The organism is Paenibacillus sp. CCS19 (assembly GCF_033239625.1).
In the GTDB taxonomy this organism is placed as follows: Bacteria; Bacillota; Bacilli; order Paenibacillales; family Paenibacillaceae; genus Paenibacillus_T.
Genome location: NZ_BTCK01000006.1, coordinates 1 through 57,671, shown reverse-complemented (window position 1 = coordinate 57,671; position 57,671 = coordinate 1). Strand labels below are relative to the sequence as shown.

Here is a 57,671-nt window from a genome sequence, read left to right as displayed (position 1 = left end):
CCGCACGCCTCGATAGAGGGGGTAGCGTTAACCTCTCATCGACTGGAAGAGCGACTGACACGATTCGATCTCGTCTTCCAGGCGTGGGACAACCCGGATGGCATGCTCCTGTGGATTACTTATGCCGTCGCTCTGTTCCGTCGATCGACGGTGGAGCAGCTTGCATCCGATTATCGGCTGCTGCTCGAGCAGCTTGTCGCTGCCCCATCGACACTTATTGGAGACTTGAAGCTGATGAAACGAGCTGCACAAGCGCAGACAGTCGTTTCCGCAGGGTCGGCGCTTGATTTTGAATTCTGATGGCAGTTGAACTCATCACATTATAGTGAGCGTTCAAAAAGTCGGGTTTTCAGCACCGAGAAGATTGCGAGAACCTGAAGGAGGAGGAACGGAGTGTAGGCAAAACCTACATGAGTACCGGACTCCGAAGGTGAACGCAAGGTTCGACGTCGAATAGGCTTCCTGATTCACTTCGTGATCAAAAGACGACTTTTTGAACTACTTATATAAGCATTGGAGGCTGATGAAGAATGGCAATCGCATTGGAAACAAGACGGGTTCTGCCGATCGCAGAGCCGGATATTGCTACGTACGCGCACAATGCTTATTTCATGTCCATGTTGTATGCAGACGAGATGGCGATGCGCTGGGTGTACAGCAATCATGTTCAGCTCAAGGTGACGCTTTTTCCGAACGGGACTGAGGGCAATTCGTTATTCGTCGATTTCACGACACCTTGCCCGTTATCGGCTTCTATCTCTTTCCTGCAGGGCTCCGAGCAAATGACCCGCGACTCGATCAAGGAGACGGGCAGCTTTACCGATTTCGTCAGGCGCAAAATTAGCCGAGGCTTCTACGTCTTCGCCTCGCTCGATGAATATTACATTCCGGGAAGCTTGAGCTACAACAATCGTTATTTTGTACATAGCATGATGATTCATGGTTACGACGATGAGCTTCAGCAGTTCCACGTGATGGGCTTCTTCGCGAATCAGAAGCTGGCCTCTCGATTGGTAGATTATGCGGATGTCGAGCAGGCGTTTGCCAATCTCGAAGGGTATTATACCGAGGATTTTCATCGAATGGTCCATATGCTCCGCATCAACGAAGAACGCAGGAAGGGAATGGAGTTCAAGCTGTTCTGGGTGATGGAGCAGATTCAAGACTACTTGAACGCTAAGCCAACGACATACGCGAATTATGCGATGGATGAACTCCCGCCGTTTCCTTCGATGTATGGGATCGATATTTATGGCGAACTCGTACGGCGGATCGACGATCAATTGAACGGCAAAGATGTCGTCGATCACCGTCCACTGCTCATTCTGTGGGAGCACAAGCGCGTCATGAACGCTCGTCTGGACTTTATGGAGAAGAACGGGATCTTTCAGTTCGACCAGCAGGTGCGGGAAGGGTATGAGCGGATGGAACAGTCTGCCCTAGTGATGAAAAATACGATTCTGAAGTTCTGGCTGTCGCAGGATGTACGTTTCCTTCATCAGCTGCGTGAGCGGCTCGTGCAGATGGAGCAAGACGAGAGGGTCATCATGACTTCCATGCTCGAGCAATATGCAGCGAATCCACAAGGAAGAGCGAAGGAGAATGGCGCCTATGCCTTTTGAAGCATCGAACCATCAGACGGTTGCCGGCGGGGTTGTGCATGAAGCGGATCGGCTGTTCTGGCGTAACCTGCTTGGGAACGAGCAGGAGCTGACACGGATTGCTGCTGACAGCAGAAAACCCGGGGCGAGGACGATTGCCCATCACCGACTGATCTGTGATGAAGCATTGACCGCTTTGCTGCACGGAAGAAGCAGCGGTTCGGATTACGCAATGTATTTGCTGCTGACAGGCGCGCTTGCGCTTGTAGCTGCTCGATATGCGAATCAGCGCGAGGTGCTGCTGGTGACGCCGGCATTCGAAATAACGCGAGAAGGAGGGATGGATAACGGACTGCTTGTCATGCCTGTTGCCCTTCGGCAGCAGGACAACACAAGAACGTATTTGAACGGGATGCGGGATATGCTTCGCAGCGTGATGGAGCATCAGCGCTACCCTTTCGATCGGTTAGTTAGGGAGATTGGATGGGTCGCTCAAGAAGAAGAGCGTCTTACTCTGCCGATTGCAATCGGCTTCAGCCGGCTGCAATCGAAGCTCGCGATCGACGTTTATGACGCCGAGCTGCAATTCTGGTTCAGCGATTCGGAGGACGGTCGTCTGCAGTTAGAGCTTGCCTATAATGTGCAGCTCTACTCGGAGCCGCTCATCGAGCAAATCAGCACGCACTGGCAATCGGCCGTTCGGGAGCTGGCTGTTCAGACGGATACGACGCTTGCCGACCTGGAATGGCTGCCCGCGTATGATCGCTCGCTTGTTATCGAGGAGTGGAACGCGACGTCGGGGCCATACCCTTCGGAGGCAACCCTTCACAGCCTGTTCGAGGCGCAGGCGCTTCGCACGCCGGATGCCCTCGCTGCCATGTGCCGCGACGAACGGATCTCCTATCGCAAACTGGATGAATGGTCGAACAAGATTGCAAGAACGCTTCGACAGGCTGGCGTTGCAGCTGGTTCTCGCGCTGCAGTGCTGTGCAGCCGCTCGGTTGCGATGGTTGCGGCCGTATTAGGCGTCCTGAAAGCGGGAGGCGCATACGTCCCGCTTGATGCGGCATGGCCGAAGCGCAGGCTGGAAACCGTCCTGCAAGAAGTAGGGGCAACGCATATCGTGACGATGAAGCAGGCGTGGGAGCCAGTTGCGGATCTGGCACGGCAAGTTCGCTCCGTCGAGCGCGTCCTTCTGCTGGATGAAGAGAGCGAGCAAGCGGAGCCTGCGGTCTCGCGTCCGGAGTTGATAGTGCGCATGTTCGACGATATTGCGACTGCTGCCCATGACCGAGTATCGGCGGGCGGATTCATCAGCGCCTATACGGGTCTTCCTTATACCGTAGAAGAGGTCAATCAATATGTGGACCGTGTTGTTGAGCTCGCTAGGCCGTACGCACGCGAAGATAAGCAGGTGCTGGAGGTGGGCTGCGGTTCTGGCTTAATTATGTTTGAGCTTGCACCCTTGTTTGGGTCCTACGTTGGTCTTGATCCTTCGCCGGTGACGCAGCAGCGCAATGAGCAGATTCGGGGCGAACGCGGACTCGCGAATGTTACGCTGCTTACCGCATTCGCAGACAGCATGGCGAATATGGAGAGTGCGTCATTCGATTTGATATTGCTGCCAAGCGTATTTCAATTCTTCGAAGGCTATCGGTATGCAGAGAAAGTGATGCGTCTGGGGCTGCGGCTGCTGAAGCCCGGCGGAAAGATCATGATTGCCGACGTGCCGGACGAGGAAACCAAAGAGCAATTCCGTACTTCGCTCGACCAGTTCCGCCGCGACTACGGGATGGTCTATCAGTCCCGGTTCAATGTGGACCAGCATCTCTATGCGAATGAACGATTTTTCCGCAGCTATGCGGCCTCATACGCCAATGTATCCATCGAGGTTTCTCGCCGAACAGGATTCCGCAACGAGCTGCGTTATCGATTTGACGTTGTCATGACCTTGAATGGCGATTACGCGGAAGCGGAGCGGGAGCTTTACGTTTCAGGCGGTCGAATCGCAATGGAAAGCGGAGCGGCGCTCGAACCTGCCGCCACTCCTGATGATACCGCGTATGTGCTGTTTACATCAGGCTCAACCGGTACGCCCAAAGGTGTCGTCGTCACCCATCGTCCGGTCGTCAACGTCATCGATTGGGTGAACGGAACGTTCGGCGTGAACGAGCGAGACCGATTATTTTTCGTTACTTCGTTATGCTTTGATCTATCGGTCTACGACATGTTCGGCATGTTCGCCGCAGGCGGCGCCATTGATATCGTGCCGGAGGAAGAGGTGAAGCGGCCGGAGGGTTGGCTGAAGCGAATGGCGGAAACGGGCATTACGATTTGGGATTCAGCGCCCGCTGCACTAGCGCAGTGCGTGCCTTATTTGGAGCGACAGACTTCGGAAGCTGTTCCGCTCCGTCTAGCCCTTCTAAGCGGCGATTGGATTCCGCTGACGCTGCCCGGTCAATTGAACAGCCGTTTCCCAGGCATTCGAGTTGCCGCGCTTGGCGGCGCGACGGAAGCATGCATTTGGTCCAACTGTTATGAGGTTGGCGGGGTCGACCCGGCTTGGGCAAGCATTCCGTATGGGAAACCGATTCGCAACGCGCGGTATTACATTTTGGATCGGAATTATCGACCATGCCCGATCGGTGCAATCGGCGAGCTGTATATAGGAGGCGAATGCTTAGCTTCCGGTTATCACTCCGAGACGCTGACGTTGGAGCGGTTTATTCCTGACCCGTACTCGGCGCGCGCTGAAGGTGTCATGTATCGGACGGGCGATTTGGCACGATGGATGCGCGACGGCAATATCGAGTTTCTCGGCAGAACGGATCATCAGGTCAAAATCCGCGGGTACCGCGTCGAGCTGGGCGAAATCCAAGCGAAGCTGCTGCGTTATCCAAGCATTGGACAATGCATCGTGCTGGATCGGGCGGATGGCAGCGGCATGAAGTCGCTGTGCGCTTACTACGTCGCAGAAGAAGATTATCCAGTGCGGGCGCTGCGCGATTATTTGGGTGCCGAACTGCCGCCGTATATGATTCCTTCTTATTTCATTCGTGTGGATGGCATTCCTGTCACTTCGAACGGCAAGGTTGACCGTTCCGCGCTGCCGGAGCCGCAATCCGTTGTTCGTCCGGATGAAGCTCATGAGCCGCCAGGTAACGAGATGGAAGCCGAAATCGCAGAGCTGTGGAAGGAACTGCTCGAGATTGACAAAGTGAGCGTGCTCGATGATTTCTTCGAAATCGGAGGCCATTCTCTCCTTGCGGTGAAGATGGAGCTTGAGATGGAGCTGCGCGGCTATATTATCTCGCCTGAGCAGTTCGCGCAGTGCCGCACGATTCGTGATCTGGCGCAGCATACGACTAAATAGAGGTTGTTCAAAAAGTCGACTTGTGATCACGAAGTGAGAGAGGAAGCTGACTCGACGTCGAAGCTTGCGTTCACCCTCGGAGTCCGGTACTCATGTAGGGTTAGCCTACACTCCGTTCCTCCTCCTTCAGGTTCTCGCAATCTTCTCGGTGCTGACAACCCGACTTTTTGAACACGTATTAAATAGACGGACGGAGAGTGCCGATTGAAGTTATTTTGCTTACCTTATGCGGGGGGCTCCGCGAACTTATACGCTGCGTGGAGACGGCGGTTTCAGGCAGGGATAACCTGCGTGCCTATCGAGCTGGCGGGAAGAGGGATTCGCCGTCGGCTCTCTTTCTATGAAGGGATGAACGAAGCGGCGGAAGATGTGATCGAGCAATTGATGAGTCATGCAGCGGACGGCGAACCTTATGCGCTGTTCGGCCACTCGATGGGCGGCATGATCGCATACGAAGCTGCGCATCTCGTTCACGAGCGGCGGCTGCCGCCGCCTCAGCTCGTTATTTTCTCCGGCCGGCCTGCGCCGCATGTTGTGCGTTCGGACGCTGATATTCATGGGCAGCCGGATGCTGAATTTATGAAGCGAATCGAAGAGATGGGCGCTACTTCGGCAGAACTGTTCGCTGACTCGCAGCTGCGAGCGATTTTTCTGCCCGTATTGCGGGCGGATTTTCGACTTGTGGAGACTTATGAATATATACCGCGGTTGCCGCTTCCTTATCCGTTTCTCGTCGTTGCAGGCACGACTGAACGTTGGTCCGAGGAGGAGCTGGAAGGGTGGCGTCTTCATACGTCGGCAGCATGCCGCGTGATGCGGCTTGAAGGCGGTCATTTCTATTGGAACGGCAACCCGGAACCGATTACTTCGCTGCTTATGGAGGAGCTCCAACAACTGCGCTTGCACGCTAACATCGGGTGGGAAGGGGGATAAGAGGATGAAATTTGCCGACTTAGCCTCGATGCTCGAGCAACGGGCGAAGGATGAGGCAGGAGCAAGCATTGTGTTCATACGCAGGAGAGGGGATGAACGGCTGTCGTACCGTCAGCTGTACGAGGACAGTCTTCGACTGGCTGCCCGGCTTCGTGCAAGCGGCATGCGGCGCGGCGATGAAGTCGTGCTTCGCATGGATGACATGCGAAACTTCGTGAAGGCTTTCTGGTCGGTCGTGCTTGGGGGCATGGTTCCCGTTCCGCTTGCTGCCGGCAACGGAGATGAAAGCTTGGCGAAGCTGAACAAGGTATGGGGGATACTGAGGCGTCCTTGGCTTCTTACTGATGAGGCGGATGCGGTCCATCAGTCGGTTGAAGCGGGTAGTCTGCCCCTTTCGGCGGAAGCAGTTGTGGATTGGACGCAATTCCTGGGTCAACCGGATGGAACGATAGCGGACGTGGAACAGCTTGAGTCGGAGTTGAAATTAGAGTTGAAGTCTCATCGCGGCGCAATCGATTCGCTAGCTTTTATTCAATTCTCGTCCGGCTCGACCGGTGATCCCAAAGGCGTCATGCTCACGAATCGCAACTTAATGTCCAACATGGATGCAATCGTATCCGGCTCGCATTCAACGCCAACCGATCGTTCGCTGAGCTGGATGCCGCTGACGCATGATATGGGATTGATCGGGTTCCATCTGTCACCCATCTACGCGGGAATGGATCAATACCTCATGCAGCCCGCGCAATTCATGATGGACCCTGCGATGTGGCTGGACAAAGCTTCGGAGTATCGGATTACGTCGATCGCGTCGCCGAATTTCGGCTACAAGCATGTGTTGGGGCGATTGAAGCAGGCAGATAAGCAGGGCTGGGACTTGTCCGCCATCCGGCTGATCTTCAACGGAGCGGAGCCGATCTCCGCGCAATGGGCGAATCGATTCGTCGAAGCGCTGGCGGACTGCGGATTGAATTCAACTGCGATGTTCCCGGTATACGGGATGGCGGAGGCGACGCTCGCGGTTACTTTTCCACCTGTAGAGGAACGGCTCGTATCGGTGTCGGTGCAGCAGCAATCGCTGAAGCTTGGCGATTCAGCCGTGATCGCTTCTGAATCTGCTGGTGATGAAGCTGGGACGTTGACGTTCGTCGATGTCGGTCTGCCGGTAACCGATTGCGAGGTTCGCATTACAGATGAAGAGGATCGTTCGCAGGCTGAGCTTACGGTCGGCCACATTCATATTCGAGGTGCCGGCGTAACGACGGGGTATTACAACGACGCAGAAGCGACCAGCGCCGCGATTACGGCGGACGGCTGGCTGCGTACGGGCGATATCGGATTTATGAAGGCAGGCCGATTGATCATTACAGGGCGATTCAAGGACATGATGTTCGTTCGCGGGCAAAATGTTTATCCGCATGACGTCGAACGCCGTGCGGAGGAGCTGGATGGCATTGGCAACGGCCGAGCGGCTGTCTGCGGAGTGAAACAGCCTGCTTCCGGCGAAGAGGAAATCGTCCTATTCGTCGTTCATCGCGGCAAGCTGGAACGGTTTGCCGAGCAGGCAAGAAGCTGGCGCCGGCAGCTCAATCGCGAGTTGGGTACGGACGTCTACGCCATTGTGCCGATACGGACCATCCCGCGGACGACGAGCGGCAAGATCCAGCGATATTTGCTTGCGGAGCGGTGGCGGGACGGTGAGTGGACGGGCGTCATGCAGGAGCTGGCGGAGCTTGAGGCGATGGAGCAGCATCCTTGCGCCGATCAGGATCATGCAAGTTCCCGTTTGATCGAGTTACAGGCTGGAGGAGATTCGGAGCGGTTCGAAGAGCTGTCTGCTATCTGGCGAGAAGCGCTTGGACAAGAGCAGCTAACCATTGGCTGGGACAGTCACTTCATGGAGCTCGGCGGCAACTCGCTCAAAGCGGCAGATGCCGCTTATGCGATGAGTACACGCTGGGCCGTTGATATTTCGATTCGCGAGCTGTACCAGTATCCGACGCCTCGCTTATTGTTAGCTCATTTGGCGGTGAGTGAGAAGAAAGTCTCTGTCGATGATTCAGCTGTGTATTCAACTGTGCATTCAAATGAGATGCAACAACTGGTGCAACCGAAGCGGAATGAGCCGTACACGACTGTCTCTTATGCAGAGACTCGTATGGCGCTAGTTGAGCAAGCGGAGGGAATCGGAAGTGCTTATGTCATTGCGATAGGACTGCAAGCAGACGGTCCTTTAGCTTCGGAGAAGGTACATGCTGCATTAACGGCTTTAATCGAACGGCATGAGACGCTGCGAACGAGCTATCGCTGGCTGGAGGGGGAAGTTAGAGCGGTACCAGTCAAGGCGGGGCTATGGAGGAATAGAGATTGGTGGGGTGTCGTACAGGCTGAGAGCGGTCGTGCCTCGCAAGAGCACCAAGCTCTGATTCTAAGGCCGTTCGATCTAACATCGCCTCCATTGCTGCGTGCGCTGCTGGTTACAGATGGTCAAAACCGGCATGAACTTCTACTTGCTGTCCATCATATCGCCGCCGACGGCGTTGCGATGAATGTATTGCTGCGTGAATTCGCTGCGCTGCTCGATGGCACTGTTCTGTCGGAACGATCCGCTCAAGAGCGTTATAGAGATTATGCGCAGCGGGAGCAGGTACGGCTTCACTCCGGTGTTATGACGTCCTCGCAGCGATATTGGAAGGAGCGGCTGGCTGGCCGGCTGCCTGTGATCGAATGGCCTGGTGCTTCCGCAAGGGCGGACAAGCGTACCTACCGAGGCGGTACGGTGCAAGTTCAGCTGCCTGCATCAGCGGCAGGCGAACTGCATCGTCTGGCAGCAGCTCAACATGCGCCGATGTCCGCTGTTCTGCATTCGCTGTTCGGTGCACTGCTCTACCGTTTCACTGGGCAGGAAGAGATGGTGATCGGCTTGCTGCTGGCAGGGCGCGATCATCCGAGCACAGCCGAGACGGTTGGCATGTTCAATAACTATGTGCCGATCCGCATGCAAGCGACAGGCAGCGGATCATTCAATGATCTGCTGGCGCTAACGAGCATGACCGTGCTGGATGCGCTTCACCATGGCGGTCTCCCTTATGAACAGATAACAGCACTTGCAGAGTTCCCTCCACAGCGGGGACGCAATCCGCTGTTCGATACGATGCTCGTGCTGCACAACCAAGCGGAAGGCATTCGAACGACGTTCGAGGCTGCAGGCTGTCGATTCGAACAGCAGTTTCTGGACACGAACAGCGCGAAGCTGGACTTGAAGCTCGATGTGTTTCCCGAGCGCACAGGTGAACTCACCTGTGTCTGGGAGTACAACGACGCGATCTTCACGCGGACGGCTGCGCAGCGATTGGCTGGACTGTGGTTGAAGCTGGTTAAGCAGGCGGTTGAACGTCCGGACGCGCCGATCCGCGAGCTCCGACTGCTGGACGAACAGGAGCGGGAGCAATTATTGCACAAGTTCAACAGGACGGCGGTGGACCATCCGTCCGATTCGGCGACGTTGCACGAGATGTTCCGCAGACAAGCGGAACGTACGCCTGAGCGGGTCGCGGCGGTGTTCGACGGAGGGACGGCGAGGCTGACATACCGCGAGCTCGACGAGCGGTCAGGTCGGCTCGCCAAGCAGCTCCGGGCAGCGGGCGTGCGTCTAGGGGGCGCAGTAGGCCTCATGTCCGAGCGCTCGCCTGCGCTTATGATCGGCGTTCTCGCGATTCTGAAGGCAGGCGGGGCTTATGTGCCGCTGCCGCCGGATTTTCCAACGGAGCGGCTGCGTTTCATGGCGGAGGACTGCGGCTTGAAGGTCTTATGCGTACAGCAAGGCTGGGAGCGGATCGCCGGCGAGGCGTTTCCTGCGCAGCTGATGATTACCCTTGATACTGACGGATACCGCGATGCAGCCGAAACGGAAGCAGTAGATGAATCAGATCTTGGCGGCGATTGGGATGCAACGATCGGAGCTGATGCCACAGCCGATGATCTCGCCTACATTATGTTCACCTCCGGCTCAACAGGCAGACCGAAAGGCGTCATGATCCGCCACGGTGCCGTTATGAACCGAATCGGCTGGATGCAGCGCGCGTATCCGCTCCACGGGGAAGACGTCGTCGTGCAGAAGACGCCATACAGCTTCGACGTCTCCGTCTGGGAGCTGTTCTGGTGGATGCTCGCCGGCGCATCAGTGGAGTTCCTTGCGCAAGGCGCAGAGAAAGATCCGGCTGCGCTGCTGGAGGCCATTGAAGAGAGCGGCGCGACGACGATCCATTTTGTGCCGTCGATGCTGGCAGTCTTCACCGAGTCGGCACTGTCGCGGCCACATGAGCAGCTTCAGCGGAAGCTGCGAACGCTGAGGCGCGTGTTCGCAAGCGGCGAAGCGCTGCAGCTGAGCCATGTCGAGCGGTTCTATGAGCTGCTGGCTCACGCGCGGAACGCCGAAGCTCGATTGATCAACCTGTACGGTCCGACCGAAGCAACGGTGGACGTGACGGTATATGAATGTGAGCCAGACGAAAAGCTGCGCAGTGTGCCGATTGGCCGTCCGATCGATAACACGACTGTTTATGTCCTAGATCCGGATGGCTTGGAACTGCAGCCGATCGGCGTTCCAGGCGAGCTGTGTATTGGCGGCGTTCAAGTGGCAGCGGGATATGTGAATCGCCCAGAGCTTACGGCAGAGCGATTCGTGCCTGATCTCTTCTCGGATACCCCAGGCGCACGGCTGTATCGGACAGGCGATCTGGTACGTTGGACGGAAGAGGGACTGCTCGACTATATTGGCCGGATCGACAATCAGGTCAAAATCCGCGGCTACCGCATCGAGCTCGGCGAGATCGAGCGAGCGCTGCTATCGCACGAGGCTGTATCCGAGGCGGTGGTGAGCGTCATTGATGGCGCATCTTTGGTTGAAGGAGATCGCTCCTTATGCGCCTACATCGTCGCCAATCGCGCGTGCACGGCACGAGAGCTTCGCGAGCATTGCGCAGCATTGCTCCCAGCCTACATGCTGCCGGCGTCGTACGTGCAGCTCGCACATATGCCGATGACGGCAAGCGGCAAAGCAGACCGCAAGGCGCTGCCGAAGCCGCAGGCAGGCGAAGCGCTCGAGATGATCGCTGCATACGTACAGCCGCGTACAGACACTGAGAAGGCGCTGACACTGCTGTGGCAGCAACTGCTCGGACGCGAAATAATTGGCGCTGATGACGATTTCTTCGAAATTGGCGGGCATTCATTGAAGGGAGCGTCATTGCTGGCTTCTATCCATCGGACATTCCAATGCACATTGACGCTGCGCGACCTATTCGATCGACCGACTGTTCGACTGCTGGCCGCCCGCATTGAAGAAGCGAAGGGCGAAGTTCAACAAGATGCGTACATGGACATTCCGAAGCAGCCCATTCAAGCCGTCTATCCGTTGTCTACGGGGCAAAATCGGTTGTTCGTGCTGCAGCAGCTCGATCCGACAAGTACAGGCTATCATGTCTCTGCTACGCTGCGCATTGCGGGTACGCTCGACCAAGCACGCTTGCGTGCGGCGATCGATGCGCTTATTGCGCAGCATGACATGCTGCGAGCTTCTTTCCACTGGGAAGACGGACAACCGGCGATGCGGATCGCACCGTCTGCCGAAGCGGATTGGGAGTGGGGCGATGAACGAGATCTCGTGAACCCAGCCATCGATGAAGCCAGTCATTCGCTGCCGTTCGAGCTCGATCGCGCTCCGCTTCTTCGATTAAGGTTGACGGCCGCGAGCAGCGTCCAGCATACGCTGACGCTTGAGCTGCACCATCTTATCGCCGATGGCTTATCGATCGCCGTATTGGCGAGGCAGTTTATGGCGTTGTATGAGGGCCAAGTATTGGAGCTGCCTCAAGTATCCTATATGGATTACATTGCATGGCAGGAGCAGTGGCTGGCATCATCGCAGAGCGAGAAGCAGGAGTCGTTCTGGCTGCAGACGCTGGCTGGAACGCCGCCGACATTGACGCTTCCGGCTGATTACAGCCGCCCGGATCGCTTGGAGTTTGCAGGCGACGATGTGCGGATCGAGTTGAATGAATCGCTGGCGGCGCGACTGCAAGCGCTTAGCGGAGACGCTGGCGCTTCGATGTACATGACACTGTTGTCCGCTTTCCAAGCGCTGCTCTACCGATATACGGGGGAAGAGGACATTTGGATCGGCACACCAGTCGGCGGCAGACCGCATGCGCAGTTAAGCGAGCTGATCGGGATGTTCGTCAATACGGTCGTCATTCGCAGTACGCCGCATGGCAGCATCACCTTCCGCGAGCTTCTCGCGCAAACGCGAGAGCAAACGATATTGGCGCTGGATAACGATCGGTATCCGTTCGAGCGGCTGGTCGATAAGCTGTCCGTTCGGCGGGATAACAGCCGTAATCCGTTGTTTGATGTCATGTTTATTTTGCAAAATACAGCCATTCCGTCGGTCGCATGCGGAGATACCGTATTCGAGTCTGTCGATCGGCCAGCGGCAGCGTCCAAGTTCGATCTGACGTTGGAAGTGATCGAGAAGGCAGGCAGCCATTCGCTGCAATGCCGATTCGAATACCGGACAAGGCTGTTCCGCCGAGAGCGGATCGAGCGGATGGCCGCCCATTGGATTCGACTGCTAGAGGCGGTAGTCAGCAGCCCGGATGTGCCGATCGCCGATCTGCCGCTGCTGGACGAGCAGGAACGGGTGCAACTGCTGCATACGTTCAATAGGACGGCAGTGGATCATCCGTTCGAGTCGATGACCTTGCACGAGATGTTCCGTCGGCAGGTCGAACGTACGCCTGAGCGTGTCGCGGCTGTGTTCGGCGATGGTGCCGAGACGCTGACATACCGCGAGCTTGATGAGCGGTCGGATCTACTTGCGATGCAGCTTCGGGCACAAGGCGCAGCACTCGGGGACGCAGTTGGCCTCATGGCCGAGCGGTCGCCGGCTCTGATTGTCGGCGTACTCGCGATTCTGAAGGCAGGCGGAGCGTATGTGCCGCTGCCGCCTGATTTTCCGGCGGAGCGACTGCGCTTCATGGCCGAAGACAGCGGGCTGAAGGTCTTATGCGTACAGCATAGTTGGGAGCGAGTCGCTGCGGAGGCGCTTGCGACGCAGCTCATCATCACGCTTGATGGAGATGGAAATTGTGAGGCGACTCAATCCGATGCGGTACATGCCATCGATCTCAACGAAGTACACATTACTGCTGACAATCTTGCCTATATTCTGTTCACCTCCGGTTCGACCGGTAGACCGAAAGGTGTCATGATCCGCCATGAGGCTGTCATGAACCGTATCGGCTGGATGCAGCGTGCTTATCCGCTTCAAGCGGAGGATGTCATCGTGCAGAAGACGCCATACAGCTTCGACGTCTCCGTCTGGGAGCTGTTCTGGTGGATGCTCGCAGGCGCATCAGCTGCTTTCCTGGCGCCAGGCGCCGAGAAAGATCCGGCAGCACTTCTGGAGGCCATGGAGGCGAGCGGCGCGACGACAATCCATTTTGTACCGTCCATGCTTGCAGCCTTCACCGAGACAGCGCAGTCGCAGCCAGTAGAGCAGCTTCAGCGGAAGCTGCGAACGCTAAGGCGTGTATTCGCAAGCGGCGAAGCGCTGCAGCCGAGCCATGTCGAACGGTTCTACGAGCTGATGGCTGTCGCACAGAACGCCGATGTTCGGCTGATCAATCTGTACGGTCCGACCGAAGCAACGGTGGACGTGACGGTATATGAATGTGAGCCAGGAGCAACGCTCCGCTCGGTACCTATCGGCCGTCCGATCGATAACACGACCATTTATGTCCTAAGCCCGAACGGCACGGAACTGCAGCCTATCGGCGTACCGGGAGAATTGTGTATTGGCGGCGTTCAAGTGGCATCGGGATACGTGAATCGTCCTGAGCTTACAGCAGAGCGGTTCGTTCAAGATCACTTCTCTGATCATCCTGGCGCACGCATGTATCGGACAGGCGATTTGGTTTGCTGGACGGAAGAGGGACTGCTTGATTATATCGGGCGAATCGATAATCAGGTCAAAATCCGCGGCCATCGCATCGAACTTGGTGAAATAGAGCGAGCGCTGCTATCGCACGAGGCTGTATCCGAGGCGGTGGTGAGCGTCGTTGATGGCGCAGCTTCGGTTGAAGGAGATCGCTCCTTATGCGCCTACATCGTCGCCAATCGCGCGTGCACGGCACGAGAGCTTCGCGAGCATTGCACAGCATTGCTTCCAGCCTACATGCTGCCGGCAGCATACGTGCAGCTCACACATATGCCATTGACGGCAAGCGGCAAAGCAGACCGCAAGGCGCTGCCGAAGCCGAAGGAAGGCGCGGCACTAGGGACAGGTACCGCATATGCAGAGCCTCGTACTGAGACCGAGAAGGCGCTCGCAGCACTCTGGCGGCAATTGCTGCAGCGTGAGGAAGTGGGCATACGGGATCAATTTTTCGAGCTGGGCGGCAATTCACTGCTGCTTATTCGACTTCATCGGGCGCTGCAGGATCGGTATCCGCAGTATGAATCGGTCAGCGTAGGCGATCTGTTCGCCTTCCCGACAATCGAGCAATTGGCACGGCATCTAGATGAGATCAGCAGTCAGAATCAGAATGCGGAAACGCCTGAGCTGATCGCGCTGCCGGACAGCTGGAGGGTCGAACTGGAGCCAAGCAGCTCCATACAGCTTTATCGTTCTGCCCTGCCGCAGGAAACGGTAGAGCAGTTGACAGCGCTTGGTCAGTCCGGTGGTCTTGGCGCACAAGAAGCGGGGCTTGGCGTATTCGTGCTCGTACTCGCTCAGCAGCTAGGTCGGCCAGCTTATGAACTGGCTGTGGATGGCTTCGGCAATCAGGTGAGACTGCTCAAGGTCGATCTTCGCCAAACACGAGGTTTTGCTGATCTATTGGCTTCCATCGGCAGTTGGCAGATTGAACAGACACCTGTACGAGCTGCAGCGCCGAAGCGAAACATGATGCGGGCAGGCGATGCATTAGTGATCTATCGCGCTATGCCATCGGCAGAGCTGACGGTGGATTGGACAAGCAGGGCCGCCATCGTGTTTGGTGTAGAGCTTGGTTCCGCGCATGATTCCGCGACGGCCAGCCTGCTGCTTCGCATCGATGCGTCAGTGGTCAGCAAGCAGAAGACGGCACAGCTCATGCAAGCGTTCGCCGCTGCCTGCCGCAAGCTGGCCCCTGCCGTTGCATCCCGCGCAGAGCTTTAGCTGGAGCATTACAGAATAGAAACATCGTACCTTATCGACTTATAGAGGTCGTTCAAAAAGCGTGCTGAAAGTCCGACTTTTTGAACAAGTGCTTATACGAAAGGAAAGGGATCGATTGTGAAATTTAATGTGAAAGCGCTGGCTGGCTCCGTGCTGCATGCGGTGATGTATTTGCTTGTATTCTGGGTTGTTTCCGAGCTGCATGGGATGTTGTTCATCGACAAGTTCGAAGGGTACCGGAACTTTATGAACGACAACATTCCCGTATTCCTATGCACCGTATTCGGAGGCGTCTTCGTCTTGTTCCTGCTTGTCTCCTATGCGCAACAGAAGTTGTCCAAGGGGCGGATTGGCGGCATATTGGAGACTGCTAGGTTCCATAAACTGAAAGCTGCCGATATTCGTCTGCTCGTCTACATCGGGATCGCAGGCACGCTGCTGTTCATCAGCGTGATGAATCTTCCTTACGTCCGTGACAATACGCAGGACTTCCAATCGTATGTGGACACGTTCAGCCGGGCGGACTCCTTCATTTATGTCCTAGTAGGCGTTGGTTTCCTTGCCGTTTGCTTCGAGGAACTGCTGTTCCGCGGCATTTTGTTCAATGCGCTTGAAAGGACGCTTCCGCTCTGGGCTACGGTTCTCACTACCTCGCTCGTATACGGCTATTTCCAGCCAAGCTTCTGGGTGAGCGTCACGTCCGTGTTCTTAAGCGTGCTCTACTGTCTCGTGTATGCCAAGCTGCGTTCCCTCTGGTCATCGATCCTCATTGGCTCCGTCATTAACTGCCTCATCATGCTGACCAAAGTATGGGGCGTTCATGACGCGATGGCGAAGCTGCCAGGATTTGCGCTGCTGCTCGCCGCCGTTCTGTCGCTGTTGTTCATCGTCTTTGCGCTCTTCGTCATGTGGAAGGGCTGGCAGCCGGTTCGTCCTTATGCTGTATTGACAGGTAAGGTAGGGCTGATTGTGGCGCTGTACTACATCCTGCTGCAAATTCTCGTCGTCATCTGGGATAATGCGGTGCTGCCTCGCTACCCGTCGCTTGCTGAGCACGGCATCATCGGGTTGTACACGAACGCGCTGCTGTCCTTCCCGATGTTCTATTTCCTCTACAAGAGGCTGTATAAGCAAAATTTGTGGAAGCTCGCTCGATTTGAAACCGTCGGCTGGAAGCCGCAGCTTCTTAATGTCGCGCTCGCGATCTGCATGGCGATCTGGGTCATGAGCTTGTTCAGCATTCCGCAGGTGAAGGACGCGGCGCCGGGCTTCGAAAGCATCGTCGGCTTTTTCCTCTTTCAGAACGCCTGGGTGTTCTTCAGCTTCTTCGTCATCAACTCGGTGTACAAAGAGGTGCTGTTCCGCGCCTTGCTGTTCAACGAATTGCGCAGCAAGCTGCCGGTAACGGCTGCGATGATCATTACCGGCATTCTGTACGGCATCTTATTCTTCTCGGGCGATTTGCCGCTGACGCTGTATGGTACGGCCGGCGCCGTTATTTTCGGTATGCTGTATATTTGGCACCGTTCCATCTGGATTACGATCGTCAATGAATATGTGTTGTTCTCGACCTACTACTTGATTCGCAACCAGTTCGGATTGCCGGAAGGCGCAGGCCTATATGTGCTGCTCGTAGCAAGTTCGGTTGGCATTCTCGTTCTGCTGTATGCATTATGGCGCATTCGACCGCAGGCGATGACGACGACCGTACGCACTTCGCATGATGTTCAGTTGGATGCCTAAGCTTCGACTTGCGGATTGATGAAACGAATAGAGGAGAGGGGAGACGGTTATGACGATGCAAGAGCTGGAGTGGTGGAATGAGTCGCTGACCGATGAGCAACAAGCGCCGCTGGATGTGGAGCAAGTGGCCCAGCCGTCCGCCTCCCGCGACGTTGCAATAATCGGGATGGCTGTACGGCTGCCGCAGGCAGATTCCCTTCAAGACTGGTGGAGCGGGCTCCGGGAAGGCCTGGATGCCGTCGGCGAGTTCCCGCAAGCAAGAAGGAAAGACGTCGAGTCGCTGCTCTCCGATACGAAGCTGCCAGGCGGGAAGGCTGCTTATTATGACGGGGCGTATTTGGAGCGAATCGATGCATTCGACCATCGGTTTTTCCGCTTGTCGCCGAAGGAAGCTTCGCTTATGAGTCCGAACCAGCGCATCTGGCTGGAGACGGCATGGGGCGCGCTGGAGGATGCCGGCTATGGCGGCGATCGGCTGCTGGGGACGCGTACAGGAGTCTATATGGGCTATAACGGGGATGCGTTCCATGATTATAAAAGGTTAATCGCCGAACGCGACCCTGCCTCGCTGTCGCTTGCGATACCTGGCAATCTATCCGCAGTGACGGCGGGGAGGCTGTCGTACCTGCTTGATTTCAAAGGACCGAGCATGGCGGTTGATACCGCCTGCTCGTCTTCGCTCGTTGCCCTTCATCTGGCTATTCAGGCGATTCGTTCAGGGGAATGCGATCAAGCGGTCGTCGGCGGAGTGAAGACATATCTGCTGCCCGTCGACCTCGGCATTCGCATCGGCATTGAGTCGCATGATGCGCGGGCGCGTACGTTCGATGCCGCATCGGACGGCACAGGCGGCGGGGAAGGCTGCGCGGCGATTCTGATCAAGCCGCTCGATCAAGCGCTGCGAGACGGAGATGCCATTCACGCAGTCATTCGCGGCTCGGCAATCAACCAAGACGGTGCATCCATTGGACTGACTGCGCCTAATGCACGTGCGCAGGAGGAGGTCATCGCGGCTGCTTGGGAGGATGCGGGCATCGACCCGGAGACGATCGGGTATATCGAAGCGCATGGCACCGGCACGAAGCTTGGCGATCCGATTGAAGTTGCGGGCATAACGAATGCGTTCCGCCGTTATACCGACCGCAAGCAGTTCTGCGCAGTCGGTTCGGTGAAGACGAATATCGGGCATCTCGATACGGCTGCGGGCATAGTTGGTTTGGTCAAAACGGTGCTCGCCTTGCGCAGCGGCGAGCTGCCTCCACTGGTTCACTACCGCAGTCCGAATCCGGAGATTCCGTTCGAACGATCGCCGCTGTACATCCCGGCCGCGCTGCAAGCTTGGCCTCGCGCCGCTGAAGGCGTGCCTTACCGAGCCGGCGTCAGCTCGTTCGGCATGAGCGGGACGAACGCGCATGTCGTGCTGGAAGAAGCTCCTCGACTGCCTGCTCGCGATGAGATAAAGACGGGGCCTGCCGCCGCTCGGTTACTGCCGTTGTCGGCCAAATCGCGAACGGCGCTGCGAGCGCTGCTTGGCAGCTATGTGGAGTGGCTCCGAGGAGAAGGTGCGCTGCTGCCGCTCGCAGACATTTGCTGCACGGCTGCGGTAGGACGTGGACATTACGGTTGGCGCGCTGCCATTGGCGCGCATGGTCATGAACAGCTGGCAGCAGGGCTGCAGCAGCTCGCGGAGACGCTGGACCGACTGCCTGCTTCCTTGACACCGGGCTTGGTCATGAACAGCGGCGGCGGCTGGCTTGGCGTACCGCGTCAAGGAGACGAGGAACGTGCTGTTGATCCGTCTTCCGATTTGCGTAATTTGACGGCGGTCGGCCGTCTGTATGCGGAAGGAGCGTCGATTGATTGGCCGAGGTTGTGGGCTGGGGCATCGGCTCGTACGGTCCATTTGCCGATTTATCCATTTGATCGCATTCGTTGTTGGATTGAGGAGGGAACTGCTGAACTTCAAGCAGGTTATCGCAAGCCTGCGGACTATGGTACTGATCAAGCTGCGGTTGCTGTCGATACGGCAGCATCGGCTTCGGATCAAGCAGACAACAGAGCAGCGGCTGCTGCTGTTGAGCTTACGGGCCGAGCGGATAACCGCTATACCCGTGCGGAACAGCTAGCGGCGGAAGCGTGGTCAACGGCGCTTGGCTTAACGACGATTGGCGTCGAAGAGGACTTCTTCGAAGCAGGCGGAGATTCTATTCTCGCGCTTCGCGTTGCGAGCGCGCTGGAGGCGGCAACAGGCGGAAGCTTCAGCGCTATGGATATCACTCTTCAACCAACCGTGACAGAACTAGCAGAGCTGTTGGAGGAGCAGATGCCGTCACTGAACGACGACGAGCCTAATGACTTGTCAGCAGCAACGGTGGTTATTTCAGCGATAGACACAGCGGTTCTACCGGCTCGGCAGGACAAGCTGCTTCCGTTATCCCGTTCACAGCGGCGAATTCTGCTTAACAGCTATCAGCCGGGAGCCGAGCGTTATCATCATATGACGCTCGCTTATACGATCACTGGAACAATTGCAATAGATCGCCTGGAGCGGGCATTCGCTGCGCTTGTCAGCCGTCATGAGTCGCTGCGGACGACATTCGAATGGACAGAAGACGGAGAACCTGTGCAGCGGGTACATCCTTCTGCGCCATTCCGATTGGAGCGCAGTACGGTTGCATCCGAGAATGAATGGAATGAATATGCGGCTTCTTTCGTGCAATCATTCTCGCCTGATAAGCTGCCTCTCTTGCGCGTTGGTCTGGCAACCGCGCCGACGAATCGTCATTTACTCGTATTGGATGCTCATCATCTTATACTCGATGGCGCTTCCCTAGTCATGCTGCTCGGCGAGCTTGTTGCGCTTTACGAAGAGAAGCCGCTGCCGCCTGTTAAGGTGCAGTATGGCGATTATGTTATGCGTCAACTCGCTTGGCTCGAGAGTGAAGAGAAGATGGTTCAGCGAGCCTATTGGTTGGAGCGAACGATGGCAGGGGCACTGCCGAAGCTGACGCTGCCGCTCGACCGGCAGCGGCCTGCATGCAAGTCGCAAGAGGGTGGCTGCTATCGATGCATCGTGCCAGCCGATACCGTTCGCTCGATTCAACGGACGGCAGCCGCTTGCCGGACATCAACACACGCGGTACTGCTCGCCGCTTACAGTCTGCTGCTCAGCCGGTGGGCGGGCCAATCCGACCTTATCATCGGCTCACTCGCCAATGGCAGAGAGGATGCACTGCTGCTGGGGGCAGCGGGGGTGTTCATCAATTTCATTCCGATTCGGCTGCATATTACGGAGGATCAGACGGCAGAAACGTTCATCCGATCCGTGCACGCGGTTACGACAGAGGCGCATGCGAACGGCCGTTACCCGTTCGATGAATTAGTGTCTGAGCTTGGCGCGACGCAGGATCGCTCTCGTTCGCCGATCTATGATGCCATGCTTGTCTACCACAATCATGCGGCGGGCAGTGAAGCATTCGAAGCGGGTGGGATTTCGTTCGAACAGTATCCGCTCCCGCGTACGACATCGATGCTGGATGTGAAGCTTGATTTGTTCATATCGGCAAGCGGCGAGCTGCACGGCGTATGGGAGTACGATGCGGCACTGTTTGATGAGACGACCATTGTCAGCATGGCAGCGCAATTCATATCGCTGTGCGACGCATTGTGCGCGGAACGAAATCAAGAGCTGTCGGAGCTGGAGCCGCTCAGTTCGGCGCAGGAAGCCGAGTATGAAGAGCGGCGAATGCTGAATTTCGCACTAGAGCCATCGATCCCTTTACGGTCGGCAGCGGACCAGGCTCCTGCACGACCTGTCTTTCATGTTCATATTGCGGCGACATTCACGGCCGAACCGCTAGAGCAGCATCTGAAGGCGTGGCTGGCGCTATTCGGCTGGTCGCCGGTCATTACGTTTGCGCCTTTCAATCAAGCGCTGCAGGATGTGCTTCGACCGCTGCCTGCCACTACGACTAATCCAACAGCAGATGATCAGACCCGAGCAGTAAGATTGCTGCTCATTCGGCCTGAAGACTGGCTCGGGGAGCAAGGCGCTGAGCAGCAGCTGGCGCTGCTTGAGTCCGACCTTGCAAGGCTGACAGCGCTGCTGGGGGAAAGGCCGGACCGCGCGCCTGTTCTGATCGGGCTGCTCCCAGCCGGGTCGCTGCAGCGGATTGCAGATTCGGAGCGGCAAGCTTTATTAGCGAGGTGGCATCGCACGTGGCGTGTTGAGGCTGCAGCGCATGGGGTGTCGGTTGTTGATTTTGCCCATGTAGCAAGTCGTTACTTCGTTGATGCTATAGAGGATGCGGTAACGGAATCCGTAGGGCATATCCCTTATACGGAACCATACTTTGCTGCTATGTCGGCGCATCTGGCTCGTGGACTCATTGCCGGCAGTCAAGCCTCGCCGTTCAAAGTGATTGCCGTGGATGCGGATAACACCCTGTGGCGCGGCGTATGCGGAGAAGATGGAGCCGAGGGCGTTTCGGTGACGCCAGGTTTTGCCGCTTTGCAGCGGAAGCTGCTGCAGGCGCGGTCTGAAGGTTTCCTGCTCGTTCTGTGCAGTAAGAACAACGAGTCTGACGTCTGGGATGTGTTCGAGCGCAATCCGGGTATGCTGCTGAAACGGGAGCATTTTGCCGCATGGCGCATTGATTGGGACCCTAAATCCGGCCATGTGCGAGATATTGCGCAAGAGCTCGATGTATCGGCAGACAGCTTCATCTTCCTTGACGATAATGCGGCAGAATGTTTAGCGATGATGGCTGCTTGTCCAGAGGTGCTGACGATCAAAGTGCCGGAAGATACGGTCGGCCAATTGGCTGCTTTCGCAGATCATCTATGGGCGCTCGACCGTGTGCAGGTAACGGAAGAGGATCGACGGAGAGCTGATCGTTATGGCGAGGAGCGGCAGCGTAAGCTGGCAGAAGCCTCGATGTCGTCGATGGAGCAGTATTTGGCTAGTTTATCGATTAAGCTCACCGTTCGACCGCTGCAGAGGGAAGACGTGCCGCGAGCGTCACAGCTAACGTACCGTACGAACCAATTTAATTCGACTGGCATTCGCAGCAGCGAGGATCAGATCATGCAGCAGGCGCAGCTGGGCCGCGTGTTCGTGTTAGCGGCATCGGATCGGTATGGTGACTACGGTCTAGCAGGTCTTGCTGTCGTTGATGCGGACGAAGAGACGATGCGTATCGAATCGTTCATGTTGAGCTGCCGCGTCCTCGGCAGAGGAATTGAATATGCCGTATTGGATCGGCTTGCTGCAATTGCTGATGAGCAGAGCTTGACTAAGATCCGGATCGACTACATGCCTACGGCGAAAAATGCCCCGTTCGCTGCCTTCCTGCGCACATTGCCAGGCGGAGAGAGATGGAACGCAGAAGGAGCATTGCTGTTGTCGCGTCATGAAGTACCGGATGCTCCAGCTCATATTACGCTCGAAGACAACATTGAGTCTGTTCATCGTCAGGAGCCATTGGATAAACAGATGAGTCAGCACGGCATGAGGCCTGTCCATGTGATGGAGTCTACCGAAAGGTATGATACAGCTCGTCCATCGGAAGTAGGAACGGACTGGAATTGGAGCTTCCTGCCGGAAGATGAATACGAAGCTCATCAGCTATTCCATTTCGCTTACGCCGAAGCGCTTGGCTATGTGAGGGGGGAGCAGCTTGTTGATTTTACAAGAGAATGGTTTGTTCACGAAGCAGTGGATCAAGCTGCACGCGCTTATAATGAGCCGCTGCAAGGCGAGACGGAAGAGGTCTTAGCTGAGCTATGGCGCGAAGCGTTTGGTGTTGGAATAAGGCTCCGCAGGACCGATACGTTCTTCGATGCCGGCGGCGATTCACTGCGAGCGGCATCCCTTGTGTCTGCAATCGTGCGGCACTTCGGCGTCGGCGTAACGCTGACGGAGCTATTCGTACATTCCTCGATCAGTGAAATGGCTGAACTTATCGATAGGAAGCGAAAGGCAGGCGTTCTAGAAGCAGCATTAACGCCTCAGCTAACCGCGGCGCCAGCTGCAGCGTCTTACCCTGTTACATCTGCTCAGCGAAGAATGTACGTACTGCAGCAGCTTGATCCGTCCGGAACCGCGTACAACATTCCGACCGTATTGGAGCTTCGCGGAGAGCTGGACGAGCAGCGTCTCGCAGCTGCGATCAGCCAATTGATCGAAAGGCATGAGGCGCTGCGTACGACATTCGTCCTGCAAGACGGGGAGCCTGTGCAGCGTATTGCCGATGCTGCTTCGGTTGCGGTGACAGCAGCAGCATTCAGCCGCCATACGATCCTAGATCAATCGGCCGCGGATGCTGCCGTGCAATTCGTTCAGCCTTTCGATCTGTCGACGGGTCCGCTTATGAGAATTGCACTGTTAGAGACGTCTGATTCAGAGCAGCGCTATCTGCTGTTTGATATTCATCACATTATTGCCGACGGCGTATCGGTCAATGTATTGGTGGATGAGGTGATCCGGTTGTATAACGAGCAATCGATGGCGCCGCTGGAGCTTCAATACAAAGATTATGCGGTGTATGTGCAGCAGACGGGGATGAGCAGCGAGGAATTGCTGCAACGGCAGATCCTTCGATTAGGCGATCATCTGCCGAAGCTGGAGCTGCCGCATGATCATGAAAGGCCCGCCGTTATGGAACGTGCCGGTGTCCGTTATGATCTGATCATCGATCATGAACAGACGGCTGGCATCCAGAGACTTGCCAGGCGAACGGAAACGACGCCATTCATGGTGCTGCTGGCAGCTTACGCAGTATGGCTGATGCGGTTATCGGGGCAGCAAGACGTCGTGATCGGTGCGCCGATGGCAGGCCGCACCGTGTCTGGCACCGAGCGGATGGCGGGGTTGTTCGTCAATTCGGTGCCGATTCGACTGGCGCCATTAGAAGCTCGTTCCTTCGAGCAGCTGCTGCATGATTCGAAGCCGCAAGTGTTAAGCGCGATCGAAGGGCAGGAGGTGCCGTTCGAGGAGCTGGTCGATCGTATGCTCCCGCCGTCCGAAAGGAATATGGGCCGCAATCCGCTCTTCGATGCCATGTTCTCGATGCTCAATATGCCGCATGCGGAGATGACAGTTGATGACGGGCTTCATGTTCGCCAGCTGGATATCGACTTCGGTACGGCTCAATTCGACGTTGGATTGTCGGCGCTCGAGCGGGACGGGCAGCTTCAGCTGACGTTCCAATATGCGAAGCAGCTATTCCATCCATCCACAATGTCGCGGTGGACCTCGATGTTCGGACGTCTTCTTCGTCAACTGCTGCAATCGCCGGATGCTGCGATCGGCGCTCACGATATTCTCGATGTCGAGGAACGACACCGTTTGTTGTATACGTTCAACAATACGGCTGTTGATCAACGGCTTGGCGTGAACACGTTGACGGATATGTTCCGCAGGCAAGCGATGTTGACGCCTGAACGTACTGCGGCTTGGTTCGAGACGGAACAGCTGACCTATCTGGAGTTGGACGAACGATCGGATTCGATTGCTCAGCAGCTGCTTGCTTCTGGCGTTCGTCGAGGTGATGCGGTCGGCCTAATGGCTGAGCGGTCGCCGGCATTGCTTGCGGGAGTACTCGGGATTCTGAAAGCAGGCGGGGCTTATGTGCCGCTGCCGCCTGATTTTCCGACGGAACGGCTTCGATTCATGGCAGAGGACAGCGGTTTGCACGTTGTCTGCGTGCAGCAGCAATGGCTGGCAGTGCCGGAAACTTCGCTCGCTGACTGTGAACTTCTTGTTATAGATACGGATGGACAAGTCATTAACCGAGAAACTTCCGCCGATAACAGCATGAACTTCGAACCTGTAACGGAAGACGATTTAGCTTATATTTTGTTCACTTCCGGCTCAACTGGCAGACCAAAAGGCGTCATGATCCGCCACGGAGCGGTCATGAACCGAATCGGTTGGATGCAGCGCGCTTATCCGCTCGAAGAAAAGGACGTTATTCTGCACAAAACCCCTTACAGCTTCGACGTGTCCATCTGGGAGCTGTTCTGGTGGATGCTGGCCGGCGCATCGGTCGCATTAGCGCCTCCTGGTGCGGAGAAGGATCCTGTCGGGCTGCTTCAGCTAATCGAGAAGCACCGTGTAACGACGATGCATTTCGTCCCCTCCATGCTTGCTGTATTCGTTGAATCGTCGCAGTCGCAGTCGACCGATAGCTTGCGTTCGAAGTTCCATACATTGAGGCATGTATTTGCAAGCGGCGAAGCATTGCAGCCAGGACATGCGGAGCGGTTCTATGAAGTTGTACGATTCGGTGCCGATAATCAGGTTGTACGCTTGATTAATCTCTATGGCCCGACGGAGGCGACGGTGGACGTTACTGTCTACGAATGTGAGCCAGGCATATCGCTGCGGACGGTGCCCATCGGCCGGCCGATTGACAATACCACGTTATATGTACGGAATTCGAGCGGGCAGCTGCAGCCGATCGGCGTACCCGGCGAGCTCTGTATCGGCGGCGCGCAGGTTGCTGCCGGATATGTGAATCGTCCAGCGTTAACGGCTGAACGGTTCATTGCAGATCCATTCGCAGCCATCGAGCAGGGGAATTTGTATCGTACAGGCGACTTGGCAAAATGGACGGATGAAGGACTGCTCGAGTACATGGGAAGGCTTGACGATCAGGTTAAAATCCGCGGGCATCGTATCGAGCTCGGCGAAATCGAGCGAGCTCTGATGACCTGCGAGGCCGTATCCGAAGCCGTTGTTATTGTCGTAGAAGATGACGCGGGCAGCCGCTCCTTATGCGCGTTTATCGTCGCGGAACGCAGCTGCACCGCAGGAGAGCTGCGCAAGCATTGCGCTGATCTGCTCCCGAGCTACATGCTGCCTGAAACCTATGTACAGCTCGCTAGTATGCCTCTTACAGCCAGTGGCAAGGCAGATCGCAAAGCGCTGACGAAGCTGCACGTCAGCCAGGCAATGGAAACGGGAACGACTTATGCCGTTCCAACGACCGAGACCGAACAAGCGCTGGCAGAGCTGTGGCAGTCCATTCTGAACCGCGACGCCATTGGCATCGATGATGAGTTCTTCGAGCTTGGCGGCAACTCGCTGCGAGCCGTGGCGCTGAATGCGCGCATCGAGGAGCGATTTCATGTACGTCTCGAGCTGCTTACGTTGTTCCGAGCAACGACGATTCGCCGATTAAGCGTATGCATAGAAGAGGCGCTTACAGCGCCAACCGTTCGGGTAACGGAGCTGCGATTCCCGCATGCGCTGCCTCAACCGTATTATCCGGTCTCCGCAGCGCAGCAGCGAATGCTGCTTCATCAGCAGCTGCAGCCGGGCAGCTTGTCCTATCATATGACAACGGTGCTTCGCTGCGAAGGCGGACTGGATAGCGGCAGACTGAAGATTGCTTTGCAGGAACTGGTCCGCATGCATGAATGTTTGCGAACTTCTTTCGAGCAGCGCGGCGGCCACATGGTCCAAGCGATTCATCCGTCGATCGAACAGCTGCCAATGTCCGTATGGGAGCTGGATTCATTCAAGCAAACCTATGAACTGCACATGTTCTCGGTTGAAGCATCTATCGATGTCATGTTAGAGCTGTGGCGCAAGCCATTCTCGCCGCGACAGGCGCCGTTATTCCGTCTAGATGCGGTCAAACTGGCGGATCAATCATTTCTGCTCCTATTCGATATCCATCATGCGGTTTCCGACGGTTTGTCTGCTGCTATCCTGCTGCAAGATCTAGCAGATCTGTATGAGGGACGACAATTGGCTGCTCCGACGCTTCAGCAGAAGGATTACACGGAATGGCTGCGTCAGTCATTGACAGATGGCAGCATGAAGGCAGCTGCAGCATGGTGGATGGCTCAGTTCGAGGATGGTATTCCTATGCGGGTCATACCAATTGAAATATCTCGTACTGCCGTCTCGGTGGAACAGTCGCAGAGAGCTGAAGCTGTAATTATAAGGCTGGATGCCAATCGTTCTGACAATATTAAATCCATGGCACAACGCTATAACTGCACGCCTTTCATGGTGCTGCTCGCTGCTTATGAGGCCGCATACAGCTGGTGGACATCATGCGACGACACTATAATCGGTCTTCCTATCGCAGGTCGAAGCCATGTGGATCTGCAGCGCACTACAGGTCTGTTGCTGAATGTCGTTCCACTGCGAGGCCGACCATCTGCGGCCATGACGTTCGAGGAACTGCTGGCGGATGTGAAGAAACGAATGGTAGACATGCTGCAGCATTCTCACTATCCGGCAGAGCTGCTTGTAGAGGCGCTGGATGAGCGCGGTCTCATCCTGTGGGAGTCTTCGCGTCATCCGCTATTCGACACATTGTTCGTCATGCAGGACGCAGTAGATCGTAAGGCGGCAGCAGGTAGAGTCCGCTGGCAGCCTATCGCGCATTATACAAGTTCGGCGAAGCTGGACCTCGCAGTTCAAGTCGAGGAACAGAACGGTGCATATGAGCTGACCTTCGAGTATCGAAGCGCCTTATTCGGTGAAGCTGCGATCCAGCGGCTGGCGGCATGTATGGAGCAGATTCTTGCAGGAGCTGTTGAAGGACCGAACGCTGCATTATGCACCCTTACATCCTATAGCAATTCGCTTGTAACTGTCGCAGCATCTGCCGATGTGTCGGACAACCATTCGGTCGGCCGCTCGGAGAAGGCGCCTGATTTGTTCGAAGATGCGTTTGATTTCTAGACAGCGGCTTGACTTCGGATTAGCTGGAGAGTAATATTTAAAGGAATAAGTAACGATTCGATGATGGGACCAAGTACCCGCGTACACGTACACAGAGAGAGACGCCAAGGCTGCAAGCGTCTTTATGGTGGCGAGGCGAATGACTTCCCTGAGAACGAACGGTGAACACAAGGCGGCGTAACCCTGTATTGTTTGGGATAGTCGATGCTGATGTCATTAGCCGGATCGCGTGTAGCGGGCGTTAACCGTTATGAGCGATTCTTCGATCGTAGGCCAGCAGCCTATCGTGACAAGACTCGGAATGTGGGTGGCACCACGGGAGAACAACGACAATCTCTCGTCCCTGATTGACCGAATGATTCGGCAGTCAGGGGCGGGAGTTTTTTTGTTTTGTACAGGAGCATGCCGGGCTGACCGAGTTGAAGTTATGAATTTGATAGTTGCAAGCAATTGCTTCAAGCAGTAATACCGAAGAAGAAAGCAGGGGGATTCACCATGGCATTCCAGAAACCGCCGGGAACGCAGGATTTCCTGCCGGGCGCTGTAGAGCGCTGGCAGTTCGTTGAGAGCAAGGCGCGCGAAATTTGCCGCCGCTTCAACTTCCGTGAAATCCGGACGCCGATCTTCGAATCGACCGAGCTGTTCCAACGCGGCGTTGGCGAGACGACGGACATCGTCGAGAAAGAGATGTATACGTTCACCGACCGCGGCGACCGCAGTCTGACGCTGCGTCCGGAAGGAACGGCAGGCGCCGTTCGCGCCTACGTCGAGAACAAGCTGTACGGCGAACCGGATCTGACGAAGCTGTACTACATCGGACCGATGTTCCGCTACGAGCGTGCGCAAGCCGGTCGTTACCGTCAATTCCATCAATTCGGCATCGAGGCGCTTGGCGCCGTTGATCCAGCGCTCGATGCAGAAGTTATTGCACTCGGCTACACGTTCTATACAGAGGTCGGTCTCAAAAGTGTTGGCGTCGAGATCAACTCTGTCGGTACGCCAGCCGTACGCGCCGCATTCCGCGAGCGTCTGCTCAGCTTCCTGGAGCCGAAGCGCAGCCTGCTGTGCAAGGACTGTCAGTCGCGGATGGATCGCAACCCGCTGCGCGTGCTCGACTGCAAAGTCGATCAAGCGCATTTCGAGGGCGCGCCTTCGATTCTCGACAGCCTCGACGACGAGTGCCGCACGCATTTTGACAAAGTCCAAATGTACCTCAGCGACATGAACATTCCGTTCTCCGTTAATCCTCGTCTCGTGCGCGGTCTGGATTACTACACGCACACGGCGTTCGAGTTCAAGGCGGAGGGCATCGGCGCGATCGATACGATCGGCGGAGGCGGCCGATACAACGGTCTAGTGTCCGAAATCGGCGGTCCGGATCAGCCGGGCGTTGGTTTCGGTTTGGGCATTGAGCGGACGGTACTGCTGCTGGAGCACCAGCAGACAGAGCTGCCGGACTTGACCGCGATCGATGCGTACGTTGTCGCTCTTGGCGATGCGGCGGAGCGCGAGGTTTCTAAGCTTATCTACGGCATGCGCCAGCGCGGGTTGTCCGTGGAGCGGGATTATCAGGGCCGCAAGATGAAGGCGCAGATGAAATCGGCTGACCGTCTGAAGGCACGTTTCACGGCCATTCTCGGCGACGATGAGCTTGAGCGCGGCGAGATTGCACTCAAAGCAATGGCAACTGGCGAGCAGCGTTTCGTGAAGCTCGATCAGCTGGCTGACGAAATCGCAAACAGCAAGCAGCAATAGCAAGTACACTGGCAAGCAACTCCCTATCATACAACCGAAGGAGCTTGATCTCTCATGATGTTGAAAACTCATTCCTGCGGTACGCTGACCAAAGCAGATGTCGGCCAAACCGTAACGCTGAACGGCTGGGTGCAGCGTCGCCGCGACCTTGGCGGCGTATTGTTCATCGACCTGCGCGACCGTACGGGTATCGTGCAAACGGTATTCAACCCTGATTTCTCCGGCGCTGCACTCGAAATCGCAGACCGCGCGCGCAATGAATATGTACTCGCTGTACGAGGCAAAGTCGTTGAGCGCGATGCTGAAACGTTCAATGCGAACCTCGCAACGGGCGAGATCGAAATCCGCGTAACGGAAATCGAAATCTTGAATGCAGCGAAGACGCCTCCGTTCCCAATCGAAGACGGCGTTGAAGTGGATGAGCCAATCCGCTTGAAGCACCGTTACCTTGACCTTCGTCGCCCTGAGATGCAGCGTACGATGATGCTTCGTTCCAAAACGACGAAAGTATTCCGTGACTTCCTCGACGGTGAAGGCTTCCTGGACGTAGAAACGCCAATTCTGACGAAGAGCACGCCGGAAGGCGCGCGCGACTACCTCGTGCCAAGCCGTGTTCATCCAGAGGAGTTCTACGCGCTGCCGCAATCGCCGCAAATTTTCAAACAGCTGCTCATGGTCGGCGGCCTCGAGCGTTACTATCAAGTAGCACGCTGCTTCCGTGACGAGGACCTTCGTGCAGACCGTCAACCAGAGTTCACGCAAGTCGACATCGAGACGTCGTTCCTGTCGCAGGATCAGCTCCTCGGCATGATGGAAACGATGATGGCACGTATTTTCCGCGAGACGATCGGCGTGGAAATTCCGCTTCCGTTCCAACGTATTACGTATGCTGAAGCAATGGACAAATACGGCTCCGACAAACCGGACCTGCGCTTCGATCTTGAGATCAAGAACATCACGGACATCGTTGCAAACAGTGAAGTAAAAGTATTCGCATCCGTAGCAGCATCCGGCGGCGAAGTTAAAGCGATCAACGCGAAAGGCTGCGCAAGCTGGAGCCGCAAAGAGCTCGACGACCTGCAGCCGTTCGCAGCCCGTTATGGCGGTAAAGGCCTCGCATGGATCACGGTGAAGGATGGCGAGTGGAAAGGTCCAATCGTTAAATTCCTGAAGCCTGAAGAAATCGAAGCGCTGACGGAACGTCTGGGCGTTGAAGAAGGCGACCTTCTCACGTTCTCCGCTGACAAGCCGAAGGTTGTTGCTGACGTACTGGGCAACCTCCGTCTGAAGCTTGGTCGCGACCTCGGTCTTATCGACGAGTCCAAATTCAAGTTCCTGTGGGTCGTTGACTTCCCGCTGCTCGAGTGGGACGAAGATGCGAAGCGTTATGTTGCTATGCACCATCCGTTCACGCGTCCGAACGACGAGGACCTCGAACTGCTCGCGACGGATCCAGGCAAAGTACGTGCACAAGCTTACGATATCGTGCTCAACGGCTACGAAATCGGCGGCGGTTCGATGCGTATCTACAAGCGCGATGTTCAGGAGCTTATGTTCAAAACGCTTGGCTTCTCGATGGAGCAGGCGCATGAGCAGTTCGGCTTCCTGCTTGATGCATTCGAATATGGCACGCCTCCGCACGGCGGTATCGCATTCGGTCTCGACCGTCTCGTTATGCTGTTGACAGGCCGCACCAACCTGCGTGAGACGATTGCGTTCCCTAAAACGGCTAGCGCAACGGACGTTATGGTCGACGCGCCTTCGCAAGTCGAGCTGTCGCAGCTTGAGCAGCTGCATATCCGCACGGTAGCGAAACCAAGCGCGAAGCCTGCCGCTGCTGCTGGTGCTGGCGCTCCGCAAGCCTGATCGCTTCAAGAAGCGGGCATAGCCGCTAGTCATACAACAGGAGAATCGTCCGGCATCTGGCGCAATATGCCGCCTGCGCCGGACATTTTCTGTATTCAGGGATACAAGAAATATCAATGATAGAGAGGTGGATCTTCTCATGCTGCATCAATTCTCGCGGACAGAGCTCGCGGTCGGTCCAGAAGGACTGGACAAGCTGCGCGGCAGCACGGTTGCGGTGCTCGGCATCGGCGGCGTAGGCTCGATCGCGGCTGAAGCGCTGGCGCGTACCGGCGTCGGCCGGCTCATTCTTATTGACAAAGACGTTGTCGATATTACGAACATTAACCGTCAGATTCATGCGCTGACGACGACGGTCGGACAGCCGAAGGCAGATCTGATGGCGGAACGCATCAAGCTCATCAATCCGGAATGCGATGTCATTTCGCTGCGGATGTTCTACACGGAAGAGACGTATGAGCAGCTGTTTGAATATCCGCTGGACTATGTGCTCGACGCATCCGATACGATTTCGTACAAAATCCATCTGATCAAGCAATGCTTGGAGCGGAAAATTCCGATCATCAGCAGCATGGGCGCCGCGAACAAAATGGATCCTACGAAATTCCAGGTCGTCGATATTAGTAAGACGCATACCGATCCAATCGCGCGTGTCGTACGCACGAAGTTGCGCAAAGAGGGCATTAAGAAAGGCGTTAAGGTTGTCTTCTCATCTGAAGAGCCGATGAAGCCGCGTGAAGACGTCACGCAGCGCATCGTGCCGGAGAACGCGCCGGAGATTCGCAAGGCGCAGCAGCCGCCGGCGAGCAACGCTTTCGTTCCTCCAGTTGCAGGTCTGATCATGGTTAGCGTAATCGTGAAGGATCTGCTAGTGGATATCCTGTAGTCATCGAAGAAGCCAGCCTGAATGCATTGGGCTGGCTTTTTTACGTTTCCATTTCCGAACAGGTGTGCGGATGTGCGGTTTTTTATGCTACAATATTCGTTATAGAGGTCTAGTGAGAGAGCAAGTTAAAGGAGCGACGGTACAATGGATTTGTTCAGCTATGCGGACGAGCATACGCCGCGCGCGAGACTGCTCGCGGATCGGATGCGGCCGGAATCGCTCGACGATTATATCGGACAGGAGCATATCATCGGGCCGGGCAAGCTGCTCCGGCGGGCCATTGAAGGCGATCGAATTTCATCGATTCTGTTATATGGTCCGCCGGGATGCGGCAAGACGACGTTGGCCCACATTATTTCGAAGCGGACCGAAGCGGATTTCGTGAAGTTGAATGCAGTCGACGCATCCGTCAAAGATGTTCGCGACGTTATTGATAAAGCAAAGACAGCGAAGATGATGTACGGGCGAAAGACGATCCTGTTCCTCGACGAGGTACATCGTTTCAATTCATCCAGGCAGGACGCACTGCTGCCTGCTGTCGAGCAGGGCATTATTATATTCATAGGGGCAACGACGGAGAATCCTTACCACTATGTGAACGGAGCTTTGCTCTCGCGCTCGACGTTGTTTCAGCTGGAGCCGCTAACGAAGGAACATGCGAGGGAAGCGATGCAGCGAGCGATTGCCGATGAGAAGCGTGGACTTGGGTTCATGCGCCTCAACATCGATGAGGAGGCGATAGCTCACATCGCTCAGACAGCGGGCGGAGACATCCGACGGGCGCTCAATGCGCTTGAGATAGCGGCCGTAACGACGCCGTCCGAGCCGGATGGTTCGGTGCATGTGACGCTGGACGTTGCACAGGAGTCGGTGCGCAAGCCGCTCGCCAAGGCGGACGAATCTACGCAATACGATGTGCTGTCCGCTTTTCACAAGAGTGTTCGTGGTTCCAGCGACGCGGCCTTGTTCTGGTTCCTCTATGCGGTCGAGAAGCTGGGCATGGAGCCGATGGTGTTCATTCGTCGTCTGATCGTTGCATGCAGCGAGGATATCGGACTTGCGAACCCGCAGGCGATGGTGCAAGCGACTACAGCGCTCGAAGCGTATCGCAAAATTGGCTGGCCGGAAGCGAAGTACAACATCGCGCAGGCGATTCTGTTCGCCGTCGAGAGTCCGAAGTCCGATGCAACGACTGTAGCGATCGGTAAAGTGATGGCTGTAATTGAACAATCGGGCACGATGGAAGTGCCGCTCCATCTGCGCGACGCACATTACAAGGGCGCCGTGAAGCTGGGGCATGTCGGCTACCAGTATCCGCATGATTTTCCCGGGCATTATGTCGTTCAGCAATATTTGCCGGACGGCCTGCGCGAGCGGGCGTTCTACGAGGCGACCGAGCAGGGGATGGAGGATAAGATCCGCCAGAACCAGCTGCGGCGGCGGGGTCGATCGAAGGGTTAATAACGAGCTCGTCTATGCACAAGAAGGGCCGATAGGAGTCTGCATACTGCGACTCTTATTGGCCCTTTTTTTCGCTAAATTATAATCTGAATCCGCACTTTCTCATTCTCGTATTTGAGATCGATGCTGCCCTCGTATTTGTCCACGGTGCGTTTAATAATCATAAGTCCATTCCCGCGCAGCACGGTCTCATCGGACTTCGTCGTATAATTGCGCTGGAATAACTGCTTCTGATCTTTGGCAGCAAGCAAGGCGGGGTTTTCCACTGCGAATCGGTATACGGAGCCGGATGTTTTACATATGATACGGATGCATTTGGGCTGCGTTCCTTCATAGGATTCCACCGCTTCAATCGCATTGTCCAGCAGATTGGAGAAAATTTTGACAAGGTCCATAGAAGCTATACGGCTATAATCATGGGAGTCGATATCGAAATCCAGTTCGATATATTTGTCTTTGCACTGCTGCCACTTGGTCTGTAATAGCACCATTAAGACAGGATTCTTGATGCGAGTCGATAAATCAAGCGTTCGAGTATCGACTGAAAGCTGCTTCAAATATTCATTCGTTCGATCGTACATCCTCAAATCCATAAGTCCTCTAAGTACTTGCAGATGGTTCATCACATCATGTCTGCCTGCTTTGATGGACTGCAGAATTTTACTCATCTCCGAAATGTACATGGATTCCGATTCGCGCAGATCATGCTTCAGACTCGTCCGATACCAGCTGCGGAGCGTATAAATGACGACGAGAACAAGGACGACAAACAAGATATCGACGATGATGATCAATCTGTTGCTGTCGACAACTTCATTCCCGATTTCTTGAAGATGGTTCACATCTACATCAATGGCCAAGACGCCAAGCGGGTTACCTTCCGCATTATAAAATGGTACACCGACCGATATATACAGTCCGTGGGCCGGATCGTTAATAATGTCAGTATAGTACGATATGCCCTGCTTCGCCTGATTGACTTGCTTAGGAGGAACGGTGCAAGGCAAACCCATAATATGATCGTCCATACCAGGCGGTAAGGCAGCAACCATTGTCTTCGCGACATCGGTCTCATCAAGTTCCAATGTATAAACATAGAGCGCATTAATGCGGGTGCGGTACTCCTCTAAGTAACGCTGAATAGCATCGTTGTTACTGTCATATTGTTTGGCTGATCGGACCTTCTCGTACGTTATCTTGTCTAGATCATTAGCAATCGTTTCAGCAATGACGATGTACTGCTGAGCGATTGTAATTTGGGAAGCTTTCTCGGTTGTATAGTGGGAAAGCATTATTTTTAAGAAAGTAAGCAGCCCCAGAATGATCAAGGTAAGCAGGATGAAGAAGGCGATCTTCTTCTTAGGGTTGTAGTGATGCGACCTCATGCTATGTTCCTTTCCGATAAAACATGACACTAAACGATTAATATAAAAATTCCGTAAATGTATATTTATTTTATCAGGATTTGTGCATTTCAGGTATTCAAAAATTATTGTATTCATCATTACAATTTTTGATATATCAGTTTCAATCATTGAAGTTGCGCAATTAATAATAATATTCATCCTTGCACAAAAGCGGTGTATGGATTAAAGCAGCTGCAGTTTAGGACAAGTTGTTGTAAATAAATTACATAAAAGTTGCAGTTGACAAACTTTTTTGGTCGGATACAATGAGGATAGGTACACTCCCAGAAGAAGCAACATATCGTGTTGATATACATCCCCCTTTTTTTACCGAAAAAGTTGACCGAGTGCAAAACCGTTTGCCTAGTACAATTTTAGTATATATTAATGAGGTGAGTCGACATGGGAAAGGAAACCGGATTGGCTATGCATAATCAAGGGTGGAAACAGGAGAGGGCGAATGTTAGTTTGCCCGAAGTGCACGGTTCGCTTACAATACCGAAAACAGGTTCATGGTTCCGAAAGTTTCTTGCGTTCGCCGGTCCTGGCTATCTAGTCGCAGTCGGCTATATGGATCCCGGCAACTGGGCGACTGACATCGCCGGCGGATCGATGTTCGGCTATTCTTTGCTGTTCGTTATCCTGTTGTCCAACATTATGGCGATGCTGCTGCAAAGCCTTGCCGGCAAGCTGGGCATCGTAACGGGACGGGATTTGGCGCAGGCTTGCCGAGATCATTACAGCAAGCCGGTTTCGATGGCGTTGTGGATTTTGTGTGAGCTTGCGATAGCGGCATGCGATTTGGCAGAGGTTCTCGGAACTGCGATCGCGCTGAACCTCTTGTTCGGCATCCCGATTCTATACGGCGTCATTATAACCGTGCTTGATGTATTCATCGTGCTGCTTCTGCAAAATAAAGGCTTCCGCTATATCGAAGCACTCGTCATCACGTTAATCGGAACGATTGGCGTCTGCTTCTTGATTGAGATCATCTGGGCGAAGCCAGACGCTGGCGGCGTGCTTGCCGGTTTCGCACCGAATATGGAATTGTTCCGCAACCCCGAAATGCTTTATATAGGCATCGGCATTCTCGGCGCGACGGTCATGCCGCATAACTTGTATCTGCATTCTTCGATCGTACAGACGCGTCAAATCGAGCAGACGCCGAAGGGCAAACGACAAGCGATCCGTTTCGCAACAGCGGATTCAACCATTGCCTTGACGTTGGCGCTGTTCATCAATGCCGCGATTCTAATTATCGCGGCAGCGACATTCCATACGACGGGCAACACAGCAATCGCGGAGATCGGCGATGCCTATCATATGCTCGCACCGCTGCTTGGCACGTCGGCCGCAAGTATTCTGTTTGGCGTTGCCCTGCTTGCAGCCGGTCAGAATGCTACGCTTACAGGAACGTTAGCAGGTCAGATCGTGATGGAAGGCTTCCTGAACATTCGTCTTCCTGCGTGGCTGCGCAGATTGATTACGCGTCTCATCGCCGTCGTTCCAGCCGTCATCGTGCTGGCGATCGTAGGAGACTCCGGAACGGCTGATCTGCTTATTCTAAGCCAAGTTATTCTTTCGCTTCAGCTGTCGTTCGCGGTCATACCACTCGTCAAGTTCACCAGCGACAAAAAGAAGATGGGCGAGTTCGCGAATCGGCTGTGGATGAACATAACGGCTTGGACCGTAGCAGCAATTATCGCTGGGCTCAACATTTATTTGCTGTACCAGACGTTTACGGATTGGTTCTAAGTGAATCGGTTCTAAGACAAGAAGCTGTACGCTTCCCCGAATCGGGCGAGTGCGTACGGCTTTTTTAAGTTTTTGTAGAAGAGATGTCAAGCGTTCTATTCCTACCTGAGCGGCAGAACGGAGGCGAAAGATTGGCATAAGACAGGATCCTATTGGAATAGAGTGGAATACGGAGCGATTAAAGCCGATAACGGCAAGGGTCTCATTTGACGCTGCCGTGATCAATCGAATAAGCTGTTGGTACGCAATTGGAAAAATTTTCGTGCATTCGTCTAAATAAAGGAGGTGCGCCTGCCATTGCATTGTCCGTTTCCGCCCGAGCGAGCGGCGTGCGGTAGGCAGGGATTGGTTGAGCAGCGACCCGTTACCGTTAGCATTGAAGCTGGTACTTATTATGCTGTTGGTGTTTATGAACGGTTTTTTTGTCTCGGCAGAATTTGCAATGGTGAAGGTGAGAAGCAGCCGAATCGATTCGCTGGTGTCCGGCGGGCATAAGCGGGCGAGATTCGCCTCCCACTTAACAAACAATCTCGATGGTTTCCTGTCGGCCTGTCAGCTTGGCATTACACTTTCATCTCTTGGCCTTGGCTGGATCGGAGAGCCTGCTATTGCGAGCCTGTTGGAGAAGTGGTTATCACAGTTCGGATTACGAAGCGAGGTGCTGACGCATACGATCGCTTTCGCTATCGCCTTCTCGTTCATTACGGTGCTTCATATTGTACTAGGAGAGCTGGCCCCGAAGACAATCGCGATACGCAAATCCGAGCAGGTTACATTGTTAACCGCTGCGCCGCTTGTACTCTTCCATCGCATCATGTACCCCTTCATCTGGGTGCTCAACGGTATGGCCAATCGTCTGCTGAAGCTGGTCGGCATTGCGCCTGCCTCTGAGGAGGAATCGGCGCATACAGAAGAGGAAATACGCATCCTCGTCAAAGAAAGCCATAAGAACGGACTTATCGATAATACGGAACTAGCGTTGATGGATAACATATTCGAATTCGTTGAGACCAATGCCCGCGAGATTATGATACCGCGGACGGAGATGGTCTGCCTCTATGCGAATCAGTCATTCGAAGACAATAAAGCCATTGCGCTGGAGGAGATGCACACACGCTATCCGGTATGCGACGGCGATAAGGACAATATTATCGGCTTCGTCCATATTAAAGATATATTGAAAGTTTCCTCGCAGAACTTGAAAGACATCCGACTGATTACTCGCCCGATGACGACCGTGCCCGAATCGATGCAGATCAGCACGCTGCTTAAGCTGATGCAGAAGCGGCGCACACAGATCGCGATTCTCATCGATGAATACGGCGGCACATCGGGACTCGTCACGCTCGAAGACATTATGGAGGAAATCGTCGGCGAAATTCAGGACGAATTCGACGAAGAGCGACCCGAAGTCGAGAAACGGGATGAGCACACGCACTCCATCAGCGGAATGATGCTGATCGAGGAAGTGAACAGCTACTTCGGCCTTGATATTGAGACGGACGACTACGATACGATCGGCGGCTGGCTTTACTCGCAGATCGAGATCCCGCCAAAACCGAATCAGCGCGTGCAAGCCGAGAACGACTATGAATTCATCGTAGAAGAAACCGACCATCTTCGCATCTGCCGCGTCACCGTCCGTAAGCGACAACAAGGCGAGGAGGAGGTCGAAGGGAAGTTCGGAGTTGAGCACGGATAAATAAAGCACTCATACGATAACAAACAACAAGCCGTCAGCGGCAGGATTTCCTGCTGCTGACGGCTTTATGATTTTGATCTCAACACAACAGGTCCCAGTTAACTCCCAGCACTTCCGTTGTCTCATCAATGGGCGGCGACAGATGCACACGCTCGAACAAAGTATGCAGACGTAATAACGTGTACCTAGATACAATCTACCAGAAGCTTTGCCGCAAGGCGGCAAGAGCGGGCATACGATCCATCGAACCTAGATCGTCCTTATGAGGAGTCCAGAGGTCACACGACCTTTGGGGCCCTCCCTTGCAGGGAGGGTTTGGGTGGGTAGAAAATCCTCGTTAGGACTTAGGTGACTTAAGCGAGTTGGAAACTTGCCTCGTCAACAAGTTGGACCTTGTTAATGGTGCCGCCGCCAAGGCATATATCCCCATCGTAGAAAACGACGGCTTGCCCTGGCGTAATCGCCTTCTGCGGCTGGTCGAATACAACTGTCGCAGTGCCGTCTTCGCCAAGCGTTAGCGTCACGCCTTGATCCGCTTGCCGGTACCGGAATTTGGCCGTGCAGTGAATCGGACCTTGCGGACGTTCTGGCGAAATCCAGTTTATATTCTCGGCTTCGAGGCTGTCGGAATAGAGACGTGCATGCGCATCGCCTTGTACGACGTACAGAATGTTGCGCTCCAGATCCTTGTCCGCTACGAACCAAGGCTCGCCGCTGCCGGAGCCGCCGATGCCAAGACCTTGCCGCTGACCAAGCGTGTAATACATCAAACCGTCATGTCGGCCTTTCTCTTCGCCGGAGCGAAGATCAATCATCGGTCCTGGCTGTGCCGGCAAATAACCGCTCAAGAATTGTTTGAAATTGCGTTCGCCGATAAAGCATACGCCTGTACTGTCCTTCTTCTTCGCCGTTGCAAGGCCAGCTTCTTCCGCGATACGGCGAACTTCCGGCTTAGGCAGGTGACCAATCGGGAACATCGCCTTCGACAGCTGCTGCTGGTTCAGCTGATGGAGGAAATAAGTTTGATCCTTATTGCCGTCTACACCGCGGAGCAGCTTGGTTTCACCGTTTTCCGAACGCTCAACACGGGCATAATGACCAGTAGCAAGATAATCTGCGCCCAGATCGATCGCCTTCTGGAGAAATTCGCCGAACTTGATTTCACGGTTGCACATGACGTCTGGATTCGGCGTCCGTCCACGCTTGTACTCGTCGAGGAAATACGTAAACACTTTATCGAAGTATTGACGCTCGAAGTTGACCGTATAGTAAGGGATGCCGATCTGATCGCAGACGCGACGGACGTCTTCCGCGTCCTCTTCCGCTGTGCAATGACCGAATTCGTCGGTATCATCCCAGTTTTTCATGAAAATGCCGATGACATCGTAACCCTCCTGCTTGAGCAGATAGGCTGTAACCGATGAATCGACGCCGCCGGACATGCCGACGATAACGCGTGTTTCTGCTTTCGATTTATTCATGCGGGCTAAACCACCTTTAATGCTGATTAATGAATGTATTGTAACATGGCGCTCGTTCTTTTTCATCTTATCTGGTAGGATCGGTGCTCGTCCGCTTACTTTTTTCAAGAGAATGACACGATATTGCTACACGAAGCGGTAACATTGTGCTAACATATATATGATATGGGAATACCATGATTTAAATCGACGAAACAAACAGTCTTTTACGACCCAATAGATGCATGGAATGAGGTGCCGTTTTTTGAAAATTTCGACGAAGGGCCGTTATGGGCTAACGATTATGATGGAGCTTGCGGCGAAGTTTGGTGAAGGACCAATTTCGCTTAAGAGCATCGCTGAGAAGAACCAGCTTTCGGAGCATTACTTGGAGCAGCTTATTGCACCGCTTCGCAACGCAGGTCTAGTGAAAAGTGTGCGTGGTGCTTACGGCGGTTACATTCTTGCGAAAGCATCCGATCAGATTACAGCAGGCGATGTCATTCGTGTGCTTGAAGGTCCAATCTCTCCTGTTGATTTTACAGAAGAAGATGATCCGGCTAAACGAGACCTGTGGCTTCGCATCCGCGACAGCATTGCAGCCGTGCTCGACTCGACTACGCTGGCGGACTTGATTGCATTCAAGGAAGAAGGACAGATCGACAACTATATGTTCTACATCTAGTACGGGATAGACGGTTTAGGCAGCGCCGTTATGCGGTGGCCAGGAATTGAGGAATGAGAATGACTCACTATTATTTTGACCATGCGGCTACGACGCCGATGAGACAAGAGGTCGCACAAGCGATGATGGCTGTCATGACGGAGGGCCCCGGCAATCCGTCCAGCATGCATCGCTATGGAAGAAATGCGCGGGGACATATGAACCGTGCACGGGATACGGTCGCTTCCTTCATCGGCGCTAAGCCTGCAGAACTTACCTTTACATCGGGCGGTACGGAAAGCGACAATCTAGCCATCCTTGGCGGAGCTAGGGCAATGCTCGCGAAGGGCAGGAATCAAATCATCACGAGCGCGGCCGAGCATCATGCTGTGCTTCATGCTTGTCAGTCTTTGCAATCCGAAGGGTTCGAGCTGACGATGCTCCCTGTCGATTCGAGCGGACAATTGTCCGTTCATGACGTTCGGGACGCTCTAACGGACCGTACCGCTCTCGTAAGTGTAATGTATGCAAACAATGAAGTAGGTACGATTCAGCCGATTGCAGCGATTGGCGAGCTTGTGCGGGCGAACGGGGCTCTCTTCCATGTCGATGCGGTGCAAGCGCTTGGTTCGATTCCGATCCAGGTTCAGTCGCTTCCTGTCGATTTGATGAGCTTCTCCGCGCATAAGATTAACGGCCCGCAAGGAGTCGGCGCACTGTACATCGCATCCAACGCTTCAATCAGCCCGATCGTATTTGGCGGATCACAAGAACGTAAGCGGCGGGCGGGTACGGAGAACGTGGCAGGCGTTGTTGGTTTCGCAGCTGCGGTAGAAGCAATTGCAAGCGATATGGCCGCACACGCCGACCGAATGGAGCAGCTTCGTGATCATTGGATTTCGTTAATGACTGCAGCGACGGATGGCCGGATCGCACTGAACGGACATTCCACGATGCGGCTTCCGCATATCGTGAATGTAAGCTTTCTCGATATCGATACAGAGACGATGCTGATGAACCTGGACATGGCTGGGATCGCAGCTTCTGGCGGATCGGCCTGCACCTCTGGGTCGCTGGAGCGCTCGCATGTGCTGATGGCGATGGGTGTAGATCGTGAACGTCTGATGACGGCTGTACGATTCAGCTTCGGATTGGGGAATACTTTGGAGGAATTGAGCGAAGCGGCACAATTAATTGAAACAATTGTCCGCCGCGTCCGTAAATAACTTCAAAGGGGCGTACCCGGTGTGATCAAACTGCAGCAGCTGATCGGACTGCCGGTTGTCGATCTTCGTACGGGCAGACAAGCTGGCAAAGTGAAGGATGCCTGGTTCGATGACCAATGGTCGATGCAAGGCGTCGTGTTGGAAGCGAAGTGGCTTTCCTCGAAGGAGCGGATTGTTCATTGGAATCGCGTTGCGTCATGCGGCGAAGACGCGGTGCTGATCGATAGTGCGGAAGCTGTCGTCGTGAAGGACAAGACGGCTGCAGGGCGATGCTTTCAGAGCGGACATCCGAAACTGAAAGATTTGCCAGTCGTAACGGTAGGTGGCACGCAACTTGGTCGACTATCAGATGTTTATTTTGAACCCATTCAGGGTACACAAATAGTAGGGTATGAACTAACGGATGGATTTATATCGGACTTGCTTGAAGGCCGCAAGTGGCTGCGAGCGCCGAAGGAATCGGAAACCGTATTGCTCGGGGAAGATGCGATAATCGTTCCGGCGTGCTGTGAAGCGCAGCTCCTGCCGGTCGCGCCTTCCGATTCGGATATAGGGAGAAATGAAAGATGATGAGATGTCCTAACTGTAACTCCAAAGACATCGGTAAAATCGGATCCCATCAATTTTACTGCTGGGGCTGCTTCATTGAATTGACGGTCAACGGTGAGAAGATGTCGGTCTATCAGGTAGAAGAGGATGGAACGCTGAGCTCGCTCGACGACCTATTCTTTGAGGAAGAGATGTCAGAAATTTCACAAATTCATGCAAACGGCTTATGATGCGCATAACGTAACGGACGTTCGGAAGAGAGCGTCCGTTTGTTTGCATTTCAGCGATAATGCAGTATAACAACTGTATATAGGCAAGTTGAATAATGGAAATGACGAAACCGTATGGTGCATCCAATGATGCGTCGTACGGTTTTTATTGTTAGACAAGGATGATTCGGGGCGCTTGTACATATAATGATTGCGTATGCCATTGTCTGCATGCATGCGAGCATCGGTCTCATGGGCTGATCACCGCAAGGGAAGGAGGCGTACGCATTGGAACGATTTACGAATAATCGCGTGTTTCGAATGCTCATTTATCTCATACTCGCACTTATCGCGATTTATATGCTGCTGCAGCTAAAGCCGATTTTCGTGCAGATTTATACGTTTCTGAAGGCCGTCTTGGCACCATTCTTCATTGCGATGATTATTTCCTACGTGCTTAACCCGGTCGTATCGATGCTGACCGATCGCAAGATGCCGCGCACGATCGCCGTGCTGCTTATTTACGCTGTATTCTGCGGCGCGCTGACCGTCATCTTGATGAATATGATTCCGATGCTCATCAAGCAGGTGCAGGAGCTCAATGAGCACGCGCCGGAGCTGACGATTCGTGCGAAAAGCCTAGTCGATAATCTCAATAACAATTCCATGCTGCCGGAGAGCATCCGGACAGGCATTAACAATGCGCTGTACAAAATGGAAAAGAAGCTGTCGGAGTCACTCTTTGACTTCGTGAACAACATAGGCGCGATGGTGAACGTCGTGTTCATTATGTTCATCATCCCATTCCTTGCCTTCTATATATTGAAGGACTTCGAAGTATTCGAGCGGACGGTTATTACTTATGTGCCGAAGAGTCATCGTCACCAAGCGATGCGTCTGCTGAAGGATATCGATGCTGCGCTTGGCAGTTACATACGCGGGCAGTTTCTCGTGTGCTTCATTATCGGCGTTCTGGCTTACATCGGCTATTGGATCATCGGTATGCCGTACCCGCTGCTGCTTGCGGCGATTGTCGCGATTACGAACGTAATTCCTTATCTGGGTCCGTTCTTCGGCGCTGCTCCAGCATTATTGATGGCGGCTACCGTATCGGTCAAAATGATGATCTTCGTCGTTATCGTCAATACGGCGTGCCAAATCCTTGAGGGCAATGTCGTATCGCCTCAGGTAGTCGGACGAACGCTGCACATGCACCCTCTGTCGATCATTCTCGCTCTGCTCGTCGGCGGCGAGCTTGCAGGCATTGCCGGGATGATTCTGGCGGTTCCGATTTTCGCCGCATTAAAGGTGATTGTGCAGCATATTTTCGCCTACTATGTGCGCAGGAAGACAATTTGACAGAGGTTGACGGCAGCAGTATACTCTAGACAAGTATGTTTATTAGTATATTTGTCGAAATCCGTGATGAAGTCGAAGTATGCCATAGCCCGTCATTCAGAGAAGGATACCCTTCGCGCGACAAGCGCGATGGCTGTGAGGTTCCCGTGGCGAAGAATGGTTGAAGCTGTCTTCGGAGTGTGAACGAACTTCACCGGCAGGAACCGTTATCTTCCGATTAAGGCGATCGTCTATTATTGGTGCAGCGCACACATGGACGATAACCAGGGTGGTACCGCGAGTTTCTCGTCCCTGTTCTGAACAGGGGCGTTTTTTGTGTAAATATAAGACTTTATAAGTTTTCTACTTATACGTAAGCTTATATTTTCACCGGAATACAGAAGGAACATTATCGTTGATTTGGGAGGCCGTATATTTATGAAAGCTAGTGAAATTCGCTCCAAATGGCTTGCTTTCTTCGAGAGCAAAGGACATCATATCGAGCCGAGCGCATCGCTCGTGCCGCACAACGACCCATCGCTTCTATGGATCAATGCAGGCATGGCGCCGCTCAAGCCTTATTTTGACGGACGCGTAAAGCCTGAGAACCCACGGATTACGAACTCGCAGAAGTGTATCCGCACGAACGACATCGAGAATGTTGGCAAGACGCGTCGTCACCATACGTTCTTCGAAATGCTCGGCAACTTCTCGATCGGCGATTACTTCAAAGAAGAAGTCATTACGTGGGCATGGGAGTTCCTGACGGACAAGAAATGGATCGGCTTCGATCCGGAGCGTCTGTCGGTAACGGTTTATCCAGAAGACGAAGAAGCGTTCAAGTATTGGAATGAGAAAATCGGCCTGCCTGCAGAGCGCATCTACAAGCTGGACGAGAACTTCTGGGATATCGGCGAAGGGCCTTGCGGTCCTTGTACGGAAATCTTCTACGACCGCGGCGAGAAATACGGCGATCTGAACGATCCAGAATGCTGGCCTGGCGGCGAGAACGAGCGTTTCCTCGAAGTATGGAACCTCGTGTTCTCGCAATTCAACCATAACAAGGACGGCAGCTATACGCCGCTTCCGAACAAAAATATTGATACAGGCGCAGGTCTCGAGCGTTTCGCATCGATTCTGCAGGACGTTGATTCGAACTTCGACACGGACCTGTTCCGTCCGATTATCGATCGCACTTGCGAAATCGCAAACGTTCAATACCATGTGAACGAAGAGCATGACGTTGCGCTCAAAGTTATCGCAGACCACATTCGTACGGTAGCATTCGCAGTAGGCGATGGCGTACTTCCATCGAACGAAGGCCGTGGCTACGTAATCCGTCGTCTGCTTCGCCGTGCGGTTCGTTACGGCAAAGCGCTGGGCGTGGATCGTCCGTTCCTGTTCGAGTTGACGAAGGTCGTCGGCGACGTAATGGGCGTGTACTACCCGGAAGTCGTGGAGAAACGCGAGTTCATCGAGCGTGTAATCCGCACCGAGGAAGAGCGTTTCCACGAGACGCTGTCCGACGGTTTGACGCTTCTTGCTGCATTGGTTGAACAAGCTCGTAATGCAGGCAGCACTGAGATTAACGGCGACGATGCATTCCGTCTTTATGATACCTACGGATTCCCGTTCGACCTGACAGAAGACTATGCAGCCGAGAACGGCTTGACGGTCGACCGCGCAGGCTTCGATACGGCAATGGAAGCGCAACGCGAGCGTGCTCGTGCAGCTCGTCAAGATACGGGCGGCATGAACGTACAGGGCGGTCCGCTGTCTGAACTGACGGACAAGACAGAGTTTGTCGGCTATACGGAGCTGACGGCTTCGGCCAAAATTACAGCAATCGTGCACGAGGATTCCCTCGTTGATCTTGCTGGCGCAGGCAGCCGCGTGCTGGTGCTGCTCGACCGTACGCCTTTCTATGCAGAAAGCGGCGGCCAAGTAGGCGACCGTGGTGTCATCGAAGGCGACGGCTTCGTTCTGAACGTCGAAGACGTTACGAAAGCGCCGCACGGTCAACCGGTTCACCATGCGGTTGTAGCAAGCGGTACCGTACGCGCAGGCGAGGCTGTTCAAGCTTCTGTGGCACGCGATCTGCGTGATGATATCATCAAGAACCATACGGCAACGCACTTGCTGCACAAAGCGCTCAAAGAAGTGCTCGGCGACCATGTCAACCAAGCGGGCTCCCTCGTTAAAGCTGACAGTCTGCGCTTTGACTTCTCGCATTTTGGTTCGATCACAGAGGAAGAACTGGCTGACATCGAGCGCCGCGTCAATGCTCAGATCTGGCTAGGTACGCCGGTCGTAATCGAGAGCAAGCCAATTGCAGAAGCGAAAGCAATGGGCGCAATGGCGTTGTTCGGCGAGAAGTATGGCGACGTTGTTCGCGTTGTACAAGTCGGCAAATACAGCATCGAGCTGTGCGGCGGCATTCACGTCGGGAACACGTCTCAGATCGGAACATTCAAGCTGATCGGCGAGAGCGGCATTGGCTCCGGCGTACGCCGTATCGAAGCTGTCACAGGACGTCATGCGTATACGTACATGGAAAGCCAATTCGATCTGCTCAAGCAAGCTGCTGGCCTGCTCAAGTCGAATACAGCAGACGTCCCTAAACGCATTGAAGCGCTGTTCGGCCAAGTGAAAGAGCTGGGCCGCGATAATGAATCGCTGCAATCCAAGCTGAGCCGTATCGAAGCGGGATCGCTGACGGACAAAGCGAAGACGGTTGGCGACATTACGGTATTGACGGCAGAAGTAAGCGCACCGAGCATGGATGCGCTTCGCGGCATCGCGGATGAGCTGAAATCGAAGCTGCCATCGGCGGTTATCGTGCTTGGCGCTGTACAAGAAGACAAGGTCAATCTGGTTGCATCCGTATCGCCAGATCTCGTGAAGAAAGGTCTCAACGCCGGCAAGCTCGTCAAAGAAGCTGCAACGCTGTGCGGCGGCGGAGGCGGCGGTCGTCCAGATATGGCACAAGCAGGCGGCAAGGACGCGTCCAAGCTGGCTGACGCATTGAAACTTGCGGAAGAACTAGTTCTTGCGCAAGCAAATGTGATATAGTAATAATTGACACTGCAACATATAAAGCGGTTTCCAAAGTGAGGTGCTGGGATGAACTCGATGGACAAAACGATGAAATTCGACGTCAAGGCGGAAGGATTGGAAGCGTCCGCGCAAGAGATTTTGCTTCAAGTGCATGATGCGCTGTTGGATAAGGACTACAATCCAATCAACCAGATTGTCGGCTACCTGTTGTCCGGGGATCCCGCATACATTCCGCGGCACAACAATGCTAGAAGCTTGATTCGCAAGAAGGAACGGGACGAGTTAATCGAAGAGCTTGTACGATTCTACTTGAAATCCAACAAAGCATAAATAATTCACTGCTTATGAAGTTTGGATTTCACCAGAATGAAACTCATTGCGCCGTTTAAAAGGACGGCGTCCTCGTTTCACCTTGAAGAAACATAAATAGACGGGAGCCTGGCACAACGTATGCGGATTATGGGTTTGGACTACGGCGACCGCAACATCGGCGTTGCAGTAAGTGATGCCTTCGGCTGGACAGCGCAAGGCACAGGCGTCGTGCAGCGCAAACGCGAAGGCGGCGAGTTCGACGAAATCGCTGCCCTCGTGAAGGAACACGAAGTATCGGAAGTTGTGGTCGGTCTTCCGAAGAACATGAACGGTTCGATCGGACCACGTGGTGAAATTTGCATGGCATTTGCTGAGGAATTGAAGCAAAAGCTAAACTTACCTGTTCACCTATGGGATGAGCGGTTGACGACGGTGTCTGCGGAGCGAACGCTGCTGGAGGCTGACGTCAGCCGGAAAAAACGAAAGCAAGTCGTGGACAAGTTGGCTGCGACGTTCATTTTGCAAAATTATCTCGATTCTAAGGCGAAAAGGTGAGGGTGACAATGGCGAAGAACGAAAACCAATTTGAAGAGCCGGAAATCATTTATATTCCGGACGAAGAAGGCAACGAGGAAGAGTTCGAAGTCATTATGAAGTTCGAAGTCGATGGTTCCGAGCACAAGTATATGATGGTTGTGCCGCTGGAATCGGACAATGAGGAAGAAGACGAGGTGTACGCATTCCGTTACGAAGAGGAAGGCGATGACCTTAAGCTGTACACGATTGAAGATGAAGAAGAATGGAACATCGTCGAAGAGACGTTCAATACGCTTCTCGGCGAGTTAGACGAGAGCGACGAGGACTAACGTAAAGTCCGATCGTCTGGTACTGGAAAGGGGAATTGTCCGATATGCACGAAGTTGAGATAGCGCCGCAGCGCGGAACGAAGCTGAAGGATAAATTCGGTAAATTCGTTGAACTAACAAGCGAGGGCGGTTCTGAAGAAGCTTATCGGATTATGTCCGAGTTTCAGTTAGGCAGCCACTATTACGCAGCGATTCAATCGGAAGCGATGCGCGAAGAAGGCGAAGTCGAGATGTTGCGATTGATCGAGAACGGCGATGAGCTGGAGCTCGAGAATATCGAAAACGACGAAGAATGGGAAACAGCTGCTGAAGCATACGATATGCTCTGCTTCGATGATACGAACAGCTGATTAGCTATTACAACCTTATGCTACACGAGCAAGGGCGGCCGACACCGCCCTTTTTCGCGGAAATGGAGGAGCACAAGTTGTCGCAATATCCGCAATCGCACCATGAGGAAGAGGATTACGAACAACTCCCGATCGGCCCGCGCAGAAGCAGAATTACGTTGTGGGTCATTGTATCGCTGCTCGGCATAATGCTGCTCGGCGCTGGAAGCGTTGCACTCTACGTCTGGAATGGCCTCAGGCCGACATCTTCAGGCGATCCGGTTCGGATCGAGGTGAAGAGCGGCACGTCACCATTCAAGCTGGCGGAACAGCTTGAGGACGAAGGCATTATTCGCAGTGCATTCATATTTAAATATTACTTGAAGCTGAAGGACGAGGGGAATCGCTTCCAAGCGGGCAGCTACGACATGACGCCGGGCATGGAGCTGGATGCGGTTATTGCGAAGCTGAATGCAGGCGACACCATTAAGGCAGAGACGGTTAAATTCACCATCCCTGAAGGGTTCACGGCGGTACAGATTGCAGCGAAGCTTGCGGCTGATGGCGTGGTGAATCAAGATGAGATGATGAAGTTGATCGATGAGAATCGGAAGTGGGAAGATATCGACTCCGTGATTGCGATTCCAACTGACAGCAGAGAGCTTCACCATCTGGAGGGATATCTGTTCCCGGAGACGTACGAGCTTAAGAAAGGCGCAACCGCAGAGGAGATTGTGAAGCGGATGCTGTCCGAAACCGACCGTAAGCTCAATTCGGTTGCAGAGCTTGATGAGAAGTTGGAGACCCTGGGTCTTACGCTGCATCAACTGCTGACGATTGCGTCGCTTATTGAACGCGAAGTCGTTGTCGACGAGGAACGTCCGATTGTCGCAAGCGTTATTTATAATCGTATCAAGGACGGGATGCCGCTTCAAATCGATGCGACGATTCAATATTTGCTGGACAAGCAGAAGGAACGTCTCATGGAGAAAGATCTAGAAGTCGAGAGCCCATACAATACGTATTTGAATAAAGGGCTGCCGCCAGGGCCGATCGCAAGCCCAAGCCTGAAGTCGATTCAGGCGGCGCTTAACCCGGATACAACCGATTATTTGTACTACGTAACGAAGAAGGATGGCTCGCAGTCGCACTTGTTCGCGAAGACGTACAAGGAGCATCTGCGCAACATTGACGAGAGCAATAAGACGGCAGGGTAGTAACGATAGCGTACAAGAAGTTGGCAGTTGAAGCTGCTTGTCGTATGAATGATCGACGGACGGGGCATCGCAGCATTTATGCTGTTGATGCTCTTGACGTTTCTATAAGCAGAGTGACTTTGAACTCCTTTCAAAGTCCTGATGTCAGGAGGAGCATGTATGACTGTTAAGAAACCGGAGCTGCTTGTAACGGCATCGGATTTGGATGAGCTTCAGCGATTGATCGCAGCGGGCGCAGACGCGATATTGATCGGCGATTCCCGATTCGGTACGCGAGTACCTGGCGAATTTACGTTGGAGCAAATGGCAGAGGCAGTGTCGATCGCGAAGCAAGCGGATCGCGACGTTCGCATATATGTATCGATGAACAACATCATTGATAATAAGATGGTTGATGATCTGCCTGCATATGTTGCAGGTCTGGAGCGTATCGGCGTAGATGCTGTTACATTCGGCGACCCGGCTGTGCTGATGGCTGTACGCGCCAATGCGCCGAAGCTGAAGCTTCATTGGAATGCAGAGATGACGTCGACGAATCATGATACGGCTAACTTCTGGGGGCGCCGCGGTGCGACCCGTTTCGTATGTGCCCGTGAGCTTAACATGGAGCAAATTGCCGGCATGAAGGCTAAGACTTCGCTGGAAGTTCAAGTTCAGGTGCACGGCATGACGAATATTTATCATTCCAAGCGCTCACTTGTGCAGAGCTATAAGGATTTCAAGCAGCTAGCTGAAGGGGATTCCGCATCGGGCAATCAAGCGGATATGTTCCTAATGGAAGCTGACCGTCCCGATGAGCGTTATCCGATCTTCGAGGACTCGAACGGCACGCATATTATGAGCGCGGATGATTTGTGCATGATCGAGAACCTGCAGGAACTAATGGAAGCGGACATCGACAGCTTCAAAATTGAAGGCTTGATGAAATCCGTTGATTATAATGAAACGGTAGTTCGTTGCTACCGAGCGGCTATTGACGCTTATTGCAACGATCCGCAGCACTATCGATTCCAAGACGAATGGTTGGAAGCCATTCAAGCGAAGCAGCATCCAGATCGCGAGTTAAGCTACGGCTTCTTCTATAAGGAACAGGTATATTAAGTTAAATAAGATTGAGGTGACTGACATGACGAATACAACATCAGAGACAGGACGCAAGCTGACGGGCAAGCGTTATCGACTGGATCGCCCAGAGCTGCTCGCACCTGCGGGCAATCTGGAGAAACTGAAGTTCGCTGTACACTACGGTGCGGACGCGGTTTATATCGGTGGGCAGAAGTACGGTCTTCGCTCGAATGCGGATAATTTCAGCTTCGAAGAGATGCGTGAAGGCGTTGAATTCGCTGCGAAATATGGCGCGAAGGTGTTCGTAGCGACTAATATTTATGCGCATAACGAGGATGTCGAAGGCCTTGAGGAGTATTTGAAAAATCTTGAGGAAGCCGGTATCGCAGCTATTATTGCAGCGGACCCGATCATTATCGAGACGGCGCTTCGCGTTGCGCCCAAGCTCGAAGTGCACTTAAGCACGCAGCAGTCGACGTTGAACTGGCAGGCGGTCAAGTTCTGGAAGGACGAAGGTTTGCCGCGTGTCGTGCTTGCGCGTGAAGCGAGCTTGGAAGAGATTGCTGAGATTAAAGAGCATGTCGATATCGAGATTGAAGCGTTCATCCACGGCGCAATGTGTTCTTCGTTCTCCGGTCGTTGTGTACTGTCGAACCATTTTACCGACCGGGATTCGAATCGCGGCGGCTGCTGCCAATCATGCCGTTGGAAATACGATCTGTTTATCGATGCGGAACAGTTCGAGGATGATGGCGATCAGTTCACGATGGGATCCAAAGATCTGTGCATGATCGAGCACATACCTGATCTTATTGAAGTCGGCATCGACAGCTTCAAGATCGAGGGCCGGATGAAGAGCATTCACTATGTTGCAACGGTCGTTAACGCGTACCGTCAAGCGATCGATGCTTATTTCGAGGATCCAGATAACTATAAGCTGAAGCCAGAGTGGATGGAAGAGATCTATAAAGCGGCGAATCGCCCACTGAATACAGGCTTCTTCTTCGATACACCAGGCGCTGAAGATCATATTTATGGTCCGGAAGATAAAGGCTCTCCGTATGATTTTGCAGGCATTGTACTCGACTATGACGATGCAACAGGAATCGCAACGATTCAACAGCGCAACCACTTCAAGCCAGGGCAAGAGGTAGAGTTCGTCGGTCCGGGCGGCACGTTCTTCAAGCAGACGGTTGGCGAGATAACGGACAAGGAAGGTGTGCAGCTGGACGCTGCGCGTCATCCGCTGCAAGAAATTCGTATGGCGGTTGCACAGCCGGTCAAACGGATGGATATGATGCGCAAACGGATTGGCAAAGCATAAGGTTAATTGAATTAATGTTGATAGGTCTTTATGATCAAGTATGCTTTTCAGCGTACATGGGTCATAGAGACTTATTTTTTTGCAAAATATTCGAAATCACTATTACAAATTGTATAAAAATGTACGATACTAGTAGATAAAGGGCTTTCATGTAGGACGAACGATGCATATCATATGCGGGGGGCTGTTTCCTATGTTGGGGAAATTGAAGAAGGCTAAATCGAAAACGTTTCCGAAAAAAACGAAAGCGCATTCATACAAAACCGAAACAAAGCCTAAAGCTGCACAAGTGAAGACAGAAAGCAATAAAGCTGGCAGCAACAGCCCTAAGCATCGAATGAATTGGATTAACCCGTTCAAGTCCGTAGGCACGACCTTATTTTTGTTCATATTCATCAGTATTATTGCCTGTGTGCTGTCTGTAGGCATTGCGGCGTACAACACCTCGACAGATATTGTACGTGATTATGCTGCTTCAACAAGCCAGGAAACGATTGTTCAGGGTGCAGGCAAGATGGACTCCGTGTTTGAGCAGTACAGCGCGGCAGCTCAGATGTTCATGACGGACCCAGGCTTCCAACAAGAAATTCGTACGCTCCGTTCTTCAAAGGATGACGGGGAGAAAGCGCAAGCAGGCCGGATGATCGATGATCGAGTCATTGCCTTCTGGAAGAACAACCCTGCAATTAGTCGAATCTTTATCATTCCAACGGATGATAAAGGCTCGATGATTACGAATGGCGAGAAGTTTGGTGCCAGTTATATCGAGAAAGCTCGCCAATATGATTGGTATTCGAAAGCGCTTGATGCCAAAGGTAAAGAAGTGTGGATTGAATCGCCGCTGGACGGATTTTATGATATTCCAATCGATCCGTCGATCGGTGTAGCTTTCGCCATGAAAGGCACGATCTCTTCGATACCGCAATATGTCATGTTGATTGAGTTGAAGTTGTCAGCGGTTAAAGAGAAGCTTGGACAGGTCTCGCTAGGCGACAACAGTCACATCGTCATCGTTAATAAGAGCAATCAAATGGTTATTCCGGAGGATTTAAGCCAATATGGACAACCCTCCTCTGTCCAACTGCCTGCAGAGCTTACGGATCGCGGCGTATTCGAAACAACAACGACAGATGGAGAAGAAGTGCTTGCGGTACATAGCAAGTTCACGATGTCGGAATGGCGCATGGTTGGTACATTGCCTGTCGATGAACTGTTGAATGGCGCGGATCGGATTTATCGTTTCACCGTCATCGTGACGATTATTGCAGCAGGCGTTGCAGCGCTGCTAGGTTTGCTGGTCGTGCTGCTGATCGCTCGTCCACTTGGCCGGCTCCGCAACTTGATGAATGAAGGTGAACGCGGCAACCTGATGGTTCGAATGAAACTGAAGCGCAGGGATGAAATCGGACAGGTTGCGCAAAGCTTCAACAGCATGATGGCGGAAATAACGAATCTGGTGCAGCAGACGAGCGATTCCGCACAAGAGGTACTTCAGACGGCAGCGGAGCTGACAGCATCTTCGCATAAGACTGCCGGATCGGCGAAAGAGATTGCTGTCGCAACGGAAGAAATCGCAGGAGGCGCAACAAGCCTTGCTGTCGAAGCGGAACGAGGCAATGATCTGACAACGACGATTCACGAGCAGATGCGGAAGGTGCTTGATGCGAACAAGCAGATGGAATTAGCGGCCGTGCAGGTTGAGCAGGCAGGACAGCAAGGCTCGGAATATATGATGAAGCTTATTCAGAAGACGGGGATGACCGAAGAAATGACTCGCGATATGGTAGGCAAAGTCGATAAACTCCGCGACTCGACATCGTCCATTCGCAAAATTCTCGATGTGTTGAATAACTTGACGAAGCAGACTAACATTTTATCGTTGAACGCTACGATTGAAGCAGCGCGCGCCGGGTCGGCCGGCAAGGGCTTTATGGTCGTTGCGGATGAGATTCGCAAGCTTGCTGATCAGTCTCGTCAATCGATTGACGTAGTCGCACAAATAACCGAAACGATTCAGCTGCAGATCGATGAGACCGTCAACGTGCTTTCGAACGCTTATCCTTTATTCCAAGAACAGATTGCTTCCGTGAAAGAGTCGAATCAGATTTTCCTAACCGTTCAAGGTCAAATGGGAATGTTCGCAGGCAGCATGGAGGCTGTTACGAATGCGATCGCGACGCTCGAACAATCGCAGATTGTGCTTGCCGAGGCGATGAGCAATGTAAGTGCAGTAGCGGAGCAGTCATCCGCAACGTCTGAGGAGGTCGCTTCGCTGAGCAGCGAGCAACTGAACATCAGCGACGGACTCGTTCAGTTGTCGGCTCGATTAGAGGAGGTGTCAAGCCACCTGAAACAGTCGTTATCGCGGTTTAACGTATAACTGAATCACGCGTTCAACGGCCATCCCATTAGCGGATGGCCGTTTTTTAGTGAAATTTTTACAAAACGCTACCTTTTCGAACGTATTTTCGTTGGATATTCGAAATTGAAAATATTTCCTCGAAAAAAGTGTTACAAAAGACCCAGGATTAACCGATATATGAATTACGTATTTATATGTCTATTACATGAGCAGGCGGTGTAAACCATCCATGGTAAAGAAGAACAAGGGGCCGAAATCAGGTAACACAATAGGCAGTGATCAGCAAGAGAGTGGAACTAGCAAGTTGAAGCTTAAAACAATGCCTAAGATCAAGATCAACACACAAGACCTAAGCTGGTCGCGCATGAGTTGGGCAAACCCACAGCGTTCCGTTGGGGCTAAACTGTTTCTGTTTATATTCGTGAGCATTCTTGCGTGTGTACTCGTAGTGGGAACGCTGGCATACAACAAGTCGAAAAGCATTATCCGCGAAAATGCGGCGAATTCGAACTATGAGACGATTCAACAAGCAGCCGGTAAGCTGAAACTGCTGTTCGACAACTATGAGTCTTTAACGCTGCAAGTACTCGTCGATACGTCGATTCAAGAACAGCTAGGCATTCTTCGTGATGACAATACAGCGAAATTCGAAAGCTTCCAAGCGTCGACCAAAATCAACACTATGCTGCAGAAATATATCTTTAGCAATAACTCGATCGCACAAGGATATATGATTCCTTTGAAGGATTCTGCCTACTTTATTGGCAGTACATCATTTGATCAAGAGCTGGCTGAGAAAAGTGAGTGGTTCCAGACGATTAAAGATTCGAAGGGTCAAATCTTCTGGATCGAAACCCAACCTAAAGGTCTTGCAGGGAAATCGGCAGAACCAACGTTTGCGATTGCGCGGCTATTGAAGAATAGTACGACAAGTGAATCGCTCTACATTCTCGTATTCGAAATAAAATTAAGCGCAATTCAAGAAGCGTTAGGCGACATTTCTCTTGGTGATGGCAGTGTCGTCTCCATAGTCGATACGAAGAATCGTTATGTCATGTATCCAGGTGAAGATGGCGCAGCGAAGCTGGGTACGGATGTAGATATAACGCTGCCAGCTTTCGAAGTTGACGGGGATAACGGCGGATCGCTGGAAACTTCAGATGCATCAGGGGAAAGCGTCATCGCTGCTTATTCTGAGGTGAACAGCTCAGGCTGGCGTATTGTAGGCAAAACACCGGTTAATGAGCTGGTCAAAGATGCTAACGCGATCTATGTTCTGACGTTTGTCGTAACAGCAGTGGCGGCTCTTGCGGCTGTTGTAATCTGCTATTTCATGATTCGTATGTTTGCGAATCCGCTCGTTCAGCTCCGCAATCTGATGAACGAAGGCGAGCGCGGAAACCTGAGCGTACGGCTTCATTTGAATCGGAAGGATGAAATCGGACAACTGACCGACAGCTTCAACCGAATGATGTCCGAGATCACTTCATTGGTTGATCAGACGAACGGAACGGCCGATGAAGTATTGGCAACAGCAAGCGTCTTGACGGAGGCGTCGCGGAAGACGGCTGTTTCTGCGAAGGAAATTGCAGTTGCGACCGAAGAAATCGCAGGCGGAGCGACGAGTCTTGCTGTGGAAGCCGAACGCGGCAGCGATCTGACCACGACGATCAATACCCAAATGCAGAACCTGTTGAATACGAATCAATCGATGGAAACATCGGCGTTGACCGTACAGCAGGCGAGCGAGCAAGGGACAAGCTATATGAACGTGCTCATCGAGAAAACGGGCTTAACCGAGCAAATGACGAGAAGCATGGTTGAGAAGGTTGACCGTCTGAAAGATTCGACATCGTCGATTCGTAAAATTCTCGAAGTGTTGAACAACTTGACGAAGCAGACGAATATCTTGTCGCTCAATGCAACAATCGAAGCAGCGCGCGCAGGCGCAGCGGGCAAAGGATTTATGGTCGTCGCAGACGAAATTCGCAAACTCGCCGATCAATCTCGTCATTCGATCGATGTAGTTGCTCAAATCACCGAGACGATTCAACGTGAAATCGATGATACGGTCGGAGTGCTGACTGAAGCGCATCCAATCTTCCAAGAACAAGTATCGTCCGTTAAAGAAACGAACCAGATTTTCATGGCGGTTCAATCGCATATGACGCAGTTCAGCGAAAGCCTCGGCTCAGTGACAGAAGCGATCGGCAAGCTGGATGAATCGCAGTCGGTTCTTTCCGACGCGATGAGCAGCGTAAGCGCGGTAGCCGAGCAATCGTCGGCAACTTCGCAAGAAGTAGCTTCCCTGAGCAATGAGCAGTTGAGCGTCAGCGAAGAGCTTGTTAAGCTGTCCAACCGTCTCGAAGAAGCATCGAACAAACTCCAACAATCGCTCTCGCGTTTCACGACAAAAAGCGAAGCGTAATGTAACGGTATAGACGAAGACAGGTCCTAAATTTTTAGGACCTGTCTTTTTTTGCGAATTGTTGAGTTATCTACTCTCTAACATCATAGCCGACAATCGTTTGAGTTGCAGGGTCGAAATAGATGCCGATTGGCCCTAGGAGCGCATCCAGCTCCGTATTGAATGTAACTTTATAGATCGCATCTGCCTCTGGTTCAACCTTTGTTGTTTTGAGGGGGACCTGACTCCAGTGGGCGATGGTAACTTGCGCTTCATGCCAATCCCCTGTAACGGTTGCTTTCTCTTTCTCGCTCAAGTGATTCCAAGCCACTTCTCTAAGCGCGGAAGCCGTCTCCAGAAAGATCGTCTCCGCATCGGGCAAAGGCTTTACTTCAGGCTTTACATTATTAATATCACTATCACTACAGCCGATTAAGGATGACAAAATGACAATAACAATGGATAGGAGTCCTAATCGATATAGTAATGTTCGTCTCCCGTTCATACCTATCTCCTTCCCAACACTTGCTCGTTCGCAGTCTTATTTCCACAATAAATTGACGGAATCAGGCAAAGCAATGTTGCACAAGGGGCGAAGCCCCTTACCACCACGAACAAGAGTTGTACCACGTAGGGGTACACGACTCTCAGCGCGGAGTAATTAGTATCACCATAAGCCGATCACACGGCTGTTCCGGGGTCCAGGGGACGGGAGTCCCATGGGGTCCTCCCTAACAGGGAGGATTTAGGTGGGTAGAACAATTGGGTTATAAGCGACGCAGTCAAGAATAGGGGGCCAAGGGGCGAAGCCCCTTACCACCTCGAACAAGAGTTGTACCCTACAGGGTACACGACTCTCAGCACGGAGTAACTCAGCATC

General features: G+C 53.6%; 31 protein-coding genes (1 of these 31 running past the window's edge). 28 read left to right on the top strand and 3 right to left on the bottom strand.

What is annotated here, in order from left to right:
* The 11 genes from SBI19_RS06910 to SBI19_RS06860 all read left to right on the top strand — a co-directional run.
* Positions 1-300: the end of an amino acid adenylation domain-containing protein gene (locus tag SBI19_RS06910; protein WP_317966374.1), read on the top strand. Its footprint begins 3,633 nt before the window's first position; 300 of the gene's 3,933 nt are visible here — the last part of the coding sequence; its start codon lies beyond the left edge, outside the window; the stop codon is at positions 298-300.
* Between the two features lie 230 nt (positions 301-530).
* On the top strand, positions 531-1,622 hold the full coding sequence (locus SBI19_RS06905; protein WP_317966372.1) for a hypothetical protein: 1,092 nt from the start codon (positions 531-533) through the stop codon (positions 1,620-1,622).
* Entirely contained in the window at positions 1,612-4,974 is a 3,363-nt protein-coding gene (locus SBI19_RS06900; protein WP_317966370.1) for an amino acid adenylation domain-containing protein, read from the top strand. The genes SBI19_RS06905 and SBI19_RS06900 overlap by 11 nt, the downstream gene beginning before the upstream one ends.
* A gap of 204 nt (positions 4,975-5,178) precedes the next feature.
* Positions 5,179-5,907 carry a thioesterase II family protein gene (locus tag SBI19_RS06895; RefSeq protein ID WP_317966368.1) on the top strand — a complete coding sequence of 243 codons (729 nt, stop codon included), beginning with the start codon at positions 5,179-5,181 and terminating at the stop codon, positions 5,905-5,907.
* Between the two features lie 4 nt (positions 5,908-5,911).
* Positions 5,912-15,127, top strand: a complete 9,216-nt coding sequence (locus SBI19_RS06890) for a non-ribosomal peptide synthetase (RefSeq protein WP_317966366.1) — start codon at positions 5,912-5,914, stop codon at positions 15,125-15,127.
* 117 nt (positions 15,128-15,244) lie between these two features.
* Positions 15,245-16,870 (top strand): type II CAAX endopeptidase family protein, encoded by a 1,626-nt coding sequence (locus SBI19_RS06885; protein WP_317966364.1) that lies wholly within the window; start codon positions 15,245-15,247, stop codon positions 16,868-16,870.
* Between the two features lie 49 nt (positions 16,871-16,919).
* A complete protein-coding gene (locus SBI19_RS06880; RefSeq protein WP_317966362.1) occupies positions 16,920-27,575 on the top strand; it encodes a non-ribosomal peptide synthetase in 10,656 nt (3,551 codons plus the stop codon).
* 495 nt (positions 27,576-28,070) lie between these two features.
* Positions 28,071-29,330 carry a histidine--tRNA ligase gene (gene hisS, locus SBI19_RS06875; protein WP_317966360.1) on the top strand — a complete coding sequence of 420 codons (1,260 nt, stop codon included), beginning with the start codon at positions 28,071-28,073 and terminating at the stop codon, positions 29,328-29,330.
* Between the two features lie 54 nt (positions 29,331-29,384).
* Entirely contained in the window at positions 29,385-31,196 is a 1,812-nt protein-coding gene (aspS, locus tag SBI19_RS06870) for an aspartate--tRNA ligase (protein ID WP_317966358.1), read from the top strand.
* Positions 31,197-31,335: 139 nt separating this feature from the next.
* Positions 31,336-32,082, top strand: coding sequence for a tRNA threonylcarbamoyladenosine dehydratase (locus tag SBI19_RS06865; protein WP_110047240.1), 747 nt, complete (start codon positions 31,336-31,338; stop codon positions 32,080-32,082).
* Between the two features lie 144 nt (positions 32,083-32,226).
* Positions 32,227-33,543: a replication-associated recombination protein A gene (locus tag SBI19_RS06860; protein ID WP_317966316.1), complete on the top strand. Its 1,317-nt coding sequence runs from the start codon at positions 32,227-32,229 to the stop codon at positions 33,541-33,543.
* 74 nt (positions 33,544-33,617) lie between these two features.
* Here SBI19_RS06860 and SBI19_RS06855 read toward each other — a convergent pair whose 3' ends face one another.
* Positions 33,618-34,928 carry a GHKL domain-containing protein gene (locus SBI19_RS06855; protein WP_317966314.1) on the bottom strand — a complete coding sequence of 437 codons (1,311 nt, stop codon included), beginning with the start codon at positions 34,926-34,928 and terminating at the stop codon, positions 33,618-33,620.
* A gap of 423 nt (positions 34,929-35,351) precedes the next feature.
* Here SBI19_RS06855 and SBI19_RS06850 point away from each other — a divergent pair, with 423 nt between their 5' ends.
* Entirely contained in the window at positions 35,352-36,704 is a 1,353-nt protein-coding gene (locus tag SBI19_RS06850; protein ID WP_317966312.1) for an Nramp family divalent metal transporter, read from the top strand.
* A 394-nt stretch (positions 36,705-37,098) separates the two neighbouring features.
* Entirely contained in the window at positions 37,099-38,406 is a 1,308-nt protein-coding gene (locus tag SBI19_RS06845) for a hemolysin family protein (protein WP_317966310.1), read from the top strand.
* A 353-nt stretch (positions 38,407-38,759) separates the two neighbouring features.
* On the opposite strand, the gene mnmA is transcribed toward SBI19_RS06845, so the two are convergent.
* Complete coding sequence (gene mnmA / locus SBI19_RS06840) at positions 38,760-39,887, bottom strand: tRNA 2-thiouridine(34) synthase MnmA (RefSeq protein ID WP_317966308.1); 1,128 nt, start codon at positions 39,885-39,887, stop codon at positions 38,760-38,762.
* 244 nt (positions 39,888-40,131) lie between these two features.
* Here mnmA and cymR point away from each other — a divergent pair, with 244 nt between their 5' ends.
* The 15 genes from cymR to SBI19_RS06765 all read left to right on the top strand — a co-directional run bounded on the left by cymR (position 40,132) and on the right by SBI19_RS06765 (position 56,812).
* Positions 40,132-40,551, top strand: coding sequence for a cysteine metabolism transcriptional regulator CymR (cymR, locus tag SBI19_RS06835; RefSeq protein WP_317966306.1), 420 nt, complete (start codon positions 40,132-40,134; stop codon positions 40,549-40,551).
* Positions 40,552-40,610: 59 nt separating this feature from the next.
* Positions 40,611-41,756, top strand: coding sequence for a cysteine desulfurase family protein (locus tag SBI19_RS06830; RefSeq protein ID WP_317966304.1), 1,146 nt, complete (start codon positions 40,611-40,613; stop codon positions 41,754-41,756).
* A gap of 21 nt (positions 41,757-41,777) precedes the next feature.
* Entirely contained in the window at positions 41,778-42,326 is a 549-nt protein-coding gene (locus SBI19_RS06825) for a PRC-barrel domain-containing protein (protein WP_317966302.1), read from the top strand.
* Positions 42,323-42,535 (top strand): hypothetical protein, encoded by a 213-nt coding sequence (locus tag SBI19_RS06820; protein WP_110047653.1) that lies wholly within the window; start codon positions 42,323-42,325, stop codon positions 42,533-42,535. The genes SBI19_RS06825 and SBI19_RS06820 overlap by 4 nt, the downstream gene beginning before the upstream one ends.
* Positions 42,536-42,802: 267 nt before the next feature.
* Positions 42,803-43,873 carry an AI-2E family transporter gene (locus tag SBI19_RS06815; RefSeq protein WP_317966295.1) on the top strand — a complete coding sequence of 357 codons (1,071 nt, stop codon included), beginning with the start codon at positions 42,803-42,805 and terminating at the stop codon, positions 43,871-43,873.
* A gap of 417 nt (positions 43,874-44,290) precedes the next feature.
* Positions 44,291-46,924 (top strand): alanine--tRNA ligase, encoded by a 2,634-nt coding sequence (gene alaS / locus SBI19_RS06810; RefSeq protein ID WP_317966293.1) that lies wholly within the window; start codon positions 44,291-44,293, stop codon positions 46,922-46,924.
* Between the two features lie 51 nt (positions 46,925-46,975).
* Positions 46,976-47,239, top strand: a complete 264-nt coding sequence (locus SBI19_RS06805) for an IreB family regulatory phosphoprotein (protein ID WP_317966291.1) — start codon at positions 46,976-46,978, stop codon at positions 47,237-47,239.
* A gap of 120 nt (positions 47,240-47,359) precedes the next feature.
* The gene (ruvX, locus tag SBI19_RS06800; RefSeq protein WP_317966289.1) at positions 47,360-47,776 is read left to right on the top strand and encodes a Holliday junction resolvase RuvX; all 417 of its coding nucleotides are present in this window, start codon (positions 47,360-47,362) and stop codon (positions 47,774-47,776) included.
* A gap of 8 nt (positions 47,777-47,784) precedes the next feature.
* Complete coding sequence (locus SBI19_RS06795) at positions 47,785-48,087, top strand: DUF1292 domain-containing protein (protein WP_317966287.1); 303 nt, start codon at positions 47,785-47,787, stop codon at positions 48,085-48,087.
* Positions 48,088-48,131: 44 nt separating this feature from the next.
* A complete protein-coding gene (locus SBI19_RS06790; protein ID WP_317966285.1) occupies positions 48,132-48,437 on the top strand; it encodes a DUF1292 domain-containing protein in 306 nt (101 codons plus the stop codon).
* 77 nt (positions 48,438-48,514) lie between these two features.
* Positions 48,515-49,633, top strand: a complete 1,119-nt coding sequence (gene mltG / locus SBI19_RS06785; protein ID WP_317966283.1) for an endolytic transglycosylase MltG — start codon at positions 48,515-48,517, stop codon at positions 49,631-49,633.
* Between the two features lie 159 nt (positions 49,634-49,792).
* Positions 49,793-50,734, top strand: a complete 942-nt coding sequence (locus SBI19_RS06780; protein WP_317966281.1) for a peptidase U32 family protein — start codon at positions 49,793-49,795, stop codon at positions 50,732-50,734.
* Between the two features lie 25 nt (positions 50,735-50,759).
* Positions 50,760-52,022 carry a peptidase U32 family protein gene (locus SBI19_RS06775; protein WP_317966279.1) on the top strand — a complete coding sequence of 421 codons (1,263 nt, stop codon included), beginning with the start codon at positions 50,760-50,762 and terminating at the stop codon, positions 52,020-52,022.
* A gap of 193 nt (positions 52,023-52,215) precedes the next feature.
* Positions 52,216-54,402, top strand: a complete 2,187-nt coding sequence (locus SBI19_RS06770) for a methyl-accepting chemotaxis protein (RefSeq protein ID WP_317966277.1) — start codon at positions 52,216-52,218, stop codon at positions 54,400-54,402.
* Between the two features lie 346 nt (positions 54,403-54,748).
* Entirely contained in the window at positions 54,749-56,812 is a 2,064-nt protein-coding gene (locus SBI19_RS06765) for a methyl-accepting chemotaxis protein (RefSeq protein WP_317966275.1), read from the top strand.
* Between the two features lie 70 nt (positions 56,813-56,882).
* Here SBI19_RS06765 and SBI19_RS06760 read toward each other — a convergent pair whose 3' ends face one another.
* Complete coding sequence (locus tag SBI19_RS06760; protein WP_317966273.1) at positions 56,883-57,296, bottom strand: hypothetical protein; 414 nt, start codon at positions 57,294-57,296, stop codon at positions 56,883-56,885.
* Positions 57,297-57,671 lie beyond the last annotated feature (375 nt).

Excerpts from the sequence above, each read along its gene's own strand:
- SBI19_RS06905 (WP_317966372.1), top strand. The coding sequence starts at position 531 with ATGGCAATCGCATTGGAAACAAGACGGGTTCTGCCGATCGCAGAGCCG.
- SBI19_RS06900 (WP_317966370.1), top strand. The coding sequence starts at position 1,612 with ATGCCTTTTGAAGCATCGAACCATCAGACGGTTGCCGGCGGGGTTGTG.
- SBI19_RS06890 (WP_317966366.1), top strand. The coding sequence starts at position 5,912 with ATGAAATTTGCCGACTTAGCCTCGATGCTCGAGCAACGGGCGAAGGAT.
- SBI19_RS06880 (WP_317966362.1), top strand. The coding sequence starts at position 16,920 with ATGACGATGCAAGAGCTGGAGTGGTGGAATGAGTCGCTGACCGATGAG.
- hisS (WP_317966360.1), top strand. The coding sequence starts at position 28,071 with ATGGCATTCCAGAAACCGCCGGGAACGCAGGATTTCCTGCCGGGCGCT.
- aspS (WP_317966358.1), top strand. The coding sequence starts at position 29,385 with ATGATGTTGAAAACTCATTCCTGCGGTACGCTGACCAAAGCAGATGTC.
- SBI19_RS06865 (WP_110047240.1), top strand. The coding sequence starts at position 31,336 with ATGCTGCATCAATTCTCGCGGACAGAGCTCGCGGTCGGTCCAGAAGGA.
- SBI19_RS06860 (WP_317966316.1), top strand. The coding sequence starts at position 32,227 with ATGGATTTGTTCAGCTATGCGGACGAGCATACGCCGCGCGCGAGACTG.
- SBI19_RS06855 (WP_317966314.1), bottom strand. The coding sequence starts at position 34,928 with ATGAGGTCGCATCACTACAACCCTAAGAAGAAGATCGCCTTCTTCATC.
- SBI19_RS06850 (WP_317966312.1), top strand. The coding sequence starts at position 35,352 with ATGGGAAAGGAAACCGGATTGGCTATGCATAATCAAGGGTGGAAACAG.
- SBI19_RS06845 (WP_317966310.1), top strand. The coding sequence starts at position 37,099 with ATGCTGTTGGTGTTTATGAACGGTTTTTTTGTCTCGGCAGAATTTGCA.
- mnmA (WP_317966308.1), bottom strand. The coding sequence starts at position 39,887 with ATGAATAAATCGAAAGCAGAAACACGCGTTATCGTCGGCATGTCCGGC.
- SBI19_RS06830 (WP_317966304.1), top strand. The coding sequence starts at position 40,611 with ATGACTCACTATTATTTTGACCATGCGGCTACGACGCCGATGAGACAA.
- SBI19_RS06820 (WP_110047653.1), top strand. The coding sequence starts at position 42,323 with ATGATGAGATGTCCTAACTGTAACTCCAAAGACATCGGTAAAATCGGA.
- alaS (WP_317966293.1), top strand. The coding sequence starts at position 44,291 with ATGAAAGCTAGTGAAATTCGCTCCAAATGGCTTGCTTTCTTCGAGAGC.
- SBI19_RS06805 (WP_317966291.1), top strand. The coding sequence starts at position 46,976 with ATGAACTCGATGGACAAAACGATGAAATTCGACGTCAAGGCGGAAGGA.
- ruvX (WP_317966289.1), top strand. The coding sequence starts at position 47,360 with ATGCGGATTATGGGTTTGGACTACGGCGACCGCAACATCGGCGTTGCA.
- SBI19_RS06795 (WP_317966287.1), top strand. The coding sequence starts at position 47,785 with ATGGCGAAGAACGAAAACCAATTTGAAGAGCCGGAAATCATTTATATT.
- SBI19_RS06790 (WP_317966285.1), top strand. The coding sequence starts at position 48,132 with ATGCACGAAGTTGAGATAGCGCCGCAGCGCGGAACGAAGCTGAAGGAT.
- SBI19_RS06780 (WP_317966281.1), top strand. The coding sequence starts at position 49,793 with ATGACTGTTAAGAAACCGGAGCTGCTTGTAACGGCATCGGATTTGGAT.
- SBI19_RS06775 (WP_317966279.1), top strand. The coding sequence starts at position 50,760 with ATGACGAATACAACATCAGAGACAGGACGCAAGCTGACGGGCAAGCGT.
- SBI19_RS06770 (WP_317966277.1), top strand. The coding sequence starts at position 52,216 with ATGTTGGGGAAATTGAAGAAGGCTAAATCGAAAACGTTTCCGAAAAAA.
- SBI19_RS06765 (WP_317966275.1), top strand. The coding sequence starts at position 54,749 with ATGAGTTGGGCAAACCCACAGCGTTCCGTTGGGGCTAAACTGTTTCTG.
- SBI19_RS06760 (WP_317966273.1), bottom strand. The coding sequence starts at position 57,296 with ATGAACGGGAGACGAACATTACTATATCGATTAGGACTCCTATCCATT.